At 32.6% G+C, this 57,671-nt stretch carries 56 protein-coding genes, 2 pseudogenes and 1 riboswitch (2 of these 59 only partly in view); of the genes and pseudogenes, 17 read left to right on the forward strand and 41 right to left on the reverse strand.

Translation table 11 applies throughout. The annotated features are described in order from the left end of the window. Positions 1-335, forward strand: partial view of a pirin family protein gene (locus ACHABU_RS08975; RefSeq protein ID WP_435764495.1) — the final stretch only. The gene continues 523 nt to the left of window position 1, outside the view; only the last 335 of its 858 coding nucleotides appear in the window; its start codon lies beyond the left edge, outside the window; it ends in the stop codon at positions 333-335. Between the two features lie 223 nt (positions 336-558). On the opposite strand, the gene ACHABU_RS08980 is transcribed toward ACHABU_RS08975, so the two are convergent. The 4 genes from ACHABU_RS08980 to ACHABU_RS08995 all read right to left on the reverse strand — a co-directional run bounded on the left by ACHABU_RS08980 (position 559) and on the right by ACHABU_RS08995 (position 3,988). Then, positions 559-1,104 (reverse strand): NADPH-dependent FMN reductase, encoded by a 546-nt coding sequence (locus ACHABU_RS08980; RefSeq protein ID WP_435764496.1) that lies wholly within the window; start codon positions 1,102-1,104, stop codon positions 559-561. A gap of 135 nt (positions 1,105-1,239) precedes the next feature. After that, complete coding sequence (locus ACHABU_RS08985; RefSeq protein WP_435764497.1) at positions 1,240-2,292, reverse strand: LLM class flavin-dependent oxidoreductase; 1,053 nt, start codon at positions 2,290-2,292, stop codon at positions 1,240-1,242. 338 nt (positions 2,293-2,630) lie between these two features. Next, on the reverse strand, positions 2,631-3,839 hold the full coding sequence (locus ACHABU_RS08990) for an MFS transporter (protein WP_435764498.1): 1,209 nt from the start codon (positions 3,837-3,839) through the stop codon (positions 2,631-2,633). Next, positions 3,836-3,988, reverse strand: coding sequence for a pirin-like C-terminal cupin domain-containing protein (locus tag ACHABU_RS08995; RefSeq protein WP_435764499.1), 153 nt, complete (start codon positions 3,986-3,988; stop codon positions 3,836-3,838). Before ACHABU_RS08995 ends, ACHABU_RS08990 begins: the two co-directional genes overlap by 4 nt. 669 nt (positions 3,989-4,657) lie before the next feature. Here ACHABU_RS08995 and ACHABU_RS09000 point away from each other — a divergent pair. Continuing rightward, positions 4,658-5,254: an NADPH-dependent FMN reductase gene (locus ACHABU_RS09000; RefSeq protein ID WP_435764500.1), complete on the forward strand. Its 597-nt coding sequence runs from the start codon at positions 4,658-4,660 to the stop codon at positions 5,252-5,254. A gap of 335 nt (positions 5,255-5,589) precedes the next feature. Here ACHABU_RS09000 and ACHABU_RS09005 read toward each other — a convergent pair whose 3' ends face one another. Continuing rightward, positions 5,590-5,922, reverse strand: coding sequence for a winged helix-turn-helix transcriptional regulator (locus ACHABU_RS09005; RefSeq protein WP_435764501.1), 333 nt, complete (start codon positions 5,920-5,922; stop codon positions 5,590-5,592). Between the two features lie 197 nt (positions 5,923-6,119). Between ACHABU_RS09005 and ACHABU_RS09010 the strand changes: the two genes are divergently transcribed. From ACHABU_RS09010 to ACHABU_RS09020, 3 genes and pseudogenes are all read left to right on the forward strand, one after another. After that, positions 6,120-6,686 carry an NADPH-dependent FMN reductase gene (locus ACHABU_RS09010; protein WP_435764502.1) on the forward strand — a complete coding sequence of 189 codons (567 nt, stop codon included), beginning with the start codon at positions 6,120-6,122 and terminating at the stop codon, positions 6,684-6,686. Between the two features lie 116 nt (positions 6,687-6,802). Further along, a complete protein-coding gene (locus ACHABU_RS09015) occupies positions 6,803-7,126 on the forward strand; it encodes a winged helix-turn-helix transcriptional regulator (protein ID WP_435764503.1) in 324 nt (107 codons plus the stop codon). Positions 7,127-7,128: 2 nt separating this feature from the next. Then, a pseudogene (locus ACHABU_RS09020) lies at positions 7,129-7,359 on the forward strand (ATP-binding protein); the annotation flags it as partial. Between the two features lie 2,766 nt (positions 7,360-10,125). Here the strand turns inward: ACHABU_RS09020 and ACHABU_RS09025 are convergent. From ACHABU_RS09025 to sda, 4 genes are all read right to left on the reverse strand, one after another. Beyond that, on the reverse strand, positions 10,126-10,491 hold the full coding sequence (locus ACHABU_RS09025) for a hypothetical protein (RefSeq protein ID WP_435764504.1): 366 nt from the start codon (positions 10,489-10,491) through the stop codon (positions 10,126-10,128). A 1,285-nt stretch (positions 10,492-11,776) separates the two neighbouring features. Then, positions 11,777-12,094, reverse strand: coding sequence for a winged helix DNA-binding protein (locus tag ACHABU_RS09030; RefSeq protein WP_435764505.1), 318 nt, complete (start codon positions 12,092-12,094; stop codon positions 11,777-11,779). A gap of 212 nt (positions 12,095-12,306) precedes the next feature. After that, a complete protein-coding gene (locus ACHABU_RS09035; RefSeq protein ID WP_435764506.1) occupies positions 12,307-12,471 on the reverse strand; it encodes a hypothetical protein in 165 nt (54 codons plus the stop codon). Positions 12,472-12,583: 112 nt separating this feature from the next. Further along, a complete protein-coding gene (gene sda, locus ACHABU_RS09040; protein ID WP_435764568.1) occupies positions 12,584-12,718 on the reverse strand; it encodes a sporulation histidine kinase inhibitor Sda in 135 nt (44 codons plus the stop codon). A 266-nt stretch (positions 12,719-12,984) separates the two neighbouring features. Next, a riboswitch (cyclic di-GMP riboswitch) is annotated at positions 12,985-13,073 on the forward strand. An 80-nt stretch (positions 13,074-13,153) separates the two neighbouring features. Here sda and ACHABU_RS09045 point away from each other — a divergent pair. The 5 genes from ACHABU_RS09045 to ACHABU_RS09065 all read left to right on the forward strand — a co-directional run bounded on the left by ACHABU_RS09045 (position 13,154) and on the right by ACHABU_RS09065 (position 15,269). Beyond that, complete coding sequence (locus ACHABU_RS09045; protein ID WP_435764507.1) at positions 13,154-13,495, forward strand: EAL domain-containing protein; 342 nt, start codon at positions 13,154-13,156, stop codon at positions 13,493-13,495. A gap of 55 nt (positions 13,496-13,550) precedes the next feature. Continuing rightward, positions 13,551-13,880, forward strand: coding sequence for an EAL domain-containing protein (locus ACHABU_RS09050; protein WP_435764508.1), 330 nt, complete (start codon positions 13,551-13,553; stop codon positions 13,878-13,880). A gap of 17 nt (positions 13,881-13,897) precedes the next feature. Beyond that, positions 13,898-14,113, forward strand: a complete 216-nt coding sequence (locus ACHABU_RS09055; protein WP_435764509.1) for a hypothetical protein — start codon at positions 13,898-13,900, stop codon at positions 14,111-14,113. Between the two features lie 131 nt (positions 14,114-14,244). Beyond that, positions 14,245-14,457: a hypothetical protein gene (locus ACHABU_RS09060; protein ID WP_435764510.1), complete on the forward strand. Its 213-nt coding sequence runs from the start codon at positions 14,245-14,247 to the stop codon at positions 14,455-14,457. Positions 14,458-15,044: 587 nt separating this feature from the next. Continuing rightward, a complete protein-coding gene (locus tag ACHABU_RS09065) occupies positions 15,045-15,269 on the forward strand; it encodes a hypothetical protein (protein ID WP_435764511.1) in 225 nt (74 codons plus the stop codon). An 852-nt stretch (positions 15,270-16,121) separates the two neighbouring features. On the opposite strand, the gene ACHABU_RS09070 is transcribed toward ACHABU_RS09065, so the two are convergent. Next, on the reverse strand, positions 16,122-16,313 hold the full coding sequence (locus ACHABU_RS09070) for a Spo0E family sporulation regulatory protein-aspartic acid phosphatase (RefSeq protein WP_435764512.1): 192 nt from the start codon (positions 16,311-16,313) through the stop codon (positions 16,122-16,124). Between the two features lie 414 nt (positions 16,314-16,727). Here ACHABU_RS09070 and ACHABU_RS09075 point away from each other — a divergent pair, with 414 nt between their 5' ends. Further along, entirely contained in the window at positions 16,728-17,000 is a 273-nt protein-coding gene (locus ACHABU_RS09075) for an HU family DNA-binding protein (RefSeq protein WP_435764513.1), read from the forward strand. A gap of 626 nt (positions 17,001-17,626) precedes the next feature. Here the strand turns inward: ACHABU_RS09075 and ACHABU_RS09080 are convergent. From ACHABU_RS09080 to ACHABU_RS09145, 14 genes are all read right to left on the reverse strand, one after another. After that, positions 17,627-17,950, reverse strand: coding sequence for a YolD-like family protein (locus ACHABU_RS09080; protein ID WP_435764514.1), 324 nt, complete (start codon positions 17,948-17,950; stop codon positions 17,627-17,629). Positions 17,951-19,106: 1,156 nt separating this feature from the next. Next, positions 19,107-19,394: a hypothetical protein gene (locus ACHABU_RS09085; RefSeq protein ID WP_087973534.1), complete on the reverse strand. Its 288-nt coding sequence runs from the start codon at positions 19,392-19,394 to the stop codon at positions 19,107-19,109. Positions 19,395-19,480: 86 nt separating this feature from the next. Continuing rightward, entirely contained in the window at positions 19,481-19,780 is a 300-nt protein-coding gene (locus tag ACHABU_RS09090) for a hypothetical protein (protein WP_435764515.1), read from the reverse strand. Between the two features lie 162 nt (positions 19,781-19,942). Continuing rightward, on the reverse strand, positions 19,943-20,257 hold the full coding sequence (locus ACHABU_RS09095; protein ID WP_435764516.1) for a hypothetical protein: 315 nt from the start codon (positions 20,255-20,257) through the stop codon (positions 19,943-19,945). 102 nt (positions 20,258-20,359) lie between these two features. Continuing rightward, a complete protein-coding gene (locus ACHABU_RS09100; protein WP_435764517.1) occupies positions 20,360-20,854 on the reverse strand; it encodes a hypothetical protein in 495 nt (164 codons plus the stop codon). A 1,083-nt stretch (positions 20,855-21,937) separates the two neighbouring features. After that, positions 21,938-23,233, reverse strand: a complete 1,296-nt coding sequence (locus tag ACHABU_RS09105; RefSeq protein WP_435764518.1) for an MFS transporter — start codon at positions 23,231-23,233, stop codon at positions 21,938-21,940. Between the two features lie 76 nt (positions 23,234-23,309). Further along, positions 23,310-23,936, reverse strand: a complete 627-nt coding sequence (locus ACHABU_RS09110; protein WP_435764519.1) for an ArsR/SmtB family transcription factor — start codon at positions 23,934-23,936, stop codon at positions 23,310-23,312. A gap of 438 nt (positions 23,937-24,374) precedes the next feature. After that, a complete protein-coding gene (locus ACHABU_RS09115; RefSeq protein ID WP_435764520.1) occupies positions 24,375-24,653 on the reverse strand; it encodes a hypothetical protein in 279 nt (92 codons plus the stop codon). A 145-nt stretch (positions 24,654-24,798) separates the two neighbouring features. Further along, positions 24,799-25,200 carry a hypothetical protein gene (locus ACHABU_RS09120; RefSeq protein WP_435764521.1) on the reverse strand — a complete coding sequence of 134 codons (402 nt, stop codon included), beginning with the start codon at positions 25,198-25,200 and terminating at the stop codon, positions 24,799-24,801. A 565-nt stretch (positions 25,201-25,765) separates the two neighbouring features. After that, the gene (locus ACHABU_RS09125; protein ID WP_435764522.1) at positions 25,766-26,476 is read right to left on the reverse strand and encodes a hypothetical protein; all 711 of its coding nucleotides are present in this window, start codon (positions 26,474-26,476) and stop codon (positions 25,766-25,768) included. Positions 26,477-27,359: 883 nt separating this feature from the next. Then, positions 27,360-27,713, reverse strand: a complete 354-nt coding sequence (locus ACHABU_RS09130) for a hypothetical protein (RefSeq protein ID WP_435764523.1) — start codon at positions 27,711-27,713, stop codon at positions 27,360-27,362. Positions 27,714-28,029: 316 nt separating this feature from the next. Then, complete coding sequence (locus ACHABU_RS09135; RefSeq protein WP_435764524.1) at positions 28,030-28,230, reverse strand: hypothetical protein; 201 nt, start codon at positions 28,228-28,230, stop codon at positions 28,030-28,032. A 315-nt stretch (positions 28,231-28,545) separates the two neighbouring features. Then, on the reverse strand, positions 28,546-29,154 hold the full coding sequence (locus ACHABU_RS09140; RefSeq protein ID WP_435764525.1) for a hypothetical protein: 609 nt from the start codon (positions 29,152-29,154) through the stop codon (positions 28,546-28,548). A 13-nt stretch (positions 29,155-29,167) separates the two neighbouring features. Further along, positions 29,168-29,794 carry a hypothetical protein gene (locus ACHABU_RS09145; protein WP_435764526.1) on the reverse strand — a complete coding sequence of 209 codons (627 nt, stop codon included), beginning with the start codon at positions 29,792-29,794 and terminating at the stop codon, positions 29,168-29,170. A gap of 781 nt (positions 29,795-30,575) precedes the next feature. Here ACHABU_RS09145 and ACHABU_RS09150 point away from each other — a divergent pair. Next, positions 30,576-31,145: pseudogene (locus tag ACHABU_RS09150) on the forward strand (site-specific integrase). 281 nt (positions 31,146-31,426) lie between these two features. On the opposite strand, the gene ACHABU_RS09155 reads toward ACHABU_RS09150, so the two are convergent. Further along, on the reverse strand, positions 31,427-31,735 hold the full coding sequence (locus tag ACHABU_RS09155) for a helix-turn-helix domain-containing protein (RefSeq protein ID WP_435764527.1): 309 nt from the start codon (positions 31,733-31,735) through the stop codon (positions 31,427-31,429). Positions 31,736-31,897: 162 nt separating this feature from the next. Here ACHABU_RS09155 and ACHABU_RS09160 point away from each other — a divergent pair, with 162 nt between their 5' ends. Beyond that, positions 31,898-32,503, forward strand: a complete 606-nt coding sequence (locus tag ACHABU_RS09160) for a helix-turn-helix domain-containing protein (protein WP_435764528.1) — start codon at positions 31,898-31,900, stop codon at positions 32,501-32,503. Continuing rightward, positions 32,504-32,683: an Arm DNA-binding domain-containing protein gene (locus ACHABU_RS09165; RefSeq protein WP_435764529.1), complete on the forward strand. Its 180-nt coding sequence runs from the start codon at positions 32,504-32,506 to the stop codon at positions 32,681-32,683. It abuts the gene before it with no gap. Positions 32,684-33,201: 518 nt separating this feature from the next. Here the strand turns inward: ACHABU_RS09165 and ACHABU_RS09170 are convergent. The 10 genes from ACHABU_RS09170 to ACHABU_RS09215 all read right to left on the reverse strand — a co-directional run bounded on the left by ACHABU_RS09170 (position 33,202) and on the right by ACHABU_RS09215 (position 44,413). Next, positions 33,202-35,088 (reverse strand): DUF3732 domain-containing protein, encoded by a 1,887-nt coding sequence (locus ACHABU_RS09170; RefSeq protein WP_435764530.1) that lies wholly within the window; start codon positions 35,086-35,088, stop codon positions 33,202-33,204. Beyond that, a complete protein-coding gene (locus ACHABU_RS09175) occupies positions 35,085-35,588 on the reverse strand; it encodes a three component ABC system middle component (RefSeq protein ID WP_435764531.1) in 504 nt (167 codons plus the stop codon). Before ACHABU_RS09175 ends, ACHABU_RS09170 begins: the two co-directional genes overlap by 4 nt. After that, on the reverse strand, positions 35,581-36,849 hold the full coding sequence (locus ACHABU_RS09180; protein WP_435764532.1) for an ABC-three component system protein: 1,269 nt from the start codon (positions 36,847-36,849) through the stop codon (positions 35,581-35,583). Before ACHABU_RS09180 ends, ACHABU_RS09175 begins: the two co-directional genes overlap by 8 nt. Positions 36,850-36,946: 97 nt before the next feature. Then, on the reverse strand, positions 36,947-39,574 hold the full coding sequence (locus ACHABU_RS09185; protein ID WP_435764533.1) for a DEAD/DEAH box helicase family protein: 2,628 nt from the start codon (positions 39,572-39,574) through the stop codon (positions 36,947-36,949). 216 nt (positions 39,575-39,790) lie between these two features. Next, entirely contained in the window at positions 39,791-39,982 is a 192-nt protein-coding gene (locus ACHABU_RS09190; protein WP_435764534.1) for an AAA family ATPase, read from the reverse strand. A 220-nt stretch (positions 39,983-40,202) separates the two neighbouring features. Next, entirely contained in the window at positions 40,203-40,466 is a 264-nt protein-coding gene (locus ACHABU_RS09195; RefSeq protein WP_435764535.1) for a hypothetical protein, read from the reverse strand. A 375-nt stretch (positions 40,467-40,841) separates the two neighbouring features. After that, a complete protein-coding gene (locus ACHABU_RS09200) occupies positions 40,842-41,783 on the reverse strand; it encodes a tyrosine-type recombinase/integrase (RefSeq protein ID WP_435764536.1) in 942 nt (313 codons plus the stop codon). After that, complete coding sequence (locus ACHABU_RS09205) at positions 41,783-42,052, reverse strand: tyrosine-type recombinase/integrase (protein WP_435764537.1); 270 nt, start codon at positions 42,050-42,052, stop codon at positions 41,783-41,785. The genes ACHABU_RS09200 and ACHABU_RS09205 overlap by 1 nt, the downstream gene beginning before the upstream one ends. Next, positions 42,045-42,917 carry a tyrosine-type recombinase/integrase gene (locus ACHABU_RS09210; protein WP_435764538.1) on the reverse strand — a complete coding sequence of 291 codons (873 nt, stop codon included), beginning with the start codon at positions 42,915-42,917 and terminating at the stop codon, positions 42,045-42,047. Before ACHABU_RS09210 ends, ACHABU_RS09205 begins: the two co-directional genes overlap by 8 nt. Continuing rightward, entirely contained in the window at positions 42,914-44,413 is a 1,500-nt protein-coding gene (locus tag ACHABU_RS09215; RefSeq protein WP_435764539.1) for a tyrosine-type recombinase/integrase, read from the reverse strand. Before ACHABU_RS09215 ends, ACHABU_RS09210 begins: the two co-directional genes overlap by 4 nt. Before the next feature lie 556 nt (positions 44,414-44,969). On the opposite strand from ACHABU_RS09215, the gene ACHABU_RS09220 reads away from it, so the two are divergent. After that, a complete protein-coding gene (locus tag ACHABU_RS09220; RefSeq protein WP_435764540.1) occupies positions 44,970-45,803 on the forward strand; it encodes a hypothetical protein in 834 nt (277 codons plus the stop codon). Positions 45,804-46,348: 545 nt separating this feature from the next. Here the strand turns inward: ACHABU_RS09220 and ACHABU_RS09225 are convergent. Further along, complete coding sequence (locus ACHABU_RS09225) at positions 46,349-47,035, reverse strand: hypothetical protein (protein ID WP_435764541.1); 687 nt, start codon at positions 47,033-47,035, stop codon at positions 46,349-46,351. Between the two features lie 5 nt (positions 47,036-47,040). Continuing rightward, positions 47,041-48,267, reverse strand: a complete 1,227-nt coding sequence (locus ACHABU_RS09230) for an AAA family ATPase (RefSeq protein WP_435764542.1) — start codon at positions 48,265-48,267, stop codon at positions 47,041-47,043. Positions 48,268-49,537: 1,270 nt separating this feature from the next. Between ACHABU_RS09230 and ACHABU_RS09235 the strand changes: the two genes are divergently transcribed. Together ACHABU_RS09235 and ACHABU_RS09240 are read left to right on the forward strand one after the other, a co-directional pair. After that, positions 49,538-51,106 (forward strand): hypothetical protein, encoded by a 1,569-nt coding sequence (locus ACHABU_RS09235; RefSeq protein ID WP_435764543.1) that lies wholly within the window; start codon positions 49,538-49,540, stop codon positions 51,104-51,106. Positions 51,107-51,730: 624 nt separating this feature from the next. Then, positions 51,731-51,973 (forward strand): hypothetical protein, encoded by a 243-nt coding sequence (locus tag ACHABU_RS09240; protein ID WP_435764544.1) that lies wholly within the window; start codon positions 51,731-51,733, stop codon positions 51,971-51,973. Positions 51,974-52,024: 51 nt separating this feature from the next. Here the strand turns inward: ACHABU_RS09240 and ACHABU_RS09245 are convergent, their stop codons facing one another. The 4 genes in view from ACHABU_RS09245 to ACHABU_RS09260 are tightly spaced (at most 15 nt apart) and all read right to left on the reverse strand, a layout consistent with a single transcriptional unit that may run on beyond the window. Beyond that, positions 52,025-52,738: a M48 family metallopeptidase gene (locus ACHABU_RS09245; protein ID WP_435764545.1), complete on the reverse strand. Its 714-nt coding sequence runs from the start codon at positions 52,736-52,738 to the stop codon at positions 52,025-52,027. A gap of 13 nt (positions 52,739-52,751) precedes the next feature. Continuing rightward, positions 52,752-55,901, reverse strand: a complete 3,150-nt coding sequence (locus ACHABU_RS09250) for a type I restriction endonuclease subunit R (protein ID WP_435764546.1) — start codon at positions 55,899-55,901, stop codon at positions 52,752-52,754. A gap of 12 nt (positions 55,902-55,913) precedes the next feature. Beyond that, positions 55,914-57,206 (reverse strand): restriction endonuclease subunit S, encoded by a 1,293-nt coding sequence (locus ACHABU_RS09255; protein ID WP_435764547.1) that lies wholly within the window; start codon positions 57,204-57,206, stop codon positions 55,914-55,916. Positions 57,207-57,221: 15 nt separating this feature from the next. Beyond that, positions 57,222-57,671, reverse strand: partial view of a type I restriction-modification system subunit M gene (locus ACHABU_RS09260; protein ID WP_435764548.1) — the final stretch only. The gene runs 1,068 nt beyond the window's last position; the window shows 450 of its 1,518 coding nt (coding positions 1,069-1,518); its start codon lies off the right edge, out of view — the gene reads right to left on this strand; the stop codon is at positions 57,222-57,224.

A 57,671-nucleotide genomic window follows, 5' to 3' on the forward strand; every position in this document is an offset into this window, starting at 1 on the left:
TAGAAATGGTGTTGGACGAAGGAGCATCCATTAGTCAAGACCTTCCTGGTACCTATAATGGCTATATTTATGTATTAGAAGGAAATGGAACATTTGGTGAAAATAAAGTTGAGGCGAAAAAAGGGCAAGCAATGTGGCTAGGTTCCGCAAATGATGGGGAAATGAGCAGTATTCACATTTCTGCAAACGAAAAATTACGACTTGTTCTTTTTGCAGGTGACCCTCTCAGAGAACCTATTGTAGCACACGGACCTTTCGTAATGAATTCAGAAGAAGAAATACGACAGGCTTATCGGGATTATCAGGAGGGTAAATTCGAAACTTTAGAAGAATAAGGAGTTTACGGTCTGAATTTGATCAACTCATTGAAATTGTTGTAATTTGCTCGTGTCATTATCCTTAAAGTCAGGAGTTTGTCTTTTTTTTCTATTTTCTGAAACAAAGAGGTTGGAGCATAAAACAGAATTTCTTCTGCTATATGCTCCAACCTCTATCTTTACCTTCAGCCAGTGAACATTTAATCTTCTTTCTAAAAGAATCGAAATTATCTCACGCTTGTTATTTCTTAATCAAATTAACAAACGTGTCGACGAATGATTGTAAGAATTGAATAGTTCCCTCATTCTTAACTTTGCCATTTTCATCCAATAATTTCGCTGAATTGGAAATATAGACTTCGGGCTGTTGTACTACCGGCATATTTACTGCCGTTAGTGTTTGGCGTAAATGATGATTGGCGCCAAATCCTCCCAAATTTCCTGGAGATTGACTGATAATGGCTGCTGGTTTGCCGTTCCATACATTATCCGTCTTGGGACGGGAACCGACATCCAGTGCATTACTTAATACAGCAGGTACAGAATGGTTATATTCAGGCGTTACAAATAAAACAGCGTCAATTTCCTTTATTCTGTTACGGAAAGTAGTATATTCTGCCCGAACGTTGTTTTCATTATCATAATCTTGATTATAGAAAGGTAAATTTCCGATTTCGATAAATTCACTTTCATATCCTTCAGGGAATAAAGCCGCAACATTTTCTGCAATTTTTTTAGAAAAAGATTCTTTTCGTAGGCTGCCAACTAAAATACCGATTTTTGTCATTTTATATCAGCCTTCCTCTCAATGTTACTATTACTAATAATCGTCCCTTTTAAAAGTACGCACTTTAAAGTGGTATAGTATACAAAAGATACTAAAGGGGCATTTAGACTTGATTTAGGTTCATTATTTAACTATTTAATTTTTTTGTTTTTCAATTTCCCGTCTTACTACTGGCATTACCTTAGTAGCTAATAATTCAATCGCACTTTCAACCTGGGAAACCGGCTGACAAATATCAAGTTGCATAATAAAGCGATCATGTCCAAATAATTCATATTGATAAAGAATCTTTTCAATGATTTCTTCAGGTCCTCCAACAGCAAGTGCATTGTCTTTAGAAACAGCTGCTGCCACTTGCTCTTTAGGAACACCTCTTCTAAACATTGATTTAATATAATTTGAATAATAGGGGTGAAATTCATCCACAGCTTGCTCTGCAGTCTTGCCAATATAGCCATGGCTTGTGATTGCAACTTTTAAATCCTCTTCTGCGTGTCCTGCCGAAATCCCAGCTTGACGATAGGTTTCTACTAAAGGCTTTACGCTAAGAGGATTACCTCCCAAAATAGCGAGTGCCATTCCAAACCCAGCCTGCCCAGCCCGAGCTGCACTTGCAGGGGTTCCTCCTACTCCTCTCCAAATAGGAATATTATTTTGTTTTGGTCGAGGTGCAATCTCGCTATTATTTAATGGCGAACGAAACTTCCCTTGCCATGTAACACGTTCATTATTATTTAATTCTTGTAACAATTGTAATTTCTCTTCAAAAAGTTCATGATAATCATCCAAGTCATAGCCAAAAAGAGGAAACGATTCAATAAATGCTCCTCTACCTGCCATAATTTCCGCACGCCCACCTGAAATTAAATCTAATGACGAAAAGTCTTCAAATACTCTTACAGGATCTGCTGTCCCTAATACAGTTGTAGCACTGGCTAATCGAATATTTTTTGTTGCTTGTGCAATCGCTGCTAACACAACAGGTGTCGCTGAAACCGCAAAATCCAAACGATGATGTTCCCCTAAGCCAAAAATATCCAATCCTGCTTCATCAGCTAGCTTCGCTGTCTCGGTTATATTTTGAATACGTTCTTCCGCAGAAATCATTTTTCCAGTAATAGGATCTGGAATCATTTCTCCAAAAGTATAGATACCAAATTCAAACTTCTCTTGATTTGTCTTGCTCATAAGGCAATCCCCTTTCAGTCATATAATTATCTTTCCTTAATACAAAATTGAAATACACTGTAGAATTTCTTTATTAGATATTATTTCTAGTATATTGTGAATTAGTTTTCATTAAAAAATGTATTCTTTCTCTTTGGATACTGCTTTTTTATCTTTTCCTCTAAATAGTCATGCAGTCACCATACTGCTTCTCATGAGATGCAGACCCAAGGTTTAGGGTCCCTTCCAACTGCTCATGACTAAATTAAAGGTGCGTTTATCGGAAGGTTCATTCACGTTCTGGTGCATAGTCCATTTGTTTTACTTCCGTTTCCCTTAAACCTGTAATATGATCTTGCTTAAATGATGGACTGTTTATTACCACCATCTTGTGCTATTCCCTTGAGGGTGTTAACACTTCTTTTTGTGGTTGCTGCAAATTGAACAATAATCATGATTAGAACAATCACAACCATTCCAACAACCGCAGAAGCAAAGCTGTTGGTTGTGTCATAAACCCAACCGAGAATGACAGGACCTGATGCACCAATTACATAACCAACAGATTGTGTCATGGCTGACCAAGAGGCTGCTTCTTGGGCATTACCTGTAGCATCGATTGGTAGAAGAAGGTTTAAAGAAAACAATCCGCCTGCTCCAATACCTATAAATGCAGAAGCTAGCAATGGTTCAACATTTAGTACGAGTAGAATGAGTCCAACAAGTTCTATTACGGATTCCACAACTAACCACAAACGACGGGAGGGGAACCTTTTTAACAAAATTGGAAGCGCTAGGCTAACTGGTATTTGCATAGCTACGAATATGGTTAATGCGATTGCTGCGTAATTTTTAGTGTACCCCATTCCTTGAATAATTTGAGGTAGCCATGCAGTAATTGAGTAAAATAACATAGCCATAAGACCAAAGGACAATGTAAGAATCCATGCTTTACCGTTCCCCCACGGCAATTGAATTTTTGTCCCTGCAGAAGCAGTATGAGCTGATTTTTTGACTTGTAGATTAACAAACAACCACCAGATAACTGCAGCTACGAATGCTATAATTGCCCAAAATGCAAGGGAAGTCTGCCAGGAGTTGAAGCTATTCTCTAGCGTTGTAGAGAGAGCAGAACTGAATGCAGCCCCCAAAGTTAGTGCTACGGTATATACTGCAATCATAGAAGGTACGTTATTAGGAAAATGCTGTTTAATAAAACCAGACAACAGCGGACTTATCAAAGCGATACCGATACCTGCAATTAAAGCTGTTGTGACTAGTAGTGATACAGAATCAGTGAACAAACGAATAACAGTACCAACCCCAATAATAACAAGCGATAAGCCTATTATCCGTTCAATTCCCCATTTCCCACTAGCTTTAACGGCGAGCGGAGAAAAAAGACCCATACAAAGCACTGGAATGGAGGTCAACAAACTAGCTACAGCTGCACTCATTCCGAGATCTGTTGTAATGTTCTCAAGTAAAGGGGCGATTGAGTTAATTGCTGGACGTAGATTTAGCGAAGCTATAAATAAAGCGATAATCAATAATACCTTTTTTTTCATCTATTATTCCACCTTTCTTTACTCGTTTTACTGGATTGATTCAAAATAGTACCGTTTCTATAATTTTCAAATGCTTGTCGAATTTCTTCTTCCGTATTCATAACGAATGGGCTCCTGCCAACTACTGGATTATGTGGTTCCCAATGCACTGATTCGATGACCCTGTGAATGTTTCATTTTAAATTCCTCCTATTAATTTGTTTGAGTTGATTTTTAATTATTGTGATCAACAAAATCCATTATGCCAAATTAGTATCAAAATAATAAGTAGGCACTTTAATGTGTGGTAGTTTCTTTGAAGAAACCATGGGTCATGGAGCGGGTTTCAGACGACAAAAATTTGAAAGTAAATTGTAAGAGGGTTAACTATCAGTAAAAGTCACAAATACAAAACAAACCTTCTTTAACGAAGAATCGTCGAATCGCATATTCGAAATTAAGGCATATATATGACTTCGATTATTTTTCCACCCCCTCTTACGCTAACCTGATTCGTTAATTAAAAACACAGTTTTACAAATGTGTATAAATATAATGTTCATACAGTTTCTTATTCAAAAATGATTCATATAGATTTATAATCATAATGTCTATCAATGTGGAGTTATAACTAAAGTTTAACTAAAGACATAATAATAACTAATCTTTAACAATTTGGCACGTTTACGGAAGATCATAAGCCTAATTCCTCGCTAAAATACGGAGGATATATGCTTTTTTATATTGGCGATAAGTGGTAAATCTAGTGGCGATTGCTGGTAAAAAAATTTGACAGAAGTGGTACATTCTTATGGCCGTAATCAAAAGGCTGATATAAAATGACAAAAATCGGTATTTTAGTTGGCAGCCTACGAAAAGAATCTTTTTCTAAAAAAGTTGCGGCTAATATTGCAGAATTATTCCCTAAAGGATTTGAAACAGAATTTATCGAAATTGGAAATTTGCCTTTATATAATCAGGATTATGATGATAAAAATAATGTTCCGGCAGAATATACTACATTTCGTAACAAAATAAAGGAGCTTGATGCTGTTTTATTTGTAACACCTGAATATAACCGTTCTGTACCTGCTGTTTTAAGTAATGCGATAGATGTAGGTTCACGTCCTAAAGTAGCGAATGTATGGAATGACAAACCGGCATCGATTATCAGCCATTCCCCAGGGAATTTAAGTGGATTTGGGGCAAATCATCATTTGCGGCAAATACTTGTATGCTTAAATATGCCAGTGGTTCAACAATCGGAAGCTTATCTTAGTAATGTTGCAGCTTTATTGGATGAAAACGGCAAAGTTAAGAATGAGGGAACTATTCAATTCTTACAATCAGTCGTCGATACGTTTGTAGATTTGATTAAGAGATATGAGGTATCAAGTTTCGTGTTTATTAAGCACATGGTTGCTTATCTTGAATAAGGTTAAGCAATGATTTTCAATAATCGGGCGGTTTTCTGTAGTAATGAAAATCCCAATTTCTCAATATAATGATGAGAAATTGGGATTTTTTATATTTACTTATAGTTAAAATAACGCTTAAAAATAACTCCTAAAGTGACAATTTTTAGAGGACCCCTTTTCTATAACCAAAAACGGTCGATTGAACGACGCTTTAGTTCAACAAGCCAATATGAAAAAGTCGGTTCCTTTATAAGAATTCGACTTTTTTAGGCTAAAATTTTCTTAGCGTATAATATCCAATTTTTATCGGCAGGACCCCAAAATGAAAAACGCTAGCAAATAGCTAGCGTTTTTCATTTTGAAGTTTTTTTATGTTCTAAATGCAAAATACTCCAATCATGCATCGCATCTAAAACAGGTTCAATCGCTTTCCCATACTCCGTAATGGAATATTCTACTTTTGGCGGAACTTGTGGATAAACTTCTCGATGTACGATTTCTTCTTCTTCTAACTCACGTAATTGTGTTGTAAGCATTTTCTGTGTGATACCAGGAATTGCACGTTTTAATTCATTAAAACGCAATACTTTATGTTCAAATAACAAAAGTAAGATAATCGATTTCCATTTTCCTACGATAATTTCTAATGCCCCATCGACTTGACACGCCATTGCTTTCTTTTCCATTCGTGTTTCCTCCTCATAGTTTCCTAAAGGATACTATACTACTTTAAAGTGCGTACTTTATAAAATGTATTATTAAGTTCATAATAACATTAACAAAATTAATTTAAAAGTGGGTCAATAAACAATATCCAATTTAGTTAATTGGTACAAAAATATAACCTGAGATTAAAAATTTACAAAGAAAGAGGCTGAATAACATGAAAGTATTAGCTATTTCTAGTTCAATTGTTGGGTCAAAAACGCGTACGGCTATGAATGCCGTCTTTGAAGAATTTAAAAAATCCTATTCAACTGTTGAGATGGAGTTAATCGATTTAGCGGAAATGGACATTCGATTTAGTGATGGTCGAAATTATTTAGAGTATGAGGGTGATACTGGACGTATTACAAAAGCTATGATGGAAGCAGATGCAATTGTGATTGGTACCCCCATATTTCAAGCGTCTATTCCTGCAACGCTTAAAAATTTGTTGGATTTACTACCTGCGAATGCCTTTCAAGATAAAATTGTCAGCATGGTCATTACATCTGGGTCACCGAAACATTTCTTAATTGCTGAACAACAATTAAAACCAATTCTTTCATATATGAAGGCGCAAATCGTTCAAACTTATGTCTTTATAGAAGAAAAAAATTTCCATCGTAAAGAAATAGTAAATGATGATATTTTCTTCCGTCTTGCACGATTGGTGGAAGACACAGTTTTACTAACCGAAACCTATAAAAATATTCGAGAAGCAAAAGAAGCACAATACGAATTTTAAAGAAATGATTGAACCATCAGTATTTTCATAGCTGATGGTTCATTAAAATACTGCAAACGAACAGAAATAATCAGAATACCTGCTTGCCCAAATATACGCGCTAGGAGGGATTAAAAATGAATAAATGTATGGTTAATCCCAGCTTTAAGAAAGCAATAAATATTTTTAGTAAACGTTGGAATGGCTTAATTATTTATACGATGCTAGACGGACAACAACGTTTTCATAGTATTGAATCTTCAATAGGAATAAGTGGAAGAGTACTGTCCGAAAGGCTAAAAGAATTAGATCAGCTAGGAATTGTTAAACGGGTTATCTATCCAGAAACTCCTGTTCGAATAGAGTATTCCTTGACAGAAAAAGGTTTAGCCTTTAAGCCAATTCTGAATGAGATAGAGAAATGGTCAAATAAATGGGAGAGAACCGAGCAAACTAGCTAAAATTTCTTAAATTTGTGTATTACTTATATGATAAAGCAGCCTTTATACTGACATCCAATAAAGGGCCTGGTGAATGGGGGAAGTTCCTAGGGGACCAAACCCTAACCACGGCAATCCTGGACAGGTTATTACACCGAAGTGAAATCTTCACTTTTGATAAAGAGGCAACCAGTATACGAATGATACGGAAGACTGTTCTTATTAAAAACCAATCAAATTTGTATAACAAGTAAAACATTTTTGATTCCAAAAAACTATGTTTTTTAATCTTTGATCATCCTAAAGGTATGAAGTGGTAAACAGTTTGTCATTCATTGGTACACTTTTGGTCATCCAGTGGTAAAAAATATGTCAAGGATGGTACATTTCATTGGCTGTAATCAGCCTTTCTCTTCAAACGTATTCTTCTTTTACCTTACGAAAAATCATATACGTTTATACTATCGTTTTATTTTTAACTTACAATATTATTATTACACATATATATCATATTAAGAAGTACGCACTTATAAGTGATATAGTATACAAAAGGATACTATGTATGGTGGTAGAAATGGAAAGTGTTCTTAATTTATGGTTATCCCTTTAATTGTTTTAACCCTCAATTTATAATGGTAGTTGTTCAATAATATAGCCAGATTGTTGAACATAAGCTAAACAACACTCTTCAACTAACCTGCCCGTTACTTTAAGTACAAACCTTCACAATCTTTTCTAAACTTTAACATAAATATCCAATTTTAATGAAAGGAGTTTATGCCGCAATCTGGCCCGTTTGCGGGAGAATCCCGCATATCAACATAATTGTATCAAACTTTATTAAATTATCGATCTTTTATTATAAATTATCAAACATTGTTTCAAAGCCACAAATACCTTACGGCACTATGTCACAGGAGTCCATGCGCATGATGTTTGTGACACTCTCAATTGAAAAAGTACGAGTATATTATTATTTCACATCGTGCATTCAAACTACGCTCCGTGAGCGATTCACATGCACGCATGTTCCATACGCCAATCAGTAGCTCATATCTTCGCACGCTGAATGACGCTACGAAGATCAGCCAAACTCAATCTACAACGGTAACACCGTGTCTGACAGAGACAAGGCTTGAGGATGCAAATAAGGGGTCATAAAGACGTTTTCGTATCCGCTGGATAAAATCCCCCACGCGCGTCCTAAAGACGCACATAAAGCCTATTAGAGCGATTTGACGAATAACAAGAAGGGTCACAAAGAAAAACCTAATAATTGCTTGTGGGAGTTTTCAACACCTCAACCGCAAATTGCCCCCGGAAATTCTCGAAGTTTGACAAATGTCCCTCGGTTCCTTGTTTTTTTCGAGAAAACTTTATATGCGTGACATGTGTGTATATATAATATTTTATTATAGTTTTTCATTTAAAAAAGTAGGAAACAAGGAACATAACTCTGTGACCCCTTGATATAATAGCATTCGCATATTCCTTTTTTGCGTGAAAATGCAGGGACATTGGAGGGACTTTTTTAGCAAAGCAGGAACCACTAAAGCGATATTGCATCCATGCAAGTAAAATGAATCGTGTGTTTTCCTGTGAATAAGAGCGCTTTCATGTAAAATTTTACTTGCGTGCATGCAAAATAATCCTAATATAGGAACTTTCCTGGCGAAAAAGGAACTTTTTTCGCCCTAAAAGGAACCAAGTAGGGACAATAGTAAGCGTATTCATTAAAAATAAATGCACGATTATATGTTAGCGATCCCCAATTTTTTCTGTGATTCATAGGATCAGATGATCGGTTTACGCCAATCGCACATATTATTGTTTATAGGAAAAAGACCAGGGCGATAACGCCCTAGTCAATTTGAATAACTTATTATGTTCCACCGGTAAGGGTTTCAAATCTTTCCTCTTGCATCTGACGAAAACAAATTTATTACTGGCGCACCACATCGAGTTGACGGCGAAATGGGCGCTACAAGTTGAATATTTATATATATTTGCTCTTTTGGTGGTCAAACACCTACTTTTAAAGCTCGCACTCATGGTGGCGAAACACCGGCTTTTAAAGTTCACGTTTATGGTAGTGAGACACCCACTTTTAGAGCTCGCACTTATGGTGGCGAAACACCGAACAAGTAACCGCGCGTCACCTTATCTATAGTTTTAGTATATTCGCTTTGCTTTATTCATTCAAGGGGAAAAAATTAATTTTTAATTAATGGGCTATCTTCAACCTATATTCTTCTTATTAGTTAGCTACGTTCCCCCCAACGATAAGAGAACGCCTTTTAATATAATAGGAACCCTGCGTCGGGGTTCCCGTGGTTGATCTTTATAATGCCCTGGATTCGTCGCCTAGGGCTTCGTTGTATTTTGTAATAGAGGCGAAGTAACAGGAAGTTTGAACAGAATTGCAGGCGTTGTTGCTATTTTTAACGCAAAAATAGCCCCCTGTCTCCAATGGGTAAGGGCTATTTTTTCTTTTAGATTAGATAACGCCAATCCCCTATCAGAAGGATGAGTATCTACTTGACCACAGTTCCTACGATATGGTCATTTTTTTATTGTATGTTTCTATACTACCATCATACCACATTTTCACAAAAAATACACGGAACGAATACCTATAAGTTATTTTCACCTTCCCCTTAAAGTTTTTAAACAAATAGATATCAAGTTTTGACTATCCGTAAACTATTCTTTCTTTGTACAAATGTATTCAAGCAAATTGCCTTGTCAAATGTAAGGTACAACCATATTTACACAGAGCTCACAGTATCTCTGAGAACGACGAAGTGGTAAAACGGATTCTCTCTTCCAATGAGGTTGAAGCATCTATTGAGAACAATGTATTAGATTTAGATAACACTCAGAAGCATGATATATCTAATAACAATACCAAGGACGGTTCACAGGATTGTGGCAAGGTCACTACATTCCCCCCGATAGGAACTGCCTATCTGTTTTTTTCGTGACCTCTTTTTTAAAGCACTTCAGAGCTTATCATCGGCTCATTGAGGGTAATATCCCATACGATCCACCAGAATTTGTTCGATGATGTTCTTTTTTGTGGTGAGTTCTTGATACATTTGCTGTCCAACCTCGTTAACTTCGTCATAATTGCCAATTTTAGCTTCGTCGGGGGCTTTTCTGACGGTTTGCATGGTTTTATACATATCGGAACGTTCTTTTCGTATATGGCTTAATAGGCGCATTAAATCATATGTGTGTAGTTCTTTTAATTGTGGTTGCGTGTAATCACTTGCTGTGTCATCTAAGTTCGGGTTTAATTGAGGGCGTTTTGCATGCAGATCGGCACGGCAGAAGTCACATACATTACTATTTTGTGTTTCAGTTTTGCAATAAGAACAAATCATATAATCATAACGCACCTTTCTATTTTTTAATTTAGGTATAAAATGTTATATAAATTATAAAATAAATAAAACCAAACGACAACAATGTGAATACCTGTGAGGGGACGGTGCTTTAAGCACCGTAGACGCACACCTCTCTATTAATAAAGAGTTGGAACAAGATATAAGAGGACAAGGTCGGAAAATTACCTGTGGATAAGTATTTTAAAAGGTTTCTATTGTGGATAACTCTTTTAAGAAGTATGTCACCAGAGAACGCTTTTTTCGAGTTGTATGACAGCTAGAGGACGGGTTGAGATCGATGTATGACCATAAAAGAACGGTTTTTTAAGAGAAGTGACCCTACCAGAGAACGGGTTTTATTGGTTATTTACGGCTATATTTATTGGAAAGTATATCCGACACAGCACGGTTCGGCTAAAAAGTATTACCATGAGGGAACGGTTTTTTAAGAGAAGTGACCCCACCAGAGAACGGGTTTTATTGGTTATTTACGGCTATATTTATTGGAAAGTATATCCGACACAGCACGGTTTGCCTAAAAAAGTATTACCATGAGAGAACGCTTTCATTAAGAGAAGTGACCCCACCAGAGAACGGGTTTTATTGGTTATTTACGGCTATATTTATTGAAAAGTATGTCCGACACAGCACGGTTTCGCTAAAAAAGTATTACCATGAGAGAACGCTTTTTTAAGAGAAGTGACCCCACCAGAGAACGGGTTTTATTGGTTATTTACGGCTATATTTATTGGAAAGTATGTCCGACACAGCACAGTTCGGCTAAAAAAGTATTACCATGAGAGAACGGTTTTTATTCAAGCATACCCAAATAAAAAGGCAACTAAACAGGCATAAAATGCACCCCAAATTAGATTTAACTCTAACCTTTGGGGTGCAGTGCGTTATAGGGCCACTTTCTCAGTTATCGTGCTGTTCACACATCGCACGAATATGGCGCGTATATTTATCCATACCATCGTGATCCAAACGGAACTTCAAATCAGGATGGATTAAGTACCGGGTTTTGTTTTTTGACTTTAATACCATGACCGCGCCTGCTTTTTGCAAGATATCCATGTAGTTATCAATGGTTTTTCGGTTGGCATTCTCATACCCAGGATATGACCGATGTGACTCTCAGACAAATGCTTTAATGCTTTCGGATTTCGTTCTAAGGCTTCGAGCAGCGTCACTCCTTCTTGCAATATCGATTCATCTGGGTTGGATACTAAATAATAGGTTTCGATATGAAAGTAGGGCATCACGCAATGCAAGAGTCCGATCATATTATGTATGCTCGTCTTGGTTTACGATGGCGATTCTTCAATTCATTAATCTTTTCGACTTCATTAATGACATCGCTCAGTTTGTTTTGGAATAGTTTCACGAACTTTTCTCTTGGTTTTGTGGTGGTCTTCCCTTTTTGGAAATAAAGCTCGTTTAAGACGTAATGAACCACTCGTCCATCATGCGGGCTTTTAATCTTTTCCAATAACCTAATGCGTGTGAACTTATTCAGACGTTTCATGGTCTTGGTTAATTCCAGGTTCCACAAACTCGAAATCATCTCATTTGTTAATGGCTCCTCTTCTTTTTTCAACGGTGCCCCACAAAATCACACGGTAAATCACACAGCTTTTACACCCAAAATCACAGTATAAATCGCATTGAAAAAGGGACGAAGAATGTTCTCTTCGTCCCTTTTATTAACAAAATAGCTTGTTAAACTAACGCACCATTTACTTTAAGCATCTTATTTCACATATTAACAAAACGCCCTAAACAGAAGGAACAGTGAACTAAAATTCATTCTTACTTATTAAAAACATTTAAAAAACCAATACTAAAATGACTATCTTTGAAAGGTTGTGTTTTTATTGAATCAGGAAAAAAAAGTAGCCAATGAACTCCAAAAAATGATGACCGCGAACCTGGTACCAGTGTCAGTGCAGGAAGATATAAACGATTCTTTTCCACAACAAATTCTCCCGTATCATTTATAACATATATTCATTTATAAAAACAATCCCTTAATATTTTAATTAAAAAGCGAAAAAAAGGTTGAAATGTATTGTACGAACCTGCGGAGTTAAACTTGATGATTGGTTGTTTCCAGATTTCTTCTGTCAATCTCGATTTTTAAAATTTCAATAAAATCTGAATGTATTTTTTGATCTATAGCTTTGTAATATGAACGAAGTAATAAAACATCAGAAATATTCATTATCACATATATTTTCCTCTCCAGAATATTGGCAACATTATACACTGTATATCAAAAAAAGATTTTTGTTAAGTCTCTTATTATATAAAATACTAATTATACTTGAAATGCCATAGACAATTTGTGATTTGAAAGGGATCATGAGAAATCCTCTATTAAATAAAAATGATACGTCAAGTTAGGAAATGTTGTAAATTGTCGAAAAAAGTTGTTTTTATTTAGGGAATAGTTATAATGGAAGTAAGGGAAAATAATACCAGTTCAATTTCCGATAAAGGCAAACCTATTGAAAAATAGGGACGCAAAGCTACGGGTCTAAGGCAACTAAGTTTGCTATGACAGCCGGGTTACCGAAGAAGATGGTTGACGTTTGAAACGCTACCACCTTTTGAGGTGGTTTTTGTTTGGATTTTTTTAATCAAGGAGCTTTTGTGAATGCCTGTAACTAAGATAAAAGACTTAATAGAACAACAACAATTTTTCCATCACTTTCAACCTATATACAATCTAACAATAAGGAAAAAGATAGGGTGCGAGGTATTGTTCCGATCAAACCTTATTAAGAATCCGGAAGTAGTCTTTCAAACTGCTTTAAAAGTAAATCTGCTTTATGAATTAGAAAAAAGATCAACTGAGAATGCAATTACTTCATATTCTAAATCTCCATATTCACCAGAGAATGGAAAGTTATTCATCAATGTCTTTCCTTCTACCCTTGTTAACCCAGATTTCCCATCCTTTATAACGACAGTTTTATCAAAATCTAAACTCCATTAATGAAGAAATAATTTTTGAAATTAACGAGGCGGAGATTGTTTTTGACATTACCTCTTTGAAAAGTAATATATCTTTGTTAAAGAAAAGAGGCTTTCAGATAGCGATTGATGATGTTGGTAAGGGTTCTGCTTCTTTAAAGTCAATTATTGAATTAGAGCCTGATTATTTGAAAATGGATAATTATTTTGCATTTGATTTGTCCGTTTCGGAACAGAAACAGGAAATGATTAAATCCTTTATGACTTACTGTGAAAATACGAATACGAAATTCATATTAGAAGGAATCGAAAAAACTGAAGATCTGGCTGTTGCTAAAGATTTAGGGGTTTTATATGGTCAAGGATTTTTGTTGGGAAAGCCGACTTCTTTGAAAAATATGTCATAGAGCGAGGGACGATTAACATGGCAAATCTGCTAGAATTTTTTCAAGACTGGATAAGAGATAATCGGCTATTAGTAATGGAAATCATATTTGAGGGGATTGGTCGGAAAACGATCAAAGGAAGAATGATTAAATTTAATCAATATGAGAATAGCACCCTTATCTATATAGATGATACAAAAACAGTGGAGCATTTTATGATTAATCAGATTGATGAAATTACACCTGTAGAATAGCCTGATTTAGATGGTAATAATTGAGGGATGTATTAAAATTACCCTCTTTAAAAAAGAGCATAAACGTCAACCTTTGGAGCATTCAACAGGTAGGAGATGGAACTGTTGTAGATAATTAAGGAGACTGGTAAATGAATTTCTTAAAAATCTCAAAAAAACATAACCTTAATCTTATTGAAGTAAGCATACTTGTTAGTCTTAACCGTAGGTATCCTTGCCCAGCTTCCATAGAGGAAATGACAAACGATAAGACTATATATTGGCAAATTCAAGTAAGTCTCAATAAATTAAATGAAAAAAACTTGATTGAGATAAAAGAGCAAAAGTACAAGATTATAAAGTAATAACTTTATTTTCATTAAATTTAGAGAGGGAAATACGATGAAAAACTATGGTTCTTGTGTATATTGCGGAAAAATCGACCGCCTTATATCCAATTTATGTAGCGATTGTTACAACGAAGAAGTGGATAATATAGAAAAGGTAAAAGGAATATTATTAAAGTGTCCAAATTCCAACGCTTTCGATTTAGCGATAAAATCTGACATTTCTATCCATAAAATCACTCGTCTAATAAAGAAAGGGACATTAATATAGTTTGCATCTCTATGAATGCGTGTTAAAACATTTTAGCATAGAAGATGTGGTGAGAAACTGTAATTTACAGTTTAGTAATACTATGGAGTTAATCCGAGAGTTAAAAGTATTTTATGTTCATCTTTAAGTATAAAATCTTGTGTTATTGCTTACAAGAGTTTGTGTTAAACCTGTTTGAATTATTTTTAATAACCAGGAAAAGAACGGATATGGGAAGATTAAATCCTATTTTACAATTTAGTTGAAACAAAAAATATTTACCAAAACTTAACAGTAGTCATGGTTTCATTCTAGTAAAGTTGGAAAGGTGACTGTATAAAAGGAAGTGAAATTAATGGTAAACTACTTAGAAATTGCACAAGAAAATAATTTGACTCTAATTGAAGTAAGCATACTTGTTCGACTTAATCAGAGATATCCACATGCAGTATCAATGGATGAGCTATCTGAAGATGAAGGCAATCATTCACTGATAAAGCAAAACATAAATAAATTAGTATCGAAGAATCTTGCGGTTCCACGATTTCAGAAATATTTAATTAGGAAGGACCATGGTTAATAAGGTATGTACGGAGTTGTCTAGAAAGGTTAAAACCTACAAATAAAAAAGAATATTCAGGCATAAAAAAATAGTATAGTTTAATTAACAAAGTAAATAATACTTAGTGGACATGGCTGCAAAGGCCGTCCTCCCCTTACTTATTGCCTCTTTATAAAAGATGGGCATTTTTTATGGTAATCAGAAATTCAAGTGCAAAATCAAAATCATATACCTCGTTAACTCTCGTATCGACCAACGAATCAGTTAACTCATCATGATTTTACCAGTTTGTTTCCCAACTCTAACACCAAATCAAAATTGTGTGACATTTATTTTCCGTGACCTAGATGAAAAAAATTGCGAATTGGCTTTATAAATAATTGCCATTGAAATGAGCCACCTATGCCATGAAATTGATCCACCTAAAACATCATTTTGATCCACCTCTGCCATTAAGTGATCCTGTATTATTCACTTACTATAAATATTCGGAAACGGTCTTTACAAGGTGATGTGGTAATGTATAGGTTTCCCATGCCAGGCAAGCTCCTAGCTGCAGTATATTTCCTGAAATTATTACCACAGAGGCTCCTTGTCAAGACCTTGAAATGGGCATACTTCTTCAAAACTGGTCTACATATCTGCTTTTTGGCAATTTATTTAAGTGGATCAAAAAAGATGGCTCGACTGGTTCTGCGTGATGGCAATATACAATCCGAGAGTTAAAAGTATTTAATGTTCATCTTTAAGTATAAAATCTTGTGTTATTGAGTCCCCTTATTAGGTACAAAGAGTTGTGTGAAACCTGTTGAATTATTTTTAATGACCAGGTCTCGTAAAGATTTAAATCGTATGTAATTAATATAGTATTTATGTTAAACCTTCTCTTTTTGATTCTGTTATTTTCTGATACTCTACAATTAATTTATCTAATTCTTGACTACATTCTATTGTATTTTCACTACTAATACCATAAACTTCCGCCGTTTTTAGCAACGTTTCTTTTTTCTGATTTATTTTCTCTATCAAGTTCACTTTCGTTTCTTTGTTATATGCAAACATAAGTTTCTCCCATAAAAATTATAGATTTCATAAATTATTTTCCTTTAAAGCCTTTAAAGCCTTTAAAGTTAGGAGCCAAATCAAGGCAAATATTGGCAATTCATAAGTTATTTTGACGTAATATATACATTTCCCTTTATTAGTGTTCTTAAACAATATAATTCAATAATAATCGCAAGTTGAATGAATGGCGTTTAATAAATGTAATGTTTTTGCTTTAGGGAAATACCTATTTAACCAAAGAGGATGCTAATATTAACATATATGAATAGGATTTCTCATAGGAAAAGTAGAGCAATTTATTATTGATCAATATGTTAGTTAGAAACTTCGTATATATAACAAATCTTGTTAATCCAGGCGATATATGGTAAAACTAATAAAGTATTACTATCAATGAAGGAGAGATGCGTAATGAATAAAACAGAATTAGTTAATAAAGTTGCTGAGGCTTCAGAGCTTTCAAAGAAAGATACAGGCAAAGCAGTTAATTCTATTTTCGAATCTATTAGTGAAGCACTTTCAAGTGGAGACGGAGTTCAACTAATCGGTTTTGGTAATTTTGAAGTTAGAGAAAGATCCGCAAGAAAGGGTCGTAACCCACAAACAGGTGAGGAAATAGAAATAAAAGCAAGTAAAGTACCTGCTTTCAAACCAGGTAAAAGTCTAAAAGAAGCAGTGAAGTAAGTACATAAAGTCAGCATAAAATGTTGGCTTTATTTCTTTGTTTTAATAATAATTTGGAAAATTATAATTAAAACTTAATGCAATTAATGAAGACAGATATTACAAAAAACGGTCATTTTTCATAGTGATTCTTTTCAAAGTAAGAGCTTACGTAAGTAAAATACTTTTGGCATATGAGCATGGCCATCAATGGAACACCATAATAGCAGGAGAAGTTCAAAGGTCAGATTTTGTAGCCAAACATCGTCAATAATTGTTCTTTGTTAAAAGGATTTACATTTTATAATAAAGGTGGGAAAACTATTTTAACTACCACGGTGTTCCATTAGACCGACAATATATTACCCGCATCATAAACGGTAAAGTAATGGTGAGCTACATCGGATCCTACGCTTGGGATATAGACAAAAAATGAAACCAAATATAGGAAAATATAGGTAATCCGGTGCCTTACCCAATTTTCCTATTAAGTGTAACAGTTCAAGGAGATAGTTTTGCAATAGGACAGCCACAATCTAATTTCCCTAAAAATATACTTGTATAGGGTTATGTTTCGGCAATCCTAATTTTGACTTTCACTCCTCATAGTAATCCTATAAAAAGAACAACAAAAAACACATAGATCATTAATCTATGTAAACTTCAAGGATACTCTCTAGAGATACTATGGTGTATTTGTTATCATTCAGTTGTAAATACCTTTTCATTGTATCAATCTTTTTTAGTTTGCCATTTATTTTATGAAAGTCATATCTCTTGTAATACTCAATGGTTATACTCAGGTCGTTATGTATTGCTAGTTGTAATTTCATGTTTATATCATTTAATTGCTGCTCATCCAGTTCTGACTTTATCTTATGTTCCTTCTCTTCCCACATTTGATTCAAGAGATTTATATGTTCAGGCATCATCATCGCTGTCCACTTGATATTTCCTCTATCATTTACCATCTCGTTCTCCACCTTTTAAAAGATAAATAAAAAAGAAAAACAATTCATTGTTCCCTCATCAAGAACAATTGTTCCTATTTTAACATATAGAAAACACTAAAATCAATATTATGTTTTTGTAAAGACAAAAGATAAAGCAGAAACATGAACATAATACCGGTGCCTTACCTATCCCGTCTATTAGTGTCCCGGTACAAGGAGGGTTTTTATGTTTTTTAAAATCAGGAAGTACGAAACCTTATTTACGTCTATATTACTTGTATAGGGTTATGTTTCGGCAATCCTGATTTTGTCGTAACTTTCAATCTTTTGTTAGAACCCATCTCCTACATTTCCCTACTAATTCTGTGTTTCAGTAATCATTGGAATATAATGATGAAAATTATCCTTTTTATAAAGGTTAATTTTTTGTTTTAATAGAAAAAGGTATATCTTTATTTTCAGAATAGATAAAATAGTGTATTATGAAATTGGGTGAAATGTGTCTAAAATTGTAAAGAGGTGTAGCTTATTGATTGCCGAAAAAGATTTAAAATTAATGCAAACGGCGTACGGTTTATTGTATGAGTTAGAAAATTCTATGCGAACCTTCATTAGGGCTAATATGGAAGATTACTATGGGATTCATTGGTTCCACTGCGCACCACGAATTGTGTTAAAACGCCCACCATCTAAATCTTTTGAAAGCCTCCTGTTCAGCGACTACGAAACATACTTCCGAAATTATCCCAAAGCCTTTACTAACTTACCACCAAAATTATTCACTCTACTTCATCAACTTTATCCAATACGAAACAAAATTGCCCATAATCACTTACTCTCTCTATCAGAGTTTGAATTGCTTGAACAATACTGTTCATGTTTGATTAAATTTATGGACAATAAACATCGAAAGTCATTAGTCATGTCTTAGGCATAGTAATGAAGATTATAAGGTAAGTTTTAAAGCATATTGGTGTTATTTCAATCAGGAAAAGATGCCTGTTGTACTTTAAATGAAGAGTGTAAACGGGGCACCTAATTTACATGTACAATTAATTGCACCGCAAAATGCGGTGCTTTTTGTTGTCAATAAAATAGAGTTCAAATTGAACTAGGCTATTTCCATATTTTTTTTATTTGCTTATTCAACTAAAGCACCAAATAGCGGAAGAAGTTACAAAACTTCTTCTGTTGCTTCTTTTTTAAATATCCCAACAAATAACATAACAAGTCCTACGATGAAACCTATGGGAAATAGGATCCACATAATCATTGACGCCCAACCACTTCCAACGATAGCTGCGTATGTTAGCCCAATCGCGAAAGATAAGGCTGGGGAAATTGACACCATAAGAGCGAAGCCCCATACCCTATATTTTCTCTTTTTCGACTTTCCTTCACCAAACTGATAAGCCAAAACTGCTCCAAGAACTGCTATTGCATACCCCACGACAATTGCCATTTTTTAATCCCCCTTTATAAATCTTAAATTCTCCATCCCGTCATACCTTTGTTCAAGTAATGCACCCGTTTGTTGAAGCAAAAAGTCTATTGAGGTTTTACGTTTTCGGAATAAGGCATTTTTGTAATTATAATTGGATCACTTAAATTTACGTTTGGAATTTGTTGTGGTTCACTTTCACTGGGCATAGATTGAACATTTTTTGCCTCTGGTGGTAATGGTTCATCAACAGAATCCATAATAATGACTTTCTGTTCATACTGTCCATTTTCTTCAACCGATTTTCCTTCAATTTGTTCTTTATTTTGTGATTCTTGTGTGTTATTACAACCAAATAAAACAAAACTTAATGTTACAGTTAGAAAGGCGATAGTAACCTTTTTCATTCATAACTCCCCCTAAAAATTGTTTTATAATATAGACGAATTTGTACCAACAATTGTTTCAATTATGGAAAATTAAAACCAGTCCTTCTTTCATTAAACTGCCAGTTACTAAAATAACCTTGCCACTTATTGCAGTAATGCACCATTTAGTTTGAAACTGATTTAATAATGTATCCCCTTATTAGAAAACACATTTATTTCATATTTTGCTATATCATCTTTAGATAAATTATCTTCTAGGTACTTCTCAACTTTTCGTATATCATCTTTATCATAAACATCTACGAAAATTGCAGGTTCTCTTTCACTAGATTCCCCATATCCACCAACTTGGGTACTTTGCACTTTATATTTATTCCATACAGAATCAACAACTCCATCTACACTGTATGGCTCTTTTTGTGGAAACCCAATAAACGTAAAAGTAGCAACAGCACACATTAAAACTAATATTCCTAACTTCCTTTTTATCCCCATTTTTCAAACCCTCCGTTACTTATTACTATAAATATTATTTCATAAATTGCCCGTGATTCCTATACAATTTTATCCATTAATGAACCCGTTAGCTAAATATTATTAAATATCATTTTTCTTTAATTCTTTTTCAATATCAAAATTCATTTTTCCATCACGATACTTAGAAAATGGGTCATTTCCATTGATAACCCATGCTTTTCCTTCCCATTCATCAACTGTTTCAGACCATTCAAAACTGTCTCCGTTCACCTCAACATTGAGGGTTATTTCCGCAAAAAATGTATGACCATCTTCTTGTCTAAATTTTTTAATTTCAAAATCCGTAACCTTATATTTTTTTTCCTTCAAGACATTAACTTTTTTCATATAAAATTCTTTAGTTTCTTTTTTACTTAATGTCGTGCCATCAGTAGGATGTTTATCTTCAACAAAGTCATATAAATATAATGTTTCGAAGGCTTTTTCATAGTTTCCATTTACAAGAGCATTATAATAAGCATTTGTCACATTCTTTAGCTTTTGTTTTGGACCAGAACAACCTATTAAAGATAAACTTACTAACGAAATTAACATAACTATGATGACTTTCCTCATTGTTATCCCCCTAATTTATAACAGTGCTATATTCCCACTTTCTCACAAAATACAATCTGAACATTTTTCCCAATTTTTTCAAAAACCTTCTTCTACATATAACTGCCAATTACTAAAAAACCGTCGCCATTTATTGTAGAAAAGCACAATTTAGCTTAAAAAACAAATGCAATAATTGCTAAAATAAATAGAAATATTATGAGAAAAAAAGGAAAAAATACATTTCTTATTTCTTCTTCGCCTTCTGCTTTTTTAACTTTTTTCTATAATCTCTCCAAGCCAAAAACACGCTAATTATAACCATGAAAAATAAAAGTGACATTCCAAAATCCAAATGAAACTCCCCCAATTCATATTTAATAAGAAAACCTATACATTTTTCTTGAATTATGTACCATATACTTGAATAACCGTCAAACAAGATAAAGACAAGCGATTATTATTAAAACCATAAAAAAGGGTGCTATCTTATCTATCATACGTGTCTTGATATTATTTTTCTTGTTATACCACATTACTTTAATAATTTAGATAACCAAAAAAAGTGTTAATAAAGGTACAAATAAAACGATATAAACCTGCTTAAATTCAGGAAGGATGCTACCTATAATTATTGCTGCCACCTAAATTATAAGAAAAAATATAAATTTAGTACCTCTATACTTATTTTCGTTAAACAGTAACTCAAGAATTTTTTTCTTTATTTTCAAATTTCCACTCCTCTTTATTGAACTAAACTGCCCGATATTTAAATAACTCCTCATTCATAATACCATAATATTCAAAAAATATTTATTAAAAAAAGACGCTCGTTTAAATGACCGCCTTGTTCAACTGTTGCACCATTTAGGTGAAGAAGAAAAAGAGACGCTTATTAAACAATCGCAATTGTGGATGAACAATTGCTTTAGAAATCGGTTTGTCCTTATTGTGAACATTAGCCCTAGCTTAGTTAAATTTTTTTGAAACTCAGCATATACGATTCGGGTAAATAAATAGGGGTATTACTAAACCAAATGGAGGTTTACAACCTTTAAAAGTTATTCTACTTAAAATTTCCCCATCCTCGATGGAACAAAATATCTAAAGGTCACGGGTCCTTTTTTCAAGAACAATATTATTTGACTCCTCAAAATTAAGCCTAAATGTTTTTGCACTCATTTCTTTCGCCTTGGGTAATGTCCTTAATGCTGGGTGGACAAGCCAAACAATAGCTATACATAGCACGCCAACTCCTGTAAAAGTAAAGATAACTTCGCTGTTTACTATAGTGGCTAAATAACCACCTAATAAGGAGCCTATAGGCATGACAATAACACTCAAACTATACATTGCTGAGTTAACCCTACCCAAAACTCTATTCGGAATAACGGATTGATTAACCCCTGCAAATAATACATTTACCGCACCAATCGGTATCCATGCTAATCCGAAAAGTAAGGTTGTAAGTATAGGTGATGAAACGATTCCTGCAAACGCCCAGCAGCATGCCCCCAATGTGAAGCAAACGATGGATAGGATACCGACACGATATTTTCCAAGAAAGGAACCCAGTAATGCTCCAATTAAAGATCCTGCAGACAACGATGTTAATAATACGCCATACATTTCAACTCCACCTAATGTATCGGAAAAAGAAGGTAATATGGCCATGGTAATGCCAATACAAAAGTTAGCAACGGAAGATCCAACTAAAAATACCCACAATAACGATTTAAAAACGGTTGAAAACCCTTCTTTTAGTTCTCCAAAATAAGCTTTTATGGATAACTCGCTATTTTTCTCATCTTTAGAACTTTGCTCTGTATTCTGGGGAACTTTTAGCAAACTAAACAGGATGGCTGCGATAGCAAAAGTTATAGAATCTACAACAAACAAACTTATTGCCCCTACAGCTGCTACGAAAATTCCGGCTAGAGCATTAAATATGATATCTACTCCTTGATAAGCAAAGGAAAAAAGCGAATTGCCCTTTATTAATTGTGATTTATGAAGGATTAAAGGAAGTGCTTTTGTCTGAGTTGGGTAAGCGAATTCCTCTATAAATGCAATAATAGGCATTACAATTAAAATTAATTGAATGGAAAGAAAGCCGAATAAATAGGAGATAGGTATAATTAAGACGAGTACGGATTGTAGAATTTGTGTAATCACTAAAGTCTTCTTAATTCTCCATCTATCCACAAACGGTCCTGTAAGAAACTGCATTGCTTTGGGCAATAATATTAAGAACCCTGCAAGACCTGTATAGAAAGAGCTTTTACCCAGTTCATAAACAAGCCACATAGATGCAATATAATATAGACTATCCCCCATATTTGTTACGATTCTACCTAAAAATAAATATAAAAAATCTTTGTTTTTTAGTAATAATTTCACTATTTCTCCTCCTGGTTAAAATAATCAAATCGGTTAATTTTTTTTAACAATACTATAAAAAGTAGAAGGAGACTTGTTATTCCTCCTCTTTGTTATCTTTCATATCCTCCATTATAGGCTCGTCAATTTCGAAAGCCATAGTGGAAATATAATAGATTTTACTATCAGGGTGATCTACATCATCATCTTTTGTCAATTCACTAAACTCTTGCATTAAAGCGAAGTACTTTTTTATCCATTCCTTAAAGTGTTCTTCCTTTGCCGAAAATTGCCACATCGAGCCTACATAATCCCATTCAGAAGGATTCTCACTAGCTTTATTCAATTTAAAAGCTTTTTCGGGCGCTGAAAGTATTGCACTTTTGGTTCTTTCTGCCATTTGAAGGAGTAGTTGCCTAGAAGTTTCGCTAATATCTGTTAGGTGAGGAAGTAATTCTGCAGAAGGAGTAAAACCTCTAGCAACAGATTGATAAAACTTCTGAATGATTCCATTCTTTTCTTCTTTCTTGACAATTGAAATGAGCTGATTTTTTTCTAATTCTTTAAGATGGTAGTGAATTTTTGCCCGTGATAAATTAAAGTACGCTGATAGCTGTTGACCTGTATATGGTTTTTCTAATAAACGCATCATCATCTCTGCCCGTAACGGATCACTAAGAGCTTTTAATTGACTGTGATTTGTTAAGGTTAACATCTGTTTCATAAAATCAACTCCGTATCATTAAATTACTCGGTAAAATATATTTAACTTAATTTTATCATTTATTTATTCTACAAACAAGATAAATGAACTATACCGAATAATAATCTTCTTTAGAGTTTTCTTCTCAAAATTAAGTTAGCTTGTTACTGAACCGTAAATTACAGAAACTAGCGTGTTATAGCTTACTAAAATATTATTAGAGTAAGAAGTTACAGCTAGCTTTTTCATAATTATCTCCTCAGTTTAGTATTTAAAACTAAACTGGTTTTATTCGAGTATACTGCTCCTTTAGCTCAATATCTCTATACCTAAAAAATAACATAATATTCAAATTATTTTAATGAATTTTTCCAGAAGAAAAAGGCGGTCAATTTAATGATCACCTTTTTTAACTCTTGCACCATATAGTTGAATAATTCTCGTATATTATTCATTATACTAACAATTGGTCTGTTCGGCTTTTTCTATCTCACCGCTTTGGTCATTTACATAATCAGTGCCGAACTCACAATCTGCATCTATTTCCCATTCAACGATATACTCTCCTGAACTATGACTTACTGATTTTATTTTAACTTCTCCTATTCCTCCAGAATGGCGTTCCATAACGATTGATTCTGCTTCTTCTTCTGTTATTTTAGGACTTGCACTATTTTCACAGCCAATAACAATAAACAATATAAAAACAATCATACTAATAAAGGTGATTTTTTTCATTTTTCTCCCTCCTTTATAAAATGACGTTGGTTTACTATTAAAAGTTTCTTATATTTCCTGTTCTGTTCCACTAACTTGCCCCGATAACACAATTAAAGATATAGCTGTTCGATGTTCAAGTAATGCACCAGTTACCACAATAAGCTTATAAATCGTGACTGCTCGTGTTATCCGAGATAAAATAGTTCTTTTCAATTTTTTCAAGAAAATACATTATAAATAAAATCAACCAAGAACCAACTTTAATACTAATACTGGCAGTCCAGATTGCTGTAAAAAATACCAACAAAGATAAGAAAACTAAGGAAACAGTCTTTGATTTGCTGGACTTGGGTTTGCGTGTCCTCTCTGGTGTTAGTAATCTAAGGATGAAGAATACAACGAAAAAAATTATCGCACCTATTTTATCGCTAACCACAAGGTAGGATAAACAAGCAGTCATTGCCGAATATAAAAATGTAAAGATAAATTTCCTCAAAATAGCCCCTCTGTTCCACTCTTCTTCCCTTAATAGAATATATATTAAATTTTGACTTTTCAATTTCAAACATTTCCCCTCCCTTTTTCTATTTTCAAAAACCTTATTTTATAATCCTACCCCGTTTAGATCAAGAACCTTTTAATTTAATATTACCATAATATTCCAAAGGATTTTAAAAAGATAAGGCGCTCAATTTGTTGATCGCCTGTTAAACTCTTGCACCAGTTAATTCAAAACTAATTAACACATCCACATTCAAATTCCGTGAATTTAAATTCTTTATATAGTCTTAATTCTTTATAATCACTTGTTTCAGATACATAAACTTTTATTACTGGAGCAATATCCTTTTTTGCCAAATACTTTACATAATTATCTAAATTATCTAGTGATATTAAGTGATATTCATTCATATCCTCAAACAAAGCAGACTGCTTTTAGTCTACTATTTCTATTGAAGCGAATCTTTGAATCCCTCATATAAAAGAGACAATCCCTAAAATTAAAATGATAGTAGCGATCATTAAACCATTTGGAACATAGGACCCATTGCCTTGCAAATTCATCCTTAACCCATTCTATTCGAATATGTGCCAAATAAATGATAAAGATAGATAATTAATAATATTCTCTAAGGTTTAGGTTTATTTAATAATTCTTCTGCTTCTCTATATTCAATTTCATTATGAATCTCAGCAACCAAAGCTTTAATAAAAGCTTTCATAGCATTTAAATCATATTCAGGATGTTGTTTTGTATAGTGTGACTCGTCATTGCCTAGATAAGTGATAGCTTTTGCGAGGTTTTGAATCCTTTCACTTGGAATCTTAGAAATTTTACTACTCAAAGTTATTTTTGGATTTTTGAGCCATTTATCCTCAACCCCATCAACTGGGTATTGTAATAGATAATCAGTTACCAAAAATTCAATAGCTTTTCTGTAGCCCATTCCTGCAATTTGACCAAGTTCGTTCTCTTCAGCCTTTTTAGATTGGTGATAGATAGTATAGAAATCAGGAAATTCAGACTTGATTTCACTAGATAATTCAGTAATATTTCCTTTGTAAGTCGGTATAGACGCGAATGGTTTGTATCGATTTTCAAAGGGATCATCACCGCAATTAATCAGGTAATGGATAGTAGTAGATCCACAAAGTTGACATGCATACAAACCTACGCCATGCCAGTTATCATGTCCTCCCGTAGTACGATAGCACCCTAGGTTAATTTGAGTTCCAGTTTGTAGACAGTGCATGCATTGTCTAGGTTCTTCGATTGAATATTCGTCGTAATCAACTTTATTTTGTTCGTGATCGTACCAATGAAATTGTGAATAATTCATAAAACTACCTCCAGTTAATATTGATTATATCCTAACACAAAGAAAGAAGAGGATACTATCATATGGAACATAAACTAGATTTAATCGAACTTCTAGAATTTATAGATCCCATCTATTTTAGATTATCAAGAATGGCTAAATGTTGGAATGTCTTTAAAGTCAGAAGGTTACACAGCTTCTGATTAAGAAGATTGGAGCCTCCTGGATAATGGGAGATACAATCCCGGTGAATGCTTCAATTCGCAAGGGATTCTGATGCGTTGATTGACTTAGTAGAACTTGATTTGACGAGAGACATAATCAAACAATAGGAAGCAAATGCTGCAGCTTCGATTTATGTGAGGGAAATTGAAAAGGCGAATTATGATTACTTTGATGAACATGTTGGAATAAACGATCAGCAAGCATAGCGCAGATGACATCCATGATAAAAACGTGCTGAATGAGGGTGATTTTGCACGAGTGAGTGCAGAGAAGATAAAGCAATCAATAAGATTAAGAAACGCTTTGCTTGGCGCGTTGAGGGTACATGATGGGAATATCCGAAGTTCGACACAGTAATAGGTTTGAATATCCAATTAAAATACCTAAAAAGGAACATGCTGTTTCCAATTGCTTTTCATAGCAGTGACAAGTGGGTTACTCTATATAAACTACCAAGCAATAAAGATTTATATCCAATATACTATATCTTATTTTTATGGATAGGTTCATAGATTCATTTAAATCCAACGGAACCTCTATCTCGCATAATAATAACTTCTTTTTCATTCAATCTTACTAACCTGCCCCTATTATAAATTCAACAAAAACGGTGCTTCTCATTATTTAAGAATGGCACCAGATAATCTAAGATAATGCCTGCATGCTTATATTATAAAAATTATCGACTTTCCAAGATAAACTCCTCTGAGTATCCTTCCCAATTTATTGTTACTTTGATATTTGTGTCATCATTTTGTTCTCTAAAAGGTCTTTTTATAGACATAACGCCAGCGCTATTAAGAGGGGAGTTACCGTCTGTTGTTCTTAATCCTTGTACAATAATATAATTTATTTCTGTCTTTGGCATAGATTCCTCACCAATATATTTGATTGCAAAATTTTCTTCTCTTCCATAATTTACTTCCCAGTTATCACTCTTACCGACATACATTTGTCTTTCATTATCTGAACAAGCTGATATAAATAAAGCTGTAAAAATAATAATAACAAAAGATAATAATTTTTTTAACATATAAATCCCTCCCATCATTCATTTTCTATAAATTGAACTCTGGTGAAATATATCAAATAAGCACACTTTGTAATCTAATAAAAAGGTAACTAATAAGTAATACGTTTATAATGACAGAAAGTTCCGTATTTTAGTGAATTTGCTGCCGTAAGCGAATGTTTTTCTTCTTCCACAAACCTGCCAGTTACTAAAGAATCGTCACCACTTATTGTGGTAATGCACCAGTTAGCTCAATATCATTCTATTGGCATTTTATCTGTAATATCTCCATCTCCACTTGTCCATACCCGATATTTTTCACTTTCAATTAAAACAACTAATGAATATTCAGAGAACCATTCTCCCCAATGACAATACTACTATTTATTGATTCTACCGTGGTTATTTCAGGATTATGTTCCTTCACATTTTCTTCTACGTTGTTAAGTTTAGCTTTAGTATATAGGTTTATCGAAGCATAACCTCCAACAAAAACAATAGAAATGCTAATAAGCACAATTATTGCGATTTTATTCATAAAACCATCTCCCCGACCAATATTTTACCATCAAAGCACAAAAATTCTTGTTCAACATAACTGCCAGATAGATCATTATCCTTTCATTTAACATTAACATAATATTCCTAACATTATTAACGAAAGAAAAGACAATCAAATTCTGATTGCCTTCTTCAACACTTGCACCAGTTACTTCATTAGCCACTTTTGCTCATTACTTTCTTTTTTGTAAAGAGATGCTTCCTGACAGTCAATGTGATCGTGTACTTGATTCCTTTTAGTACCCTTTTCATGATATTCTCCTATTTTTTATTAATCGGTTTTCTGTATTTATCAGTATTCTGGAGAGTCCAAATTAAAATATATGTTCAATTCATGGATAATCGTATGAATATCATCTAAAATCGGGTCACCTAACTTTGCTTCGTCCATAAATGCTTTGCTAGTCAAATCAATAGCTTTTTGCAATTCTTCTTCTTTTTCTCCGCTATATTCAATGTCCATTAAATCAAATCTGATATCTTCTAAATAGCTTCTGACCTGATCGGCTGCAAGTGGTTCTCCGTTATTTTTTACAGAAGCTTTTTCTGCAAGTATGGAAGATAACGAATGCGCTTTATCTAATTTGAAATTCGAGGTATAAAATAACGGATTGGAAAATCCATCTTTCGTCAATTTGTTTTCTGGTGAAACACTGGATGAATCGGCTATAACGTGAGAGTATTCTAAATCCCCATCCCCCACTTGTTCTTTTATATTATCATGCGTTTTTTGGTCTTCGATTGTTTCGGTCTGAACTATTTTTTCTGTTTCTTCTTCTGCAGCTATTTTACTTTCACTAGGTTCTGCTGAAACTATGGAATATCCTATAAATCCAACAAAACCAATTACAGCTACACTTGCTATTCCAACCAAGGGGTACTTAACAGATAATCTTTTCATAATGTCCTCCCTATTAAATTGGTTCTCCGAATTTGTCTACTTTTTCTTCTTCTAGTTTATCTACATTAAAATACTCATCCAATTCATGAATGATCGCATGAAGTTCATCTAATATCGGGTCGCCTAAATCAGCACCGTCAGCCAACGCTTGATTCGTCAAGTCGATTGCTTGTTGAATATCTTCTGCTTTTTCATGGTCACTACTGTATTCTGTTAATAATGTCAAATTTCTCTCTACATCCTCTAAAGTTCCTTGTATGGATTCTTTGTCTATAGCCAATCCACCGTTATTGAAGTGAATATTTAACGTGATGCCAGAGACAGCAGTGTGAACATTACGCAATATACTATTAGAATTGTAAAACATTGGGTCAGAAAAGCCACCTACGGTTAATTCAAATTCGCCAAGACCTTTCGTGGAATCCAGTCGTATCTTTGATGGGTCCAAGTCGCCGTCTTTTACAGCTTTCTTGATGTTTTCCTTTGTTTCTTCGTCATTTACCTCGCTTTCTCCTAATGCGCTGGCAATCCCTTGATAATCTTCATCCGTTAATTTTTCTGAATCGTCCGCTTGTACGAATGCTCCTGCTATGACAGCACCTACTACCAGTAATCCTGCTACTAATATAATTTTTTTCATCAAATCCCCTTTCTCCATTTTCATCTTACTAAACCGTATCTTACTTGTAGCGAAAATTCAACATATTCCATTATTTTTGAATTTCTATATATTCCTGCTCTTCTTCTTTACTTAGTATTCCAGTTGCTTCACCTTATTAGTTATTCCAATTAAATAATCTTTCCTTATAAATTTTATCACTAAAATACCTTATCCTTCTTAAACAAACCTACCAATTACTTTACACAAAGTCTGTTTATTCCCTTCATTTATTTTAACATAATACCCAAGTCCTTCTCTTTCATAGAAAAATTCCATGGCAAATCACATCGAATCACAAGAAGGAAATATTATTTACAACTATATGAATAGGTTTGTGAATTACTTTGTGATTTCATGTCTATTTAATAATAAGACATTGATAGAACAAAAAAACACATGTGATTTCTGCTGTGAAATCGCATGTGTTTTTGCTTATGAACCTCTGAAGTAAACCCGTTAAAAAAACCGGCGATGGAGAGTAAATTTAACCGCAGGATTATCCAGGTCTTCGGTCCTTACAAACGCTTGGGCCAAGGAGCTTAAAACCTTCAAATATTATAAAATACAAGCAAAACTGGTCTTTCGATATGCCATGAAAATGGACATCATTAAGCGCAATCCGATGGATTATGTCACGTTACCGAAACTAAAACATGAGATGGAATATGATGCGGAGCTGGAAGAAAAGAAGCATTACTATACACGTGAAGAGCTCAGGAGCTTTTTAGAGACGATTCAGGAGGATAACATGGCTTATACCATGTTTCGGCTACTCGCCTTCACAGGAGCACGCAAGGGGGAACTGTATGCCCTGCATTGGTCGGACGTGGACTTCCACCATAAGTCGATCAGCTTGAAAAAGACATTGATTCACACGAGCGGCAAAAAGCAGCTTCAGACATCGAAAACAAAGGCCTCTCGACGTGTGGTTAGCGTGGACGATGAAACTCTGGCGATCTTAAAGAAATGGCGTAGCAAGCAAATACAGCGCTATTTGACGTTAAAACTTGCCGCTCCTTTTCAATCTGATGATAAGCAGCCCGTCTTTACGGTTTATAATCAGTTATAACATGAAATGGATTATTGTCGACTGGCTTACTTAAATGAAAAGCTAGAGCGGATTTATCAAAAGAAACCGGAGCTGCCACAAATAAATATTCACGCCTTCCGTCATACACATGCCAGTTTTGCTGTTTGTGCTTCTATCAAAGATGTACAATCCCGACTCGACCACACCGATATTAAAACCACGATGGATATTTACACTCATGTGACCGATGAGGCGAAGGAGAAAACAACAGAGATGTTCCAGAAGTACATGACATTTTAGCTCGGGGTATTCAAGGAGTATTCATTTTCAAATTTGGAAACGAAAAAGCCCTCTCTTCTTTACAAAAGCAAAGAGGGCAAACCCTTGGTATATAAGGTTTATTAACGTTTTGAGAACTGTGGTGCACGACGAGCTCCTTTAAGACCTGGTTTTTAACATTCATTAATTGCCTTCACATAAGCCCTTATCTCTGGTTCATAATCTTCTTTCGGAAACATTCCTTGATATAGATTTATTACGGTTTGCATACGTTTTAGTTCATTGAAAGCAGTGTTCATTATTTATATACTCGCTTGTAACTTTGTAAAAAATTTTAGATCATTATTTGTGGCTGTCATGTTGGCTGTCATATCATCCAGGAATTGGTCAACTTCTTCCTTTTTAAATAGATACTTACTCCCCACCTTGTAATAACGTAAACCGTTTTTGATAAGTCTGTCCTCGATTACTGGCTTACTGATGTTAAGGTACTCGGCTAATTCTTGATAGGTCATGAAATACTTTAATGAAGCTAATTCCTTCACTTTTTCATTAATGGCTTTTTCAAGCATGGTATTTACTGTTTTTTCATCAATTTGAACGTTGAGCATGTTTCTCCCCCTCTAAACATGTTCTTCACCAAGTACTTTTACTAGAACGTTTACTAATATTAAAACATGTTCTTATATATTTGTCAATGTTTTACTAATTGGTACATGTTCTAAAATTGTGATATTATAAAAAGGAATAAAATAAAAGGTGATGGAGGATCTATGAATTATCCTGTTATAAGTAAATTGATTAAAGAACAAAGGGAAATTAAAGGCATGACCCTGAATGATTTGGAGAAGGTTATAGGTGTTACTGCTAGTTATCTTAGTCAAGTAGAAAATGGGAATAAATTACCTTCAGAAAAGGTTTTATTTTCAATAGCTTATTTTTTAGATATTGGTTCTGTTAAAAACAACTATCAAGAAAAATTAATAACCGAATATGCCGCTATAAAAGGATTGAATGAAAATGAACTATGGAATGATTTGCAAAAATTTCGTGCTGATTTATTACGAACTCTAGAAAAATCAATGAATACATCAATTGATACTGTTAGCAAAAATAAATTTAAATTAAAAAAAGGTACATTAAAAGTTGAACCCATTGATGAACCCTATTTTGATTTAAAATGGTTATTAACTCAAAAGGAACATGAGGTTTTTTATGGTCGTGATTTCAATATAAGAGGGGAATATTCAGGAGGGGAATCAAAGTTAGATAAATTTTTTTATCATAGATTACGTGATGAAGATATAAAAATTATACATGGAATCATTGAGGCTTATATCTCTAATAGGTACGAAAAACGTAAAAAAGAAGGTGATTAAATGGCATACCTCTATAAACGAGGGAAAAAATGGGCTTATCGTGCTTACGCTGGAAAAGACCCCATAACTGGTAAGGATAAACAAACTAGTAAGTCTGGCTTTTTGACAAAGAAAGACGCCCAACTTGCTGCCGCCTTATTTGAAAGACAATTCCATAATAACGAATACGTTCAACCTTAAAAAAGAGGCTTCCACTAAGTTTAGTAACTTAATGAAAAACCTCTCAATAAATCTTATTGATTAAAACATGAACAAAAGCATGAACATGATACATTTATAACGCTTGTAAACATTGTTATATCAACGTTTATAGGCGTTTATTACATCATGCCGCCCGTAAGGTGAGAGTGTGTAATATCTTTAACGTTATATGCGAAAAGTGCGGTAAACCAAGATTTTGCTAAATTAAGTCTGTAACATCTTTAACGGGAGTTTACTGTTTTTCACTAGAGTGCGTTAACAAAATGTTAACACTTTGCAATAGTTAATTATAATCCAACTTATGATCTTAGAAGAGAACTTAGATAATATTCCTTCACAAAGTTATAAAAAATTTCACTTTAGTTTGTCAAGTTGGAATCAATTTTCAACAAGATAGTGTTCTTTCTTATTTATGAATTAAATTGGTAATATAGCTTAGTATGAGTAATGTAGACAAACAAAGTTATTTTAGAATTTCAATGAAAATGTTGACTCTTTTAATAGGGCTGATTATTTTCATCAAATCTAATTAATGCGTTTCCATTTTTAAATTCTTCAACTAAATGAAAATGTTCTAAACGTGCGTCAATCCATATAGATTTAGGTATATGCTCCAATAAAATGACTTGAAAATCAGTCTCTAATATCTTAATTACATAGTTAATGAAGTAATCAAGAAGCTGCATTGCAATAGTAATTTTACCTTTGTCAGACCTTTTAACCTTTTCCCAACTGAGTTTTTCAACCTTACTCTCCTTTTCCTCCCCAAAATAAGGCCTGCTGGGTTGGTCCATTATTAACCATTGAGGCACATAAGGTGATTTTTGACTAATTATTAGTTCATGAAGTCCTAAGAATAAACATAGATGGAGAAACATATGGTTCGAACTACTCCCTACTTTACTTGGAAATGCTGATCTAGGCTTTCTTAGTTCAAGTTTCTTTTCTTTATAATTAAATGAAGATTTATATCCTTTATAATTATCCAAAGCATCTCCACTTTTATCTAGGTATGTCTGAACTAATTCATCCAGCAACCTCAAAGTAGCATTTCTTTTTTCATGATATTCGATTAATTCCACTTCATTTATCTGAGATTCAAGGTTGGTGATCTTCTCATCTAAGTCATTTTCTTGATTTGAAATACCCCATTGTCTCCCATAAAGTTCTAACTTGGTCCTAACTTCTCCGATGAAAATTAACTTATCAATCTCATTTTTAGTCGTTTTACTATTAATAGGTATGTCAAAAATTTCAGAATTTAAACTTTTGACTTTTTCTTCATATTCTTTGATTTTATTATCAACATTGAAGTTAAAGGGGGACCTTCCTTTATTATTTTGTTTTATTAGTTCGTATTCATCTTGCAAACTATTAATTAGCAAATCTAAATCGGGAAGTTCTAATAACTTGTAACTCTCATTTAATACTTGCACTGGTTTCAAACTATCAAGGGTATTTTTTTGTAATTTCTTAAAATGCCCAATTTCTAGATTAAACATTTTTAAGTTTCTAATTTTTCTTATCAGTTTATTCTTTTCGTTTTTTAATTTATTTATTTTCTCAAGGTTAATATCTATACTCTCTTCTTTATATGTAGTATTAATTTCATTTAACTTATTCATCAATTCCGCTGAATCACTTATATCATAGTCAATCAAATTAAATTCTTTTGCTTTCTTAGATAATTCATTTATATTTTCATTAAAAACATCCATTTCTTTATCAATTAAATTTTGTTTTCTTTTCAATTTCTTTAGCTCTGATTTTAAAACGTTAAGCTTTTCTTTTTGCAATAAATTCTCTTCTGTTTCAATACTAACTGCTAAATCGAAAATATTTATTAGAGCATCTCTATATCGATCAACATTTTGTTTATCAAAAAAAACTTCACTATGGTCAATAGTGTCTCCCGAAAGAGTATTAAACATCAGAAAATATCTTGGTGAAATTTTACTCCCTAAAGTAATGTTTTTTCCGCCAAAAGGGAAAACCGTCCTTTCAGTAATATTAAATTCATTATCAATAATTTTTTTGATTAGTTTCTCAGTATTATTCGCAGTTGGATGCTTTGGAATATGGCCATCAGCGTGAAAAAAATATTCTTTTGATACCTCTCGCTTATCAATTCTTCCTCTTCCAAGTGTATATAAATTATTATTTATATGGAAATTCACTCCATACCAAGTAACATTTTCATTTATTATTTCATCAGTAATATCAGCTCTACTTCCAAAAAGACAATAATCTATAATACTTATTATTTCAGACTTACCAGTTCCGCTATCTCCAGTTATAACGTTGATCTTATTTTTCTCAAACTTTATCTCTCTTATTTTACCATTATTCAACCAAAGCAATATTTTATTAATATTAAACCTCATAATTCCACCCTTAATTGTAGATACAAATTTTCTTTTCTATCATTTAACAATTCTCCAACACTTTTAGAAGCTCTAATTATATTATTTGCTCTTGCTCCTATATCCCTTTTTTCAGTGCTATTTAATAATAAATTTTCATCGTTAGTCTTTAAAGAAATATCCCCATTATCTTGTATGCGAATTATATCCATAGAAGACAGTATCAGTATTGAATTAGTAGATACATCTATTAACGAATAAAATATGCCATTAAAATTTGCGAAGAATTCAGGCTTTTTTATTATTAATTGTTCAATGCTCTTAACATCAGTTCTTGAGTCATTAATGTAACTAACAATTCTATTTTGAAATGTTATTGGTTGAATTAACATTGCAGTAGAACTACTTATTTTACCTACGTGCTTTAATACATAAAATATTGATATTAAACCCAATAGTTCGTTATTAAAGAGTTGCTTTGAAGAATAATTAGAATTCTCTCCAAAAATTTCCTCACTCATTTTCTTTATACCTTTCCTTCCAATCTATTAGCCATCCAATACTTGGTTCGTCCGACAAAACATAAAATTGTCCATTACTTAAAATTGGATCTAGTTCAGTTTCATCTATGGTAAGATTTAACCCTAATACATCGTAATAGCATTGAGATGCGGATTCTAATATTTCTTCCATATCAAGATCTTCTATATTAACTTTTCTTAGTTTTCTCTTTAACTTAGAATGATATTTTTTATGGATTGTTTCCCACATTTTCTTTGAATTATCATTAAACCTCATTTTCTCTTCTACCGTTATTTCACTATCCTGCACCCATTGCTCAATGTTATTTAATAGCATCATTTTTGAAGTAAAGATTGATACCAACTCATCCTCATAATCTTCATCTCTTTTATCTAAAATCTCACTATCGATTAGTTGCCTTATTGAAGTAAAAGTTTCGGATGAATCAGGAACCGGGTCTTTAGGTCGATACAAACTAATTGGAAGCTTTTTAATCCTTCCTAAATCGAAATAATGAGTAAACTTTTTATAATATTCATCGAAATTTATAGTAACCTTTCTTCTTGCTTTCACCTCTTCGTAAATCATTTTTCTTAAACTACTATCAACAGCATGAAATACATGTTCTATCCTTCTCTCAGGAATATTTTTTTCCTTCAAACGAGTATTTATTAATTCAAACAATTCGTCTTTACTCAAACAAAAGTCTAATTTTTTAATAAATTTTTCTACCCATTCATCATCCATAGAGTACAGATTACGTATATACTTATCTACTTGAGATTCCCCTTTTCCTTCTTTTGGGGTACCTAACTTTATTAAATACTCTTTCAATGAATCAACGGAAATGATATTTTCCTTTAATAAACTGATTTTACTTAGAAATTCATTTTTTTTGGAATAGGCTTTATTTGTTACTAATAGAAAATGTGTATTATCAATAAACTTATATTGCGAACTCGGAACTGATCTATTTGAAGCGCTATCAGTAATCATTTCAATCCAATTACTAATAGTTTTCCATAGATCACCATCCTTCTCTGACAGTGTACTCTGTGAATTAATTGAATGTTTTAGTTGAATCAATGTTTGCTTACCATCCCTCATTTCAATATGCACATCGTCCTTCACCTCATATCCAACAGATTGTCCCTCTTTAATCTGCAGTAATTCATAAAGAAAAAAATAATATTGATAATCAAACCCTATAGATTTAGATTCAGCAGCTGTTTTTTCATGAACATTTTTCTCATTTCTCATAGTTTAGCTCACCTTTAACGTAACTTTTTTATATCCTTCCTCTAACTATAAAATAAGACAAACACTCTCTATAATAAAATTAACCATGAATGACTTTTTAATTATCGTTTACACTTGTAATTTCACTTTTTGCTATCTGAGATAGTCTCTCTCTTTGGATAAACTCAATAAAATCCATAGGAGTAACTTCTTCCTCTTTTAGAATTTTTTCAGCCTCTAATCTCCACATAAAATCTCCCGGTTCCATAAAGCTTCTCCTTATTTTCCTTATAGCCTCAATTGCCTTTCTTGCCCAATTAACAAACTCATCCCTATTAACATACCATACATCGTTTCCATGTAATGCTGCTGAATCATCAATAATTTTTGAAGTAGTAATCATAATAACATCAATATTAGCATCTTTTTTTAAAGTATTTATCTTCTCCCGGATCCAATTTGGATGTGTACATGCTTGTTTAACGTGTTTGACAGGTATCGACTTTTCCTCTGATTTATAAATTTTATCTTCCGAGACAATACAATACTTATCATTAATGATCCACCAAGGGTCAGGATCTGCACTTCCATTAGTATTACCTGTTTCATATCCTAATAGTTTTCCTAACTCTTCATGACCCTTTTCAAAATCATTTCCATCATCACTATTTATTAATTCAAGTATTTGTCTTGCTCTATTTTCAAATTTTCTACTATTCTTAATTCCATCGTTAAGAATTTGTATTTCAATTCTCTCTAAGATATCGTATATACCTTCTTCTACAGTGTTACTATGCGGAATATCTTTACCTTCAAGCATTTTATTAAACCAACTAATAGTATTCGTTGTTTTAGAGGCTTGTTTGAAGTAATTCCTTGAAACCTCATAATACTTTTCATTTCCATTTTTATATATTTGATGTGCTACGTAACCAGCTAAGTAGTTCCAAAAACCGTTGTAACCCTTCAAAGCATTGCCATCTAGCTTTGGTAAAAGCTGATCAATTTGTTTTAATGCCTCTTCATAATCTTCACGCCAAAGCGCATATTGATATTCAACTTCATGGGAAACAGAATCTTTTAATCTCTTAAAGTTTTCGACTTCATTAGAAAGATCATTCTTACTAATATATTCATCTCTAAGACTAATAATTTCCTGTTCAGCACCTTCCCATTCTTCACCACGTTCAAAAAAAAGTTTTAGAAATTTAAATAAATCGTCAACATTTTTATGATCGGTTGATTGATCGTAACCAAATTCTAATTCTGCTCTTAATTCAGGATGGTAATTCAGAATTTTTTTTGGAGAAACTAGAGAATTCTCTAAATCACTCCCAAAAATACATACCGCTGCATAATCGACATCTGACCTAGTACAACGACCTATTGCTTGTATTATTCTTGTTCTTACTCTTTCATTGAATAGTACAGATGCAGCCATTCTATTTGTAATAAACTTTTCTTGTAAGTGTGTTGCATTTGGCAGATTACCTAGTATTAACATATGACATTTATCTCCATCCATATCAATACCATCGTATCTATTTGCTAAAACTGCGATTCCATCTTCAGAATCTACAAATGTATCTTTAGCTTTTTCAATATCCTTACTTACAAAAACCTCAGTATCTGTTTCTGTTTTAATAATGTCTTTAATCTGCTTTACTGTATTGTCATCTTGAACGAGAAATAGAGATCTTTTTACAGTATCATTAATTTTCAATAAAATTTCTCTGTTCATACTAGAAGGAAAGGATGCATTTGGGAATATAAAAAATCTTCTTCCAATACTTTTCTTGTCAAATTCCGCCGCCATCGGCAATCTATGAATGTTCTTCACACCAGTTATGCGCTCCAATTCACCACTCTCACCCAGAGTAGCAGACATATATATTCTTTGTTTTGCGTTAGCGAAAGGGGCATGTGTAAGCGTAGGAGGAATATAAGGTCTAATAAGTATCCCCTTCCAACTCAAAAACATATTACAAGCGTGTAAGTTATTCTTTATGTTTGCCCAAGAATATTTTAAATTGTTGACAGATACATGTGCCTCAATTATAGGAAATATATCTTGTAACTTAGAATTAAATTTAATATTCGGTAGTTTATCGAACCAAATTGTATCTTCAACCATTGGGTCGTCATTTATCATTCGGTTATACTGTGTTAACTCTAATACATCTTTAAGATTTTCCGTTAATGATAAGTACAGTTCTGTGTTTTCAAACCTTGATATATCAAGTGACCAATTGCTGACGATATAGTTTTCAGAACTATGCGCATCGTCAAAGATTATAAGATCTGCATCATCAAAAAACGCATTAGTATTAAATAAACTACTGTAGTTGGTTACAGCTATTGTTTCTGCCCTGTTATAAGATGATTTAGCATTTGGCTCATATCCAATGATTTTCCCAGTAAATCCATGCACTTTTATACCGTAATCGGCATTTGCTTTCTCTACAACTTGGTTCACAAGTTGATTATTAGTGCAAAGGTAGACTACTTTTTCTTTATATTTTCTTCTTCTGTATTCACCAATTAATAGCCCTATTAAAGTTTTCCCACTACCAGTAGGCAATTCAAATGCTACATCTTTTTTATTAAAAGCTTGTTGCATATATGTTTCAATCATTTTAGACTGATAGTCTAATGTTCCATTTATAGTTCTTTTTTTGTTATCTTTATACATTTCTTGTGGCGAATCAAAATTATTATTTTCAATCTTTCGGGTTCTGAATGACATAATAACCCCATCCCTTTCAAAAGCACAACCAATCATTTTTCATCACTGTTTCTATACTATTTTAGTATTTGAAGAAAAATATTGTTAGTTAGTATCTTTTTAAATTTATGACCATTAGTTCCAAAATGTCTAAATCCTTGCAATATATATCTTCAAAATAATTCGGGTAAATCATTTAATACTTTAGTTAATCTATAATTTACATCTTTTTCATCTTCAAAGAAATGGAGTCAATTCATTATGTAAGCTTCGTTTGTTTAATGTGCCTGTTAATGCCATATTAACTGCTTCTAATATAGTAGATTTTCCCTGTTCATTATTACCAACTAGAATATTCATTGTATCGTTTAAAGATAGGTCTAGATATTCAATAGATTTATAGTTTTTTATTATTACTTTGTCTATCACTTTATGATCCCCTCTCATATGAGTTGTAGCACTTCTATATTTTATAAAAAAACAGAAGTATCCCTAAGAGGTGTAACTTCTGTTTTTCATGTTGATTTCTATTTTATTTTTTTAAAGTTTAAATATTCTCTGTTTCATTTTAATTTTACAATTCACAACAAAAATATACAAGTATTTCCTTTTAGTTCGGGTTATTATTGGACACGACTTATCCTGATATTTATTGATCTTGTTTAATAAAAGTCGGACATTTTTTTGGTATTGTAAATGCAGTAAATTCCTCCCCCATCCCTTTCTCTGGTTGATTACGAATAGCTTCAAGTAAACTTGGATTACTAATTCCCATTGGCACTGCAACACCACCTTTATATACAGCGTTAATATTGTCTATATACTTACCTTCAACTTTTCCACAACTACATTTTTTTATCGAATAATCGAGATTGAAAAGATCTCCACACTCTAGACACAATAACAACTTCATTTTATCACCTACTTCGATTTTGGATCGAACTCATATAATATATACGATCAAAATATAAGGTGTTATCATATGCTCAAGTGAGTGAATCAAAAACCCTTCGAAAACCTTTAGTATTTTTGCCTAATGTGATTATAACAAGTGCAATAAATAATGGTCCTGAAATTTATGATATAAATATACTACGAGAAAAATAATTAAGCTCAATGATTAAAATCACCAAGTTTGGTAAAATACAATTGTTAGTACAATTGGTATCTCTGAACAAGAAGAAGTGCCAAAGTGCATTTCTTCTTGTTATATTAATTGGGTCCTTCTAATTTTCACTATAAAGGACCATAACATACTAAGTAGCTTACATAGTATGTTACGGTCCCTTTATTTAACCAGATTATTTGCATTCATTTCTAAAATCTTTGCTAAATCTTCTCCCGGTGGTAAATAGTGAATAGTAGTAGCAAGCCTTGCATGTCGTAATTGTTCTTTAATCGACATTTCATTAATTCCTTCAGAGTACATAAGATATGCCATTGTATGGCGGTAATCATGCATCCTTATTTTTCGTTTAACACCAGCTATCTTATAGATTTCCTTCATAATTTTAGGTAAATTATTCTCATTTAAAGGTTTTCCATTCTCAAAAAAAACTTCCTTGTCTCTTCCCTGACTCCACTCGCTCCAAGCTGGATGTTCTAGATACGATTTTAATTCACTTTTTAATAACTCTGTCATCATTACGACACCCGCTGTTGTTTTTTGTCCACGTGTAATTTCAATTTGGCTAAAGTCAAAAGAAATTTGCGATTTCTTTAACATTAATAATTCTTTCTTCCGAAATCCACATGTTAGTAGCATAAGAACTAAAACATAATATTTCTTAGTAAAAGGGTCATACTTATAGGCAGCATTTAAAATTTTTATACATTCTTCTTTAGTTATTGTATAATCCCTATGAGCAAGTTCATAGTAAGGGTTTCTATAATATTTTAGTGGGTTTATCTTTATCATTCCTACTGATTTTAAAAAATTAAAGAAACTTTTTATAAAGCTTATCGCAGGATAAAGCATCTTATTTGAACGTCCCTCTTCGATTAAAAACTCTATAAACTCATCAAAAATATCCTCATCTATTGGTTCATAGGTGTTACTTTCTTCAATAAAATAGAAGTTATCAAAGTCTAGTTTACCTTCTGCTCCTCGTATCATAAGATATTCACCAAATCGCTTCAATTCACATTTATATGATTTCTTTGAACTTTTTGCTAGATTGGCGTTTTCAAACCAGAATTTATAGTAATCTGAGTCTAATATAATATTCACTAAATTTCCTCTCCTCTTTGGTGAAAATCTAAGACATCCTTACCAAAAGGATGTCTTTCTATATCTTCTTTTAATTGATCATTTGTTTGCTTGGTGTACTGTTGTAGCGCGTTAATAGTTTTATGGCCCATTAAATCCATCATTGCAAAGATATTTATCCCAGACCTTATACCATAAACTGCAAACGAATGGCGAAAATTATGAACACTTAACCTTTCAGCCTCTTCTTCTGTAATAGTTTCTGCTTCCTTGATTAAGTTTTTAATCATCCCTTACTGCTCTATCTGTAATATGACTCTTTTCATTTAAACCACTAAATATAAACATATCCCCTTGCTTGTCTTTTAATTTTTTCCAATCTTCTTCTAAATGTCCATAAATAAAGTTAATATATCTTAATAGAATTTCAAATGAATCGTGTTGAACATAAGCTGGTTTTTTAACACCCTTATTACGCTTTCTTCTTACCATAACCATTTCATTATCGATATCAATATCTTTTATTTGTATTTCAACAAGTTCGCTAATTCTTAGAGCAGTTCCAATAAATACACATAGAATTGTATAATTTCTGAGGCCATTACTCGTACTCTTACTTAATATTAATAGCTCTCTTAATTGTTCTTTAGTGTAAAATTTGGGCAATTCATTTTTATCCCAATCAATTTTTAAAGAACTTTGAAAATCTTCCTTATTTTTATCATAAAAATCACTTGTAACTGTTTTAATAAACGCACGCAAAAAAGCAGACTTCTTATTTCTCGTACTCTTTTTGTCATATGAATTAATATATTCTACTAACGGTTTTGTAGGATATATTATATCTTCAAACTGTAAACTTCTGTCCAGCCCTTTAACTCCAAGAAAGGAAAGTAATTGTTTTATCTCATACTTATAAGATTCTTTCGTCGATGTTGAATAATTAAGAAACTTCGCACTAGAGAAGAACTTATTAACCGCATCTTCTAGCGAAATATTTGTAGTACTCTCTAGTTTTTCATCTTCTTGACTTGTTGACAGGTTAAAAACAGATTTTGCAGCTTTTAAAATTGTTTCTAAATCATTTACGTTTAAGAGTTCTTGCAACTGACTTTCCACTTCGGATTGTTTTGACTTTTTCCTAATAATACTCATTTTAAATCACCTTCTATTAAATCTAACTTTGCAAGTTCATCCTTCACATATTGACGTTCTAGGTGAATATACCTCGAAGGCATATGTCCTGATTTATGACGAGTTAAATCTTTAATTAATGGGAGTGGGCTATATTTTGTGACATTTGTAATAAAGGTGTGCCTTAATAAATGTAATCCTCCCTCATAATTCCAACCAGATATCAAAGCATACACTTTATAACTTCTAAATAATTTATCTTTAAATTTCATCGGATTAGCTTCAAATACATAACCAAAATCTTTCGTATTGATCTCTTTAAGCTGTCTGTAAATTTGAGATGGAATAGGCAACATTGAAGAATTTTTCTTTGACTCATTTATTACTACTGTTTTATTTCCCATATTAATATCTTCCCATTTTAAGTTAGCGACTTCTATACCTCTAAATCCCATAAATAACATTAAAGAAAAGGCTAATATTTCTTTCTTTGGTTCATCTGAATACATATAAATTACTATTAATAGATTTTTGATTTCAGACACTTTAGGAATTGATCTAAACTTATAATCGTCTGTCTTAATTTTATTGATATTACTTGCAATATCACTGGAAATTCTTTTCTTTTGATAAAGTATTGAAAAGAATGTGGTTATTCTTTGAATCCTATTTTTGGCGCTACGTTCATACATTTCTCCTTCATTAACTAACCTCATTAAAAATGATCTATAATCATTTGTGTGTTCTGCTTTTATCTCATTCACTATTATGTTATTGATGTTTTTGTGCTTGAAACTTTCTACATTTTCAGTTAGCCATTTAAACAACCCTTTAACTGGTAAAATTAAATTTGAATGAATACTTCTTTCCTTTGTCCCCTTTAACCTTAGTTGCCTTGCACAATATTGAACCAATGGATGATTAAAAACTTTATTTTCCGCCGCCCCAATATACTTTACTTTTATATACTCGAAAGGAGCAATTTTCTTTAAATATTGATTAAAGTATAGTGCCTGATCCTTAGATTTAAGTTCACTTGAAATTAGATCAATAACAGATTTATGAATTAAGTCTTCTTCTGTAATTTCCTTCTCCTTCTTATTTGTCACTTTTTTGGTCAGCTTAATTACATTTTTAAAAAAACTGTATATTAATAAATATACTCTAGGAGTTTGGTCCATTTTACTTTCTAAATACAATATTATAGAACGTAAATGAAATTCTTCACTTATAATGTTTTTAAGAATCCAAGGATTAATTTCTTTACTTCCTAGATTAGTCAGGCTTTCTTCATTGATATAAGGTGATTTATTTATTAACATCTCCATCATCCTCCTGCTATCAGAATATTTACTACTATTTATTTCCAAATAATTAGTATTTATTCCAAAATCGGAAGAGTTATTCTGATAAATACCATACCGAGAAGAACTCTTCCGTTCTTTTCCGAAACGTTCCTTATCCGAATTAGTCCACAGTTCACTAATGTTACGAATTACTTCTTCATTTTTTTCCACTTTCTTAAAACCTCCTAAAAAAAAGCGCCCCAAGAAAATTGCTATTTACAATAACAATTCCTTGGGGCGCTCCCTTATTTATTTTAAATATTATATATGAATGTATTTTGTATTTTAAGTCTATTTCAAAAAAATTCTTTTACATTTCAAAAAAAATAACTTCTAGTCGATTACGGTTATCAGAATGCACTATTATTGGCATGTTTATTACCAGCGATTGTCAACGCATTTAAATGGGGTAACGTCAATAGTGCGTATTTACATCGTTAAGGATTTAAAAAGATAAAAAATCCTAATTCCTCCTTACCTTTTGTAACAAATTGAGCTTTAAATGTTTAACAAACTCGGCATTGTGTTGATTTTCATATATATTTCTATTTTTACTACCTTTTCTACAAGCAAAGCTAATCACATGTAAATACAATTTGCTTATCGGAATCAAAAACATTAGCACTCCTAATAAAAGTAACAAAACTTTTATAAAGTACATCACTTTTCTTGAACATTCATTCTTATGGTAATCTTATAGTAATACAAGTGTTGAAAGGGTGAGATAATGAAAAACGAAAAAGGAAAATTTGCAGATAGCTCAAAAACAGGATTTGGTCTACTTACCGAGTCTCTCTTGGATGTTGGCACGGATATCGGAGCTAAGGTGGCTAAAGAGTCAATCTCTCATATAGCGGGCGAACTAATGATAGATACTGCCAGTTCATTTTTACCGGGTGTAGGAGGGGCTATCTCCTCTTACAAAAGAGTAAGAGCAGAGAAAAATCTAAAAGAACTCATTTATCATCTTAACGATAATCATAAGAAACTAACGGAGAGTCTAAGTAAACAAACGGATGAGAATCGTGAGAAACTAGATAATTTACTTCAATTTGTTCTAGAAATGGCAACGGAGGAACAACAAGTAGAGAAAATCGAATATATGGTGAATGGATACATTTACTTAACGGAACATGAGGAGATTACTTCTGATTTTGTGATGCACTATTATGATATGTTGAAACAATTGCGAATGGTCGATATTTCTGTGTTGCGATTGTATTATGGAGGTTCTTATTTATACGAAAGTGAGGAAAATCAAGAAACATTCCAAAGTGTGATGAAGAAACACGGCATGTCTTATGACCAATATAATTCCGTTAGAGAAACTCTTAGACGGAATGGGTTATTAGAACTCAAGGTAAAAGATGATGTCGACGATGATATGAGTAAATTAGAAGATGGAATTAATAAGATTGTTGCCTATATAGAACATGTAAATGGTAAAAGCAAAAGTAGACCTCCAAAGATATCGAAAGTTAAAATAAAGCAAAAATCAAAAGAAAGAATCAAACTAAGTAAGCTCGGCCGAAATTTCTATGAATTCTTCGGGGATATTTAGCGTTAAAATCGAATACCATAATGGTCTACAGGTTGTCGAGTGAGTATTGCGGATAAATTGAGCCAGCTATGCGGAGTTTTGAGCCACTGTTTGCGGACGACTGAGCCAGTATATGCGGAAAGAGAGCGACTATTGATTACAGCCATAAGAATGTTCCACATCTGCAATGTTTTTTACCAGCGATGCCACGATATTTATCACTTGTTGTCAATGTGTTTACCAATGGGTTACGTCAGTACGCGTATTTTACAACGTTAAGGATACTGAAAGATAAAAAAGCCTAACCCCTCCGTAGTTTTAGCGAGGAATTAGGCATATATCTGTAACAAACGCGCCTAATTGTTGAAGAGCATTTTTCTATTGCATAGTATATTTGTACTGCGAATAGATTTGTTGTTATTTCGTCGTTCCTTATTCAACATTAACTCCCTATACAAAAAAGACGCGTTATGAGATAAACACGCCTGATTGTGGAAGAATGAATAACTTAACTTATTATAATATTAGCTGCTTCACTTTTAAAATTATTCTAAAAAACAGAACCCTTATACATGCGTGAATAACTCAGGTTGAAGTACCTTGTTTAATCTGTCTAAAGTGGTGTCATCAAATATCACGTTAATCGATTTTGACGGTAAATACCCTGCCAAATCAATTATGTAATTTATTTTAACACTAAATTTAGCATTGTAAAATTTAACATATTGTTCAACCATTTTTTTTATATCTTTATATTTAATAAAAGTACAGTCGGATATAATACTTTTAGAGATATATTTTATGTATTGTTCATGATGTTTTATATCTGTTAATTCTATATGGTAATTTGTTACTCTTTTAATTTCTTTGTCTAAACATATCTTTAAATGAGGCTTATGAAGTCTAACTACTTCTATTTTGTTTTCCTTAATATATTTAATAATTGAGTCTCTTAAATCATCTAATTCCTCAATATAGGTAAGTGAGATATTTTCCACACTATAAAAATCTATAGGAAATAGTCTTTCATGGTTAATATCCAAGTAGTCATGATCTACTATTCCGTAACTATTACTTTGTGATTCAACTTTTTCCTTTATTTGAATACAATTTCCACCATTATCAATAAATTTGTCCTTCAGCTCTTTTAATTGTTGATAAAAAATTTTGTTAGTTCGACCCTCAACATAAATTATTGGTTGGGTAACCAGTTTCATCTTACCTCTATTGTATTTTTCTCTATTATAATCCATTTAAATTACACTTCTTTCGATATATTGCCTTCAATAGCTATAAAATCTTCATAAATATAAGGAGCATGTGTCGCAATAAATAATGTCTTGTCTTTGGTTAGAATATGCAAATCTGTAATGATTTTATTTTGGAAGTTTAGTGATAGCGAGAGTTCTGGTTCATCAATTAAAAAAATATCTACATCGTTAAATAATATCTCTAGAAAAAGAAATGAAATTTTTCTTTCTCCCGATGATAGTTTTTCAAAATCCATTTCTTCAGTGTTTTTAATAAATTTTAATTCATTAATGTTTTCCATATCAACTTTTATATCAGTATATTTCCCTATAACAGAATTGAATTTTTCGATTTTTGAATAAAACTTGTTACGCTTTACCATAATAGTTTCTAACTCATGCAAACTACTATCCAAGTTAGTAGACTTATGCCAAAAGTAATTTTTCAAATCGTTATTAATTTGATCAATAGCTACCTCTATCTTATTACTTATTCCTGTAATTTCAATATTGTCGGTAGTTATATAGTGAGCAGATTTTATTGATAATTTTTTCAAAATACTACCCTTTTCTTGTTCTAAACGAGAGATAAGTTCTTCATCTTCAGAATTTATAGCCGAAAACTGATACTTTTCTTTAAGATATGAAATCAAATTAAGAGCTTCTTCAATATATGTTAAATAAAATTCTTCATTTATTATCGTATCAAATTCAATCATATGTTTATTCTTATTCCTTAGCCGAGCAATAAGAATATAGGTGTCGTTTAACCATCGATTAAATCCTCGTGAATTAAATCTAATATCATTTAGATCTATACAATTATTTAGGTAATTAAGAATCCTATTATAATTTAACCTACCTTGTACATCGTAAAAATTTTCTTCAGGAATTTCTAATAACAATGAATGCAACTTTTCAAAAACTTTTTTAGAATTCCTTATAAATAGAATGATTTCCCGTTTTTCTGTTTCTTTTAAATTTTCATTAACTGAAAACAATTCGTTATAATTCACGTCATTTATCTTTAGAGTCTCCAAATTCATACTATCAATGATTTTAGAGAAATTGCCTGTTTTTTTTTCTTTAGCTAATACATATAAAGAATTAATTGTTTTGAGAATCCTTGTTTTACCTTGTCCATTATTCCCAAAAAAAACAGTGTTCTTGTTTAAATCAAACTCTATTTCTTTATTATTATCGTTAAACTGTAAGTATAATTGGTTTTTCTGCATATAATAATACTCCTAAAATATTTTATGTTATCATGTTCGAGAGTTTTCCAATAATTCCAAGATATACTTTTTTATTTTCCAACGCATTTCTTCTGAGTTATGTATGAATCCACTTAGGGACGATGTATTTAGATGACTTAGACCTCAAACAAATTTATTTCTTGCGTTTTTAATTTTCAACCTATATTTAATTTTAAAACTCCTACCATACAGAATAGTTCTCTATTTAGTTCCAATTCTCCTCCATTTCTTTCTATTGTACCACCGATCTACGTTTTATTGGTACCATATTTATTCTTTACTTAATTTTAAAAAATGGCAAACTCAAAAGGACTAGGACCTCAACAATCTAGCCCGTTTGTTGAAAACCTTCCCCCTAAATAATACTTTTTTACATTAAGACATTCTTTCACAAACGAATCTATTTGTTGCACAGTATTTAGTCTACTACGCAATACAAGATTTACTCCACAATCTGGCCCGTTTGTGGAGGACTGATTTTATTGAAAGTCTAAAATGCTTTTATATCTTTGACTATCCAGAAGGTATGAAGTGGTACACAGTCTGTCATTCATTGGCTGCAATTAACTATCAGTAAAATACAAAATAAGAAACTTTGACAAACAATTTGCCACAAAGTAAAAGGGCTACTCTTGCCTAAGACAGTGCAATTTCGTTAGTCCACCACCATTGACTTAACTTACAGTCAACAGAAAGCATTTTCGCTATGTCTTTTGCTCTATTCCATAAAAGAATAGTTCTATTAGTGGCTCTCTACGCCGCACTTGGTGGCTCTTTTATCCGCATTAGGTGGCTCAAAAGTATGCACTAGCGGCTCATGCTGTCTGCAATATTCATGTCGAGAAAACAAATGTCTTTATTTTAAATATCATCAAGTCTTTCTTCTACAATCCGCCCGTGTACTATTCTTATTGAAAATCAATCAAATTTGTACAATGAGTTAACATTTTTGATTTCAAAACTTTACTATCTATTATAGTTAAATACTATCAATCTAACGTTTAACAAAATAAAATTATATTTGTTCCTTACCCGAAAATATTGTCTTCTCTAAGAGTTTTTGCTATACTTTTATTAGTTAGTATTTAATAAATTAAACAAATCAATTTCATATATGCGAAAAGGGAAAACCCCAAGCGCAAAATTGTTATATGACTGCTAGCAGTTTATAACGATTTGCACTTGGGGTTTTTTTGTCTTTTACAATGATTATGACTATTGATTAATAAATAATAAGGGTGAATCTAAAATGTCCAAACAACAACATACAACGTCAACTAAAACCGCTAAATTATCTCAATCATTGTTCTTTAAGCTAGGTAATGGTGAAATAGACATCTCTGCAAATGCGATTGATTTTATGTTCTATACCATTAACTTCGTAGCAAAGGATGGTCGTATCTACTGTAATATTGAAAAGGTTCGTACCTTTTTATTCATGCAGCAGCAAACGTTAGATCGTGTTATCGATGAATTAAAATCACTTGGTTTCATTTCTGAACAAGAGGGATATCTTTATTCACACTTTCACGTTCTTTCTAATGGAGATAAAGAAGATAAGGGGTATATCCGAAACATTAAAGCTCTTACTTCTGATTACGTTAGATCACTAAACAAAAAGAAAAAGCGCTTTTTATTATATATTATTTCATTCGCTCGAATGGGTGTACCTAAAGCTGTATCAGTTGAAGCTTTATATAATAATATGTACCATAGCGGTGTCAATTATATTGATGGTTATCAAGAGCTTTCAGAGTTCCTTTTTGAGTTCGTACAAAGAGGTTATTTAGTCGTATATATTAATAAGAAACGATTTGATTACACATCTCATAAATTCGAAGAGGCTTTTCATGATTTTTGTAACTTTGATGTAAAAACAGGAAAAAAGCGAATGAGTAAAAAGAAAGAACATAAGATTGCACTTCAAATTCATGAAGATTTACTCAAAAAAGACCAAGTTGTACCTAATAACTCCAGTGAAACAGAATTCAGGTTGTTTGCTGATAAATACAACATCTACCACGAGTTATTACGTGCGGAAACGATCCCTTTCTTCATTAGTGTGCAGAATCAATTATATGACACATTTGGAAAAACTGGATTATATCTATATCGCAATGCTCTAGATTCATATTTTTCTAAAGAAGAAGAAAACGTACTGTATCATGACCTTTTAAAAAATGAAAAAGAGACAAAAGCAGTTAACTATATGATGGATTTCCATTTAATAAAGGACGTCCAAAGTATTATCGTAAAGGCACTTACATCAACTGATGAAAGTGAAGCTGTTGAGATAAGTGGATATGTTATAGATAAAGAAAAAGTGGACAATCTTATTGGTTATTTCGCGGATAAGTCATCTGATAATCAAAAGATATTGTTCCATGCTGAGTTAGAAAACAATAATATCCAAATGGAAGAGTTAATCGGTAGAAATCCTGAACAGAATGAATACTCAAACCATTGGTACTCTTTAAACAACCGAATAACTGAAACCTACGAACGCTTTGATTTCGATATTGATGATGAAATTCTTTCAAATGAACAACAAAAAGAAATCATTCAAAAGTGGGCCTATGATGGATTGCTGGTAAAAGAGGAAGAACTTAAAGAAGCTGTTAATCAATTAAAGAAAAAAGTACAGTTTATTCCTAAATCAAAGATGAAAATTAAGCAACACTACGCAAAAAAGGATATAAACAACGATATGCTCGCTCTGGAAGAATCAATGATGTCTCGTCAGGTTAAAGAACGAGAACAACGTTTAAAGGATAAAGGATTTCTTGATAATTTAAGGGAGCTAAATTTTGATTATTAAACATACTCCCTGACCGCAACTAAAAATATGATTTATCTTTGCAGCTGTCATAATCTTCAAAAAAGGAGGGTCATGCAGCTTATTTGTCATGTTTTCATTTCTCTACAAATAGTAACTTCGTTTTATATATGCTTAGTTAGTAGGTACTTTTATTAATATTGTCATATTTTTTACTCGATTCTAAGGATCGAGTTTTTCTTTATAAATAAATGTAATATTTTTACATAATTATAACCCTTATAATGATAAATAATAATCTTAACCAGTATAATTATTAGGTGATAACCTTGAAATATAGTAGCAAAAGGTACAGAAAAAAGGTATCCGATTAAAAAACATCAAGCAGGTTTTAGGGGTACATATACCACAATGCTTTGGTAGCAAGGGGTTGCAGCTTATTATTAGGTGATTCAAAAAATTGCTAATATGTTTTGTTATTTGCTCTGGTATTTGGTTTTTTTCTTAATTTTGTTTTTAATTTGTAATCTAACTGCTTTGATAAATATAATTCATTATAATAATCTAAGAAACCATTAATGACACTCAATCAACAGAGTCAACTTGTAATAATAATTCAGCTATGCTATATCTAGAATAATTAATTTGTTTTAAGGAGGTTGCGCCTTGCCTACAAACGACGAGTTTGTTCAAATAAAACAGTTATACGATAAAACAATCAGTGATTTAGAACAGGAAGAAAGAACATATAAAGATTTAACAGTAGAAGAGTACAAAGAGGAAGTAAAGTTATTTTGGATGAGAACCGAAATATGGGAAAAAGCGCGTGCTATAGATCTATATTCAGAAAAGAAGTTAGAAAAGGATTTTAAGGAAATTAAAATGAGTGCTAAAGAATTGCTACTATAGCCAACTTGCGCGGAAAAAGAAAAAGGACTCCCAGTGATGAGGAAATCCTAATTATAAATCCATACGCACACCATACTTCTTCAACCACTCTTTTCTACTCTCGTAATCAGGCATTACAGATACCAACATATCCCAAAATGCTTGAGAGTGGTTCATATGATACATGTGACACATTTCATGCACAACAATGTAATCTAAAACATACGATGGGGCCATAGAGCAACGCCAATTAAATAGGAGATCATTGTTTGATGTACAGCTTGCCCATCGTTTTTGTTGCTCCTTCACCTTAATTCCATTAGGTGTTCTTTTAAAGTAATGTTGATAGTAATTTATTTTTTTCGTTACTTTTTCAAGTGTCTTTTGGCGATACCAATTCTCCAGTGCTTGTTTGATCTGTTCTTGATCTCTCGATGGTGTTTCAATATAAAATTTACCTTGAAAAAGTTTTATCAAAGGCTTTTTTACTGTTTCTTCAATATTAATTTGAAGAGAATAGTTTCGGCCTAAATACATAAATGATTCACCGTTTACTATTTCCCTGTTGATTTTTAAATACTCCATTTCCCTAAAAAGAAACATCTTTTGTACAATCCAAGAAGCCTTCTTTTTCACTTTTTGTATGATTATTTCCTCAGAAGTATCTAAGGGAGCAACAACGCATACATTGTTAGGCGGCTCAACACTAATCTCCATCGTCCTTCGTTTTTTAAACTCAACAGAAAACTCAATTGTCTTAGTACCATACTCAATGGAACGAATCATTTTTCTCAACCTCTTATTCCCTTGTTGCAAAGTGCTTTTTCGCTAATTGAAGAAGCGGACCTACAAGCTGTTTTCTAACGTCCATTTTAATTTGCTTAAAATACTTTGTTGTTAACATCATGAAAATAGATCGTTCAATATCAGCTGTTTTCGATGAGTTCGTTGTCCAATCGACCACCCAAGATTCCGCTACAATGTCTGCAACATTATGTGCTATTTCTTTTGATAAATTAATAATTTCCTGACTGATATATAACTCTGAAGACTCTTTCACCTGAGATGTTGACACTTCATCAGGCTCATGTAGATGTTTTTTAATCACTTCAAAAAAAGCATATTCCCTTTTAGACAATCCAAGCCTGTCTGCTTCTTCAGTCTCGCCAGTTTCAACAGTATTGATAAATTCCTCTAATTGTTTCTTTCTTTCCGCCCAACTGTTTCGTGTATCTTCAAGAATTTGTTGAAGCCTTTCAAGCAAGGATGTGTAGTAAACCGGATTATCATCCATTTTTACACTTACCACATGTTTAACAGCATGTTCCATATTTGATGCTATCGCTTCATCTGATTGTAAAGTCTCAAGCTTTGATTGATAATCTTGATCGAAAAGCGTAATCGGTTGTATCCATTGCTTTACTCCAAGTGAAGTTAGATGAGCATTAATTATTTCGCGTACTTTTTCTCCACAGTCCGCTATGTCTAATTTAATATCAGGTTCAAATCTTGCTTTAGCTGCTGCACGAATATAAGAAAGCCAACGTAAATCATTTATATTATTTGTGGTCACATGGCTGGGCATAAGTTGCTCCATCGTTCCAGCAAACCGTTTGTATGCTAATTCAAATTCTGCTCTCTTATCTTCAGGTTCTAATTTCTTTACTAGTTTATCTAAGTTATTCTTTTCAATTCCTGTAAACATACCCATGACAGACTCACGATACGAAAGCATCTGCTTATGGACACCATCTATTGATTCCATCGGTTCTCCAATATCATCCTTATCAAAAACCTTTAATGCTTCTTCAAGTTGATTTGAGATTCCATAGTAATCAACCACATAACCACATTTCTTCTTATCTCCATACGTTCGATTTACACGGGCAATAGCTTGCAGTAGGTTATGTTCTTTTAATGGTCTATCTAAGTACATCACTTGTTCTACTGGAGCATCAAAGCCAGTTAAAAGCATATCTCTCACGATGATAAAGCATAATTTACTTTCTGAAATCGGCTTTGTAAACTGGTTTATGATTTCTTCCTGTTCTGACTTAGTTGTAAAATGCTCTTTTAAATGAGGGGAATCATTGAGATTACCTGAAAAGATAACTTTTGCATCAAGCTCTTCGCCCAAGATATCCTTCATATGTTTCTTCAACGCATTATAGTACTTAACAGCAGCTTCTCTAGAAACACAAACTACTTGTGCTTTAAAACCGTTAGGATAGATAGATTCTTTATAATGATTTAGCATATCCTTAGCAATTTCATCGATTCGCTCATCCGCTTCAACAATTGATTGTTGGTTGGCATACTTTTGTTTTATAGCTTCCTTTTCCTCATCAGAACGATGTTCAAATGCTTCATCAAACAGCTGTTCTAACGTATCTGCCTTTACTTGAAGATCTGGTTTTCGCCCCTCATAGACAATTCCAACTGTTGCTCCATCATCAACCGCTTCTTGTATCCCATATTTATCAATATAAGAACCAAATGTACGAGGGGTTGACTTGTCCTCTTTTTCAACAGGTGTTCCTGTAAACCCTATAAATGCAGCATTTGGCAAAGCATGTCGCATATTACGTGCGAACCCCTTATATTGACTACGGTGTGCCTCATCTGCCATTACGATTACGTTAGATTTAAGCGTTAAGACAGGAAACTCTTTCTCCAAAATTAAAGACGTTTTTTGTGCAGAGTCTTGTAACTCCTCTTGTTCTTCTATTTCACTTTGAAACTTATGGATCGTTGTCATAATAATTTGCGGTTGAGCATTTGAGAGTAACTCTTTCATTTCACTAACTTCATCGGCTCTAACTGGTGTAGTTATCGTTGATAACGTTCTTAGAAAAGTTTGATAGATTTGTTTATCTAAATCAACTCGATCTGTAACAACAACAATCGTAGCATCAGATAATTCTTGCAGTCGACGAATCTTCCTTGCAAGAAAAACCATTGTAAGCGATTTTCCAGAACCTTGTGTGTGCCATATAACCCCACCTCTAGAAACGGTGTCTCGTCCATAAATTAGACGATCAAGAGCCTTATTAACTGCCCTAAATTGTTGATAACGACTAATTTTCTTTATTTTCTTGGAAGAGTTTATATCGACTTCAAATAATAAGAAGTTTTGTAAAATATCTAGAAAATTAGTCTTCTCTAATATTCCCTGTAAAAAGACATTCTGACCATTATTACCTATGTCTTCAATTTGCTCTTTTGTATATGGATATGGATCTTTCCATTCTATATAATGTGTGTACTGAGAACTGATTGTTCCAACATATGCTCGGTATTTATTTAAAATGCCAGTAAAAAAATTGGTATAGAATAGACGTGGAGCGCCTTCAATACTGTTTGATTCTCTCAAATCCATATAACGTCGTAATTGTTCATATGCCGCTTTTTTACCGATATTCTCGTTCTTTCCCTTTTCTAAAAATGGGGACTTACATTCTAAAACAACGACAGGAATCCCATTTATAAAAATAATTAAATCCGGAATAATCTTTTCATCAGGTCCTTGGATAACAAACTGCCTAGTTACTAAGAAATCGTTATTCTTAACATTCTCCCAATCAATAAACTTAACTGTATGGTAATCTTTTTTACCTTTACCATCGAGGTCTTGATCCACTGTAAAATTAAAATGAACAAGTGCATCATAAATACGTTCATTTATTTCAAGTAGGTTTGTTCCAAGTTGCTCAGGTCTAGTTAAAAAGCGAACTACTTTATTTAGGTTTGGTTCATCAATCCACGGATTAAGGCGTTGAATCCCTTTTTTCAATCGCTTAATAAGAATAACTTCGGTTAATGACTCCCGTTCATTGTGTTCAGGTGTTAATTTTTCACCTTGAATAAATTGATAATCAAGCTTGTTCTGAAGATAATCTATGGCGGGTAACTCAACAAGCGTTTCTTCGTTTCCTAAGTACGAACCCATACGAACCCCCCATTATACATTTACACGAATTTGACCAGTAAGAAGCTTTTGCATAAGACCTTTTTTTAATTGTTGTAACTTATCTTTTTCAGACCTATAGTCACTCAATTGTTCATCCACTAAAGATAACGCATCGCATATCTTCCTTTGTTCTTCTAGCGTTGGAATAGGAATTGATAAGTTTCTTATCACTTTTAGAGATAAAAACTTTTGAACCCCACCATTACTAACTTTGGCAAACTGTTTTTTTATTATTTTTGATTGTAATAAATATAAAATAAATTTGTTTATTACTTCTGTGGACTCATGGAATTTTATTAACGCTACATTTTTAATTGAAAAATCAAATGTTTTATATACAATTACCGGATTTCCAATTGTACCAATCATCGCAAATAAAATGTCTCCATCATCAACTTTTGATCTTTTTTCAAACTTTTTATGATCATCTAAAGAGATATAAGATATATCAGAATAATTTATCCCATACTCTTTTAAGTTTTTTGATGTAATAAAAGGTATGCCTTCATTAATATATTTTGGTGAATCATGGGTTCCATCTCTTACATCTGTTATTTTATTGAGACTCTTAATACTCCACTCAATGGGTATTTCTCCAACTTCAGTTTTCTTAAATTCCGTATGTCCAATCCCTTTTGTTAATAAATTTTGTATTAAACCTGTTTTCAGTGCTTTTGTTTTTTCAATAAGTTCATCGTTTTGTTCAATTTGTTCATCAACAGTAGAAAGAATTTTTGCGATTTTTTGTTGTTCATTTATTGTAGGAATTAATATTACTATCTTCCCTATATTACTTTTAGAAATCCCATACACTGAAGTCCCAGTAGCTAATGCTCTAAATTGTTTCCGTACATGATGGGTACTAAAGCAATACCTTTTATAATTAATTTCAAGCTGAGCAGATTTATCCCTAGCTATAATAGTATGTAACCCCGAGACGAAGTTTTCATTCGACATATTTTCTATTACAACACTTTTGCCTATTCCTTTATAATCTTCTGAAGCATCGGCGTAAACAATATCTCCATTTTGTAAAAATACATGGCTTTTTATAGCAGAAGGGTCCTTATCTAATCTTGGCAACCAGCTTTCATCTTCGTCTACATTTAAATAGTTCTTGTTTAAATTGTGAATATCTCCATAATGCAAATATAAAGAACCTTTACTGGATAGATGAGACCTAGAAGCGGAGAACCCACCATAAAAGTCAAACAGATTCCCAATAGGTTTTGAATCCCATTCATCTGGTAATGAATCATAATCGACCTTAAATAAATTTTTCATTAGATAACCCCCCTTCTATATTTCTTCTAAGCCTAGTTCTTTAAGATAACCATTTAATTTTAGCTCTGTATCTTGGTGTCTCACTTTAATTTCTTTAATCTCCTGTAACACCGCATCAACATTCACTACTTCTTCATCTTCAGATATATCAACGTAACGACTAATATTCAAGTTATAATCATTTTCTTTAATCGTGTCTAGATCAACAACAGCTGAGTACTTCTCTTCATCTTCAAACGAATTAAATGATTTAACAATACTGCTTATATCTTCTTCACCTATTTTATTCTTATTACCGTCTTTCACAAAACCTTGACTTGCATCAATAAACAAAACTTTTCCTTTACTCTCAATTGGTTTACTTTTATTGATTATAATTAAAGCTGCTGGAATACTCGTCCCATAAAAAACATTGGAAGGTAGTCCAATAACTGCTTCAATAAGATCATCTTTTAAATAACCTTT

The organism is Oceanobacillus sp. CF4.6, from assembly GCF_051262635.1.
GTDB lineage: Bacteria > Bacillota > Bacilli > Bacillales > Amphibacillaceae > Oceanobacillus.

Excerpts from the sequence above, each read along its gene's own strand:
- ACHABU_RS08980 (WP_435764496.1), bottom strand. The coding sequence starts at position 1,104 with ATGACAAAAATCGGTATTTTAGTTGGCAGCCTACGAAAAGAATCTTTT.
- ACHABU_RS08985 (WP_435764497.1), bottom strand. The coding sequence starts at position 2,292 with ATGAGCAAGACAAATCAAGAGAAGTTTGAATTTGGTATCTATACTTTT.
- ACHABU_RS08990 (WP_435764498.1), bottom strand. The coding sequence starts at position 3,839 with ATGAAAAAAAAGGTATTATTGATTATCGCTTTATTTATAGCTTCGCTA.
- ACHABU_RS09000 (WP_435764500.1), top strand. The coding sequence starts at position 4,658 with ATGACAAAAATCGGTATTTTAGTTGGCAGCCTACGAAAAGAATCTTTT.
- ACHABU_RS09005 (WP_435764501.1), bottom strand. The coding sequence starts at position 5,922 with ATGGAAAAGAAAGCAATGGCGTGTCAAGTCGATGGGGCATTAGAAATT.
- ACHABU_RS09010 (WP_435764502.1), top strand. The coding sequence starts at position 6,120 with ATGAAAGTATTAGCTATTTCTAGTTCAATTGTTGGGTCAAAAACGCGT.
- ACHABU_RS09015 (WP_435764503.1), top strand. The coding sequence starts at position 6,803 with ATGAATAAATGTATGGTTAATCCCAGCTTTAAGAAAGCAATAAATATT.
- ACHABU_RS09025 (WP_435764504.1), bottom strand. The coding sequence starts at position 10,491 with ATGATTTGTTCTTATTGCAAAACTGAAACACAAAATAGTAATGTATGT.
- sda (WP_435764568.1), bottom strand. The coding sequence starts at position 12,718 with ATGAATATTTCTGATGTTTTATTACTTCGTTCATATTACAAAGCTATA.
- ACHABU_RS09045 (WP_435764507.1), top strand. The coding sequence starts at position 13,154 with ATGCCTGTAACTAAGATAAAAGACTTAATAGAACAACAACAATTTTTC.
- ACHABU_RS09055 (WP_435764509.1), top strand. The coding sequence starts at position 13,898 with ATGGCAAATCTGCTAGAATTTTTTCAAGACTGGATAAGAGATAATCGG.
- ACHABU_RS09060 (WP_435764510.1), top strand. The coding sequence starts at position 14,245 with ATGAATTTCTTAAAAATCTCAAAAAAACATAACCTTAATCTTATTGAA.
- ACHABU_RS09065 (WP_435764511.1), top strand. The coding sequence starts at position 15,045 with ATGGTAAACTACTTAGAAATTGCACAAGAAAATAATTTGACTCTAATT.
- ACHABU_RS09070 (WP_435764512.1), bottom strand. The coding sequence starts at position 16,313 with ATGTTTGCATATAACAAAGAAACGAAAGTGAACTTGATAGAGAAAATA.
- ACHABU_RS09075 (WP_435764513.1), top strand. The coding sequence starts at position 16,728 with ATGAATAAAACAGAATTAGTTAATAAAGTTGCTGAGGCTTCAGAGCTT.
- ACHABU_RS09080 (WP_435764514.1), bottom strand. The coding sequence starts at position 17,950 with ATGGTAAATGATAGAGGAAATATCAAGTGGACAGCGATGATGATGCCT.
- ACHABU_RS09085 (WP_087973534.1), bottom strand. The coding sequence starts at position 19,394 with ATGGCAATTGTCGTGGGGTATGCAATAGCAGTTCTTGGAGCAGTTTTG.
- ACHABU_RS09090 (WP_435764515.1), bottom strand. The coding sequence starts at position 19,780 with ATGAAAAAGGTTACTATCGCCTTTCTAACTGTAACATTAAGTTTTGTT.
- ACHABU_RS09095 (WP_435764516.1), bottom strand. The coding sequence starts at position 20,257 with ATGGGGATAAAAAGGAAGTTAGGAATATTAGTTTTAATGTGTGCTGTT.
- ACHABU_RS09100 (WP_435764517.1), bottom strand. The coding sequence starts at position 20,854 with ATGAGGAAAGTCATCATAGTTATGTTAATTTCGTTAGTAAGTTTATCT.
- ACHABU_RS09110 (WP_435764519.1), bottom strand. The coding sequence starts at position 23,936 with ATGAAACAGATGTTAACCTTAACAAATCACAGTCAATTAAAAGCTCTT.
- ACHABU_RS09115 (WP_435764520.1), bottom strand. The coding sequence starts at position 24,653 with ATGAAAAAAATCACCTTTATTAGTATGATTGTTTTTATATTGTTTATT.
- ACHABU_RS09125 (WP_435764522.1), bottom strand. The coding sequence starts at position 26,476 with ATGAATTATTCACAATTTCATTGGTACGATCACGAACAAAATAAAGTT.
- ACHABU_RS09130 (WP_435764523.1), bottom strand. The coding sequence starts at position 27,713 with ATGTTAAAAAAATTATTATCTTTTGTTATTATTATTTTTACAGCTTTA.
- ACHABU_RS09135 (WP_435764524.1), bottom strand. The coding sequence starts at position 28,230 with ATGAATAAAATCGCAATAATTGTGCTTATTAGCATTTCTATTGTTTTT.
- ACHABU_RS09140 (WP_435764525.1), bottom strand. The coding sequence starts at position 29,154 with ATGAAAAGATTATCTGTTAAGTACCCCTTGGTTGGAATAGCAAGTGTA.
- ACHABU_RS09145 (WP_435764526.1), bottom strand. The coding sequence starts at position 29,794 with ATGAAAAAAATTATATTAGTAGCAGGATTACTGGTAGTAGGTGCTGTC.
- ACHABU_RS09155 (WP_435764527.1), bottom strand. The coding sequence starts at position 31,735 with ATGCTCAACGTTCAAATTGATGAAAAAACAGTAAATACCATGCTTGAA.
- ACHABU_RS09160 (WP_435764528.1), top strand. The coding sequence starts at position 31,898 with ATGAATTATCCTGTTATAAGTAAATTGATTAAAGAACAAAGGGAAATT.
- ACHABU_RS09165 (WP_435764529.1), top strand. The coding sequence starts at position 32,504 with ATGGCATACCTCTATAAACGAGGGAAAAAATGGGCTTATCGTGCTTAC.
- ACHABU_RS09170 (WP_435764530.1), bottom strand. The coding sequence starts at position 35,088 with ATGAGGTTTAATATTAATAAAATATTGCTTTGGTTGAATAATGGTAAA.
- ACHABU_RS09175 (WP_435764531.1), bottom strand. The coding sequence starts at position 35,588 with ATGAGTGAGGAAATTTTTGGAGAGAATTCTAATTATTCTTCAAAGCAA.
- ACHABU_RS09180 (WP_435764532.1), bottom strand. The coding sequence starts at position 36,849 with ATGAGAAATGAGAAAAATGTTCATGAAAAAACAGCTGCTGAATCTAAA.
- ACHABU_RS09185 (WP_435764533.1), bottom strand. The coding sequence starts at position 39,574 with ATGTCATTCAGAACCCGAAAGATTGAAAATAATAATTTTGATTCGCCA.
- ACHABU_RS09195 (WP_435764535.1), bottom strand. The coding sequence starts at position 40,466 with ATGAAGTTGTTATTGTGTCTAGAGTGTGGAGATCTTTTCAATCTCGAT.
- ACHABU_RS09205 (WP_435764537.1), bottom strand. The coding sequence starts at position 42,052 with ATGATTAAAAACTTAATCAAGGAAGCAGAAACTATTACAGAAGAAGAG.
- ACHABU_RS09210 (WP_435764538.1), bottom strand. The coding sequence starts at position 42,917 with ATGAGTATTATTAGGAAAAAGTCAAAACAATCCGAAGTGGAAAGTCAG.
- ACHABU_RS09220 (WP_435764540.1), top strand. The coding sequence starts at position 44,970 with ATGAAAAACGAAAAAGGAAAATTTGCAGATAGCTCAAAAACAGGATTT.
- ACHABU_RS09225 (WP_435764541.1), bottom strand. The coding sequence starts at position 47,035 with ATGGATTATAATAGAGAAAAATACAATAGAGGTAAGATGAAACTGGTT.
- ACHABU_RS09230 (WP_435764542.1), bottom strand. The coding sequence starts at position 48,267 with ATGCAGAAAAACCAATTATACTTACAGTTTAACGATAATAATAAAGAA.
- ACHABU_RS09235 (WP_435764543.1), top strand. The coding sequence starts at position 49,538 with ATGTCCAAACAACAACATACAACGTCAACTAAAACCGCTAAATTATCT.
- ACHABU_RS09245 (WP_435764545.1), bottom strand. The coding sequence starts at position 52,738 with ATGATTCGTTCCATTGAGTATGGTACTAAGACAATTGAGTTTTCTGTT.
- ACHABU_RS09250 (WP_435764546.1), bottom strand. The coding sequence starts at position 55,901 with ATGGGTTCGTACTTAGGAAACGAAGAAACGCTTGTTGAGTTACCCGCC.
- ACHABU_RS09255 (WP_435764547.1), bottom strand. The coding sequence starts at position 57,206 with ATGAAAAATTTATTTAAGGTCGATTATGATTCATTACCAGATGAATGG.